Genomic DNA, 54,115 nt, shown 5'->3' on the forward strand with positions numbered 1-54,115 from the left:
AGAACAACGGATGGTCTTACGGCGGCAATGACGGCGTCACGGATGCAACCCGTCCCCTGCAGAACGTGAACGGACAGGCAAGCTACCAGCCCGCAAACCAGCAGCAGGGTCAGAACGCATACCCGCAGGCATACGCCTCTCCCGGATACACCTACCCCCAGGCGGCGGCTGCTCAGGTCGCTTCGGCACAGTCTGCACCTCAGAACACCGATAACAACAAGCGTTACGGTGCCGGTGTTGTGCTCACCGCAGCTCTGCTCGCAGCCCTCGTTGGCGGCGGCGTTGGCGCGGGCGTCGGAGGCGGCATCGCAGCATCGAACAACAGCTCCTCCAGCGCTTCCTCGCGCGGCTCCGTCAGCTCCAATATCAGCAACTCCTCCACCGTGGCAGGCGTAGCAGAAACCGCGAAGAAGGTCCTGCCCTCTACCGTGACCATCGTTGCTTCGAACGGCTCCTCCTCCGGCGGCGGTAGTGGCGTTATCCTCGACAAGGAAGGCCACATCCTCACCAACCACCACGTGGTTACCCTCGAATCTTCCAGAGAAGCATCCACCATTGAGGTGCGCCTGAGCGACGGCACCGTACGCACCGCAACCGTGATGGGCCTGGACTCTGCCGCTGACCTGGCGGTCCTGAAGATTAACCCCTCCGGCCTGGACCTGCAGCCCATCACCTGGGGTGACTCCTCCAAGCTGGTCTCCGGCGAGGTAGTGGTTGCCCTCGGCGCGCCGTATCGTCGTAGCGAATCGGTAACCTCCGGCGTGGTCTCGAACGCAAACCGCGTGCAGCCTGCCGATGCGAAGGGCCAGAACTACATCCCCATGGTTCAGGTTGACGCTCCCATCAACCACGGTAACTCCGGTGGCCCGCTGGTGAACCTCAAGGGCGAACTGGTCGGCATTAACGCGCAGGGCCAGGCAAGCCAGGATGGCGGCACCGCCGACGGTATGGCGTTCTCCATTACCTCCAACTACGCCAAGCGCATCTCCTCCGAGATCATCGCCAAGGGTAAGGCAACCCACGGCTACCTGGGCGCGAGCGTGAAGAACAGCCCCGCGGACACCGGCTCGGGCTCGTCCAAGCTCATCCCCGGTGGCGTTGAAATTGCCTCGGTAGAATCTAACAGCCCCGCCGCGAAAGCAGGCCTGCGATCCGGCGACGTCGTGATTGAAGCCGACGGTCACGCCGTGACCAAGAGCGACGAGCTTAACGGTACCGTGCGTGCCGCGGCAGCAGGCTCTGATCTGAAGCTGAAGATTAAGCGCGGCTCCTCCACCCAGGACATCACCGTGACCCTGGGCGACGCCGACAGCCAGAAGTAAAACACGTCTTGCCTCTGAGCGCTGAAGGGCACGGCTGAGAAACACCCGCTCAGCCGACTCTACCGTTCAGCAGGACTAACCGCTCAGCAAGAGTGCCACCTGGCGTAACGAAGAAGCTCCTACCCCAAACGCTGGGGTGGGAGCTTCTTGCGTTAGTACAGCAAAATGCATTGGTGCCGCAGAGCGGGGGGTGGGTCAGGCGCCCTCGAGAACCTCGCCCACGCGCTTCTGCAAAGCCGGGACAACCTCCTGCTCGAACCACGGGTTCTTCGCCTGCCACCTAAAATTCAGCGGCGAAGGATGCACCAGCGGCAGGAACTTCGGAAGGTAAGACTCCCACGCGCGAACCGTCTCCGTCAGGTTCTTCTGCGCCTTCGGGGCGTGCACACCATCCAGGTAATGCTTCTGAGAGTACGCGCCCACCAGCAGAATCAGCTGAACATCTGGCATGAGCTCCAGTAGCTGCGGATGCCACTTCGGCGCGAAATCCTTACGCGGCGGGTTATCGCCGTGCGCGCCCTTACCGGGGTAGTAGAAATCCATCGGCAGTAGCGAAATCAGCTCGGGGTCGTAGAACTGCTCGTCCGTTACGCCCATCCACTCGCGCAACTTCACACCGCTCGGGTCATTCCACGGGATACGGCTCTCCTGCGCGGCGCGCCCGGGCGCCTGACCAATTACCACGATGCGTGCCTTCGGGGACGCCGAATAGACCGGCTCCCAACCCTGCTCCGTGAACTCCCTATTCTGCGGATCCAGGCGAATCTGTTCAGCCAGGGGAGGGGCTGTCTCCAGAATCTGCTGAACCAGATGCTCCGGCAGATTATGGTGTGCTGCAGCCATGCTAGATGGCGCCTCCCTCAAAACCGTTCTGGCGCCACGCCTCAAAAATCGCAATGGACGCAGAATTAGCCAGGTTCAGCGAACGGCGGCCCGGCTTCATCGGAATCTTCACCCGCTCGCTCACGTGCGGGTCCTGCTGAACCTCAGCGGGCAGACCCACCGACTCCGGACCAAACATGAACACATCACCGGGACGGTACTCAATATCCGCATACGACGTCGAAGCGGTCGTCGTGAACGCAAAAACACGCTCCGGGGCGAGTGCCTCCCACGCATCCTCGAGGGTCTCGTGCACCGTCACCACCGCCAGGTCGTGGTAGTCCAGACCCGCGCGGCGCAGATGCGCATCATCAAAGTTAAAGCCCAGCGGCTTCACCAGGTGCAGCTCAGCGCCAGTAATCGCCGCCAAACGGATAGCATTGCCGGTATTGCCCGGAATTTCAGGGGTATAGAAAAGAATCTTGAACACGTTCCTAAGTGTACCGCGCAGCCCCCGACCAGCCCGGAACAGCCCCCGAACAGCCCCGAGCGTCCCGAGGAGTAGCGCTCGCCGACCCAGCCGCAGATGAACACACCTAGAAGAGTGCGGATAGAGCGCGATAAAATAAGTGAGGCGAAAAACTGCCGACAACCCAGCAGGAGGAACCATGAGCGCAGAAACCAACCGTCAGAACGGCCGCGTCTACCTCGACCATGCCGCCACCACCGACGTACTGCCCGCCGCCATCGACGCTATGGTCGAACAGATGCGCAACGGTGGCAACCCCTCCTCCCTGCACGCCGTAGGCCGCGACGCCCGCGCCACCGTCGAATACGCCCGCGAACGCATCGCCCGCGCCGTCGGAGCCGACCCCGCCGAAGTTATTTTCACCTCCGGCGGCACCGAGGCGGACAACCTCGCGGTCAAGGGCATCTACTGGAAGCGCCGCGAAGAAGACCCGCAGCGCACCCGAATTCTCGTCTCCTCCATCGAGCACCACGCCGTGGAAGAAACCTGCGAATGGCTCGAAAAGGCAGAGGGCGCGCAGCTCGAATGGATCCCCGTAGACGAGCACGGTAGCGTCAACCCGCAAACCGTCCGCGAACTCATCGAAAAGAACCCCGAAGACGTCGCGCTCGTGACCGTCATGTGGGCGAACAATGAGGTCGGTACCGTACAGCCCATCCCCGAGATCGCCGCTATCGCCGCCGAATACGGTATTCCCGTGCACTCGGACGCGGTGCAGGCATTCGGCGCAATCCCCATTGACTTCCACGCCAGCGGGGTAGCGACCCTCGCAATCTCCGGCCACAAAATCGGTGGTCCCATGGGCATCGGCGCGCTGGTTGCAACCCGTGCCGTGCAGATGACCCCCGTCCTCCACGGAGGCGGCCAGGAACGCTCCGTACGCTCCGGCACCATCGACGCACCCGCCATCGCAGGTTTCGCAGAGGCCGCCGTGCACTCGGTACAGCACCTCGACAAAGAATCCGCCCGCATCGCCGCGCTACGCAACGAACTCGTTGCGGCAATTAGCGCGCTCATCCCTCAGGCGCACCTGAGCGGCGAAAACCCGCTCACCGAAGAATACCCCGGCCAGAAGCGACTGCCCGGCAACGCCCACTTCACCTTCGAAAACGCAGAAGGTGACACCCTGCTCTTCCTGCTGGACATGCAGGGCATCAGCAGCTCCACCGGCTCCGCCTGCAACGCCGGGGTGACCCGCCCTTCCCACGTGCTCATGGCAATGGGAATGGACGAAGACACCGCCCGCAGCGCCCAGCGCTTCACCCTCGGTCACTCGACCACCGGAGCCGATATTGCGCGCCTCATCGCGGCACTACCCGCTGCCTACGAACAGGCAGCAAAGGCGGGGCTGTCCTCGCAGCTGCCGGACGCCTCCCGCTGGCACTAAAAGACAGAAAAAAGGTACCGAACCGCCCTCAGCTTGCAATATCAGCGTTCGCTGAGGGCGGGCTGAGGGTGCACTGCCCAATATCCCGCCGAGCCCCTGCGTACAATGGGTAGCTACAGTAACGAAAAATCCGCCCACACAAATAAGGCGTACCTTTCTAAAGGCTCAACACAACAGAAGGATAGGCAGTGAAAATTCTTGCAGCTATGAGTGGCGGCGTTGACTCCGCAGTCGCCGCAGCCCGCGCCGTAGAAGCAGGACACGAAGTAGTCGGCGTTCACCTCGCCCTATCCCGCATGCCCGGCACCCTGCGCACCGGCTCCCGCGGCTGCTGCACCCTCGAAGACTCCATGGACGCCCGCCGCGTCTGCTCCCAGCTGGGCATCCCCTTCTTCGTCTGGGACTTCTCCGAACGCTTCAAGGAAGACGTCGTCGACGACTTCATCTCCGAATACGAAGCCGGACGAACCCCCAACCCCTGCATGCGCTGCAACGAAAAGATCAAGTTCGCCGCGCTCCTCGAACGCGCCCTCGCACTCGGCTTCGACGCCGTGGTGACCGGCCACTACGCCCGCGTCATCACCACCGAAGACGGCAACCGCGAACTGCACCGCGCCGCCGACTGGGCCAAGGACCAGTCCTACGTGCTCGGTGTGCTCACCCACGAACAGCTCAAGCACGCCTGGTTCCCCCTGGCGGACACCCCCTCCAAGGCGCAGGTACGTGCGGAGGCGGCAGAGCGCGGCTTCTCCGTGGCGAAGAAGCCCGACTCCTACGACATCTGCTTCATTCCCGAAGGCGATACCCGCGCCTGGCTGGGCGACCACATCACAATGCGCCCCGGCCTCATCAAAGACACCCACGGCGAGGTGCTCGGCGAGCACCCCGGCGCGCAGGCATACACCGTAGGCCAGCGCAAGGGCCTGGCACTGGGCCGCCCCGCCGCCGACGGCAAGCCCCGCTTCGTGCTGGAGGTGCGCCCCAAGGAAAACGAAGTTATCGTCGGCTCCCGCGAGCTGCTTGCCGTGCACGAAATCCGCGGTATCCGCGCCACCTGGGCGGGCGTACCCGTAGAACAGGCGGCACGCTTCCTGGAACAGCCCGCACAGCTGGGCGCCCGCAGCGAAGAGTTCGAGGTGACCGCACAGGTGCGCGCGCACGCTGACCCGGTCCGCGCCAAGGCGTACATGACCTGGGCACCCGACCCCGAAGCTGAAGAAGAAGGCACGCTGCGCCTGGAAACCGTAGTGCGCCTACTGGACCCGCTCTCCGGCGTGGCACCGGGACAGACCATGGTGCTCTACCAAGGCACTCGCGTACTGGGCCAGTCCACCATCGCCCGCGCCTACTCGCTGGACCGCGAAGACATTCAAGAAACCCTGTCTGCTGGCGCCTCCACCAGCGCCGACTAGCCGCACAGAATAGCCGCGTACCCCGCTATTCGCAGCTGTTGCCGCAACAGCCTGCTCGAGCGCAACGCACAGAAGACCACAACCGGACTGAGGAGAGACCGATGACTGCCGAACACACTTCCTGCGAATTTGACCCCCACGCCACCTCCATGGGCGATGAAGTCGCGCCGGAGGTTTACGAGGAGCTCTTCGCCATGCGCCGCTCCATCGACAACTTCGATGCAGCGTTGGTGCACATCCTCGCGGAGCGTTTTCAGGCAACCAAGCGCGTGGGCGTCCTGAAGGCTGAGCACAACCTGCCCGCCGGCGACCCCGGCCGTGAAGAGGCACAGATTGCTCGCCTGCGTGCCATGGCGAAGGAATCCAGCCTGGACCCGGAATTCGCGGAGAAGTTCCTGAACTTCATCATCTCTGAGGTGATTCGCCACCACGTGCGCATCGCGAACGAGCACGCTGACCAGGACGAAGAGACTGAAAAGTCTGAAAGCTAAGACTTTCTAAGATTTCACCCTCTTCGAGATCTCAGCCTCTCCGAAAAGCCCCGCTCTCATCCCTGCTGAGCATCCATCGTGCTGAGCGTCCAGCGGCAGAGCATCGACCCGCCCGCACTTTTCCCTAACCTGTCTTAACCTCACTCGTTTATGCCCCCTCAATCTTCCTCCCGCCAGAATGCCCGCACCGAGCCGGTGCCGGAGCGCCTGCTACTGCCCGGTGAGTACCGCGCCCCCGAAGGCGACGAACTGACCGAGCAGGACCTTGCTGCGCTCGCTACTGAGCGTCCGCTGGTGCGCGCTAGCGGTCGGGGTGATTTTCCCGGCGATGATTTGGCTGAGGCGATGTCCCGTGTAGAAGGCGAGCTGGGCGCACCGCACTTGCCGTTCCTGCCGCATCTGCCGGCGTTGGGCTGGCGGGCTACCCCGCTGGCACGCACCCTGGCGGTGTGCGAGGGACTTGCCTTTGACGGTGTCTCGTTTGGCTGGCGCATGGTGCATAGCGGCGGCAGGGGAGCGCGCGAGTCTGCCTTGGCGAAGGACCGTCTGCTCTCCGATATCAACCTTCTAGCTGACCGTGTGGGCGCGCAGAAGAAGAGGTTCACTTCCAATGTTGAGGGTTCCGCTGCGGTGTATAAGATTCAGCTGGTCGGTCCGCTGACTCTTGCCGCCAGTATCTACCTGCCCGGTGGCGAGCGTGCCATTAGCGATGCAGGGGCGAGCCGTGACCTGCTGGAGTCGTTCCTGGAAGGCCTGGAACGCTGGATGGGTTCTCTGCGCGAGGCTCTGCAAGCTCCGCGGGCGCTGATTGCCGTGCAGCTGGATGAATCCGAATTTCAGCGTCTGCTGGAGGGGGCCATCCCTACGGTGAGTGGCTTCCGCTCCCTGCCGGCATTGCAACCTCACTACTATCAGCAGGTGTACCGCCGTATCTCGGAGCGTTTCGCCGAGCTGAATCTGCAGCTCATCCTGGACGTGGATGGCACCGCGCTCAAGCCTGTGCAGGAGCTGAAGCTGCTGAGCCAGTCCCGCCCCGCCCTTGACGCGTTGGCTCTTGTGAAGGCGATGCGTGTTGAGGACGGCGCTCCCTGCGCTTTGCTGTTGCATCCTGATCGCGCCCGCCTCAAAGGGCCCGGCACGCTGCAGGTTCCGCCGCTGAGCGACCCTCGTTCCTGGGAGCCCGTCGCGCAGCTTCTGGATGCGCAGACCCAGCTGTGGCTGCCGGTGGTGACTTCTGCACGGGTTCCTGATCAGGTGCGCCGCCTGTACAGCCTGTGGCGTGAGGTTGGTCTTGAGCCGACGCAGTTGAGTGCGGTGGGTTTGATGCCTGATGAGCGTATTCAGAGCGGTTCCGTGCCTGCTGGGATGACTTCAGCCGCGGTAAGTATGCTGGATGCCACGGCTTCGCTGGCGCGGGTGACAGAGTGTGCCCGTGCATTGGCTGAGTGCGCGGTATGATTAGAGAATCAGCTTTTTTATGTAAGTATTTACGACAATTCTTTAGGGAGGTACTGTGAGCGCAAGCGACGCACACACCATTTTGGTGGTTGATGACGATGATGCTCTGGCGGAAATGATTGGCCTCGTGCTCGCGCAAGAGGGCTTTAACGCTGTTTTCTGCGAAAATGGCAGCCGCGCTTTTGAAACTTTTATGCGCTCCACTCCCGATTTGGTGCTTTTGGATTTGATGCTTCCTGGCATGAACGGTATTGAAGTGTGCCAGCAAATTCGCCGTTCTTCTAATGTGCCGATTATTATGTTGACCGCTAAAAGCGACACTGAAGATGTTGTTAAGGGTCTTGAAGCTGGCGCTGATGATTACATTGCTAAGCCTTTTAAGCACGCTGAATTGTTGGCGCGTATTCGTACCCGTTTGCGTCCGCGTGAGAGCCGTCAGCTGGTGGTGTCCATTGGCGATATTGTCATGGATATGGACGGTCGTACCGTCAAGTACCACAGCACTGAGGTTCCAATGACTCCTCTGGAGTTTGACCTGTTGGCCGCGCTGGTTCGTCACCCGGGTCAGGCGTTGAGTCGTCAGGAACTGCTGGACATGGTCTGGGGTTACACTGATGTGAGCGATTCGCTGGTAAACGTGCACGTCCAGCGTTTGCGCGCTAAGTTTGATGAGCTGGGTGCGGATCGTTTTATCCAGACGGTCCGTGGCGTTGGCTATAAGATTCCGACCGAGCTGGTGGGATCTTCCGGTAGCTAATCGGAACCTATTCATAGGCGAAGGGATAACCTGATTGTCTGTTGCGAAGTCGAGCCATGAGCACGGCGCTTTGACGGCGGAGGCGGTAGCCTCCGCCTCTTCGCGTACCCGCACTTCCAAGCCGCGTAAGGCACAGAAGCAGCGTAGGAACCTGATGCAGCGCGCTCAGCGTCTGTGGAAGGAATCTCTGCAGTTCCGTGCTCTGGGAACCGCGGGCATCATGATGTTCCTGAGCTTCTTGATGGTGGGTTGGTCCTTGTCGAGCCAGATTGCATCGAGTCTTTTTGAGAATCAGAAGAGCCAGGCGTTGGCGGAATCAGAGAGTGGTTTCCGCAACGTTCAGAGCGTGCTGGACTCCTCTGAAGCCCGTAGTGACAGCGAAATTCGTCGTAATGTGAGCCGTACCCTGACCGTCTTGGACGCGGGTAGCTCGGGTAAGCGCAATTGGATTCTTGTGCCTTTGGAAGGTCAAGGTAAGCAGGGTTTTATTCCTGAGCAGAGCAGTAATAATTCTTTGAATTCTTCGAGTATTCCGAATGATTTTAAAAAAACTGTTCGTGATAAGGACGGTATTTTCTGGCAGACGTCTACGGTGACTACTGTCGAAAATAATCGTGAGCGCACCTATCCGGTGCTTATCGTTGGTACACATATTTCTATTTCTCAGAACCCTAATTACGGTTTGTTCCTTGTGTACGATATGACGGATTCTTCCGCCACGATTGCGCATATTAACTTTGTTCTTTTTGGTGGTTTCTGTGCACTGCTTACTGTGGTGCTTTCTGTGGTGTGGATTGTGACTCGTTTTGTGGTCCGCCCGATTACGCAGACCGCTATTACGGCGGAGAAGCTGGCTGCTGGCGACCTGGATCAGCGTGTGTCTGTACACGGTGAGCATCAGGCGGCGCGTCTGGGCTATTCCTTCAACCTGATGGCTGACTCGCTGCAGGAGAAAATTGTTCAGCTGGAGCGCCTGTCGACTTTGCAGCAGCGCTTCGTATCTGACGTTTCTCATGAGTTGCGCACTCCGCTGTCGACGGTGCGTTTGGGTACTGAGCTGCTGTACGATTCGCGTGAGAATATGAACCCGATGCAGGTCCGTAGCGTGGAGCTTCTGCATGAGCAGGTGGACCGTTTCCAGTCAATGCTTTCTGATCTGCTCGAGATTTCGCGCTTCGATGCTGGTAGCGCAATGCTGACCATTGACACGGAAGACTTCATCCGTGTTCTCTCGAATATTTTGCAGGAGGCTCTGCCTCATCTGGAACGTACGCATACGAAGCTGAACGTGCATACGAGCCATGAGAGCATCATGGTGGATATGGACCGTATACGTATTGAGCGTGTGCTCCGTAACCTGCTGTACAACGCGATTGAGCACGGCGAATCCCGACCGATTGACGTGTACGTGGGTGCGAACGCCACGAACCTGGGTGTTGCGGTGCGTGACCACGGTATCGGTCTGTCTGAGGACGAAGCCGTTCAGGTGTTCAACCGTTTCTGGCGTGCTGATACTTCTCGTAAGCGCACTCTGGGCGGTACGGGTCTGGGCCTATCGATTGCTGCTGAGGATGTGCGTCTGCACGGTGGCACGATTGAGGCGTGGGGCGAGAAGGGCCGCGGTGCCTGCTTCACGATGAACCTGCCGCTGATTCATGGTGCGCCTTTGGGTGAGTCGCCGGTTCTTGTGACGGGTGAGCCTGAGGCAATCTCGCATCGTTCGGCGACTGCGAAGGATACGCTGCCCAATATTGCTCCTCGTGTGAACATTGAGGACGAGCTCTAAGGGGTTCGGGCGGGGAGAGGCTTACGCTTCTGCCGTATATCGATGTGTTGGTGTTGCTCGGCTGTATTTACGCTTATCCTTGCGTATTTGCACTGTTTACCCAGTACAATCAATGCAGGTATATTTTCACGGTGTTGCTATTTCACTGTGGTTATCTTTTCACCGCGCTGCGATGGCCTGCAGCGTTAGCAGGTGATGGTTTGTCTTTGTTCGTAGAGGAAGGTTAAGACCTCCATGTCTCACAGGGCTATTGTTTCTCGACGCGCCGTGCTGTCTTGGGGTGCGGTGTCTTTGGCGACGCTCGTGAGCTCTTGCGCGGGTCTTCCCTCAAACAATCGAGTGACTCAGCACAGTAGCGGTCTGGAAGTGAAGAGTGTTAATACTTCTCCGGCGCGTGCGCCGGGTCCGCTGGCGGGTGCTACTCCCGAGGCGATTATTGAGGGCTTCGTGCGTGCTGGTGTGGATAGCATTGAGAATTATGCGGTGGCGCGCCAGTATTTGAGTTCTTCTTTTGCAGGCCGTTGGAATCCTATGGGTACGACTCGTGTGTACCGTAATACGGTGCAGCCTCGTAGCGACGATAGCGGAACTGCCGAGGGGATGTACCATGTGCGTTTCCAGCAGACGGCGACTGTGAATAGTCAGGGTATTACGAGCACCTTCCCGGAGGCTCAGACTGAGACTCAGGATTTCACCATGGTTATGGAAGATAACCAGTGGCGTATTAGCTCCTGCCCGGATGGTCTGTGGCTGGATGGTGCCGAGTTTGAGCGCGTGTTTAGCCCGTGCCGCCTGTACTTCTACGATCGTGCGTTCCGTTATGCTGTGCCGGATATTCGTTGGTTCCCGCATACGGACCGTTACTTTGAGCTGCTGGTGCGTACCCTCATGATTGGTCCTGCATCCTACTTGAAGGATGTTGCGTTCTCGGCGTTGAATGAGTCGATGAGCCTTGAGACCGCTAACATGAGCGATAACCAGGATGTGCTGGTTCGCCTCTCGGGTGAGCACCTGGACGATAACCGTTTGGCGCGTGTGCGTGAGCAGATTATGCACGGCTTGGAGAACTTCTCGGGTCTGGGCAAGACTGAGGTTTTCTATAACGGCACTCTGATTCCTGAGAACGCGCCGAGCGGCTTTTCTGCGGTGAAGCTGAACCCGGGTGTTCCTGCCCGCACGGTTGCTATTAATTCGAACGGCCAGATGGTGGCGCGCGATGACTATATGAGCAATGCGGGTGAGCAATTGCTTCTGCGTGGCGTGACCCAGTTGAGTTCCCCGGCGATGGGCTATTCGGCGGATGTTTACGCCTGCTTGGCGAACGATGCCGCGAGCCTGTACACGGTGTATCAGGGCACTGCCCGCCGCGTGTGGCAGAGTACCGCTCTGACTGCTCCCAGTTTTGATGCGTATGGCTGGGTGTGGGCAGCCGATGGTGAGGGTATTGTTCGTGCCTTCAAACCGGATTCTGAGGATGCAACCGAGCGTGAGCGCGGTGTTGATATTGGTCTGTCCTGGCAGCGTAATTTGAGCTTTACGAGCGTGAACGTTTCACACGATGGTGCCCGCATGGCGATTGTGGCCTCTACTGAGGGTGCGTCGGCTGTGATTATTTCCGGTATTGTGCGTGATGATGCCGGTAAGCCTCTGCGTCTGACGGAGATGGTGCGTCTGAGCTCTTCTGTGACTCCGCGTAATGCCCGTTGGGCTGGCGACCAGAGCGTCGTGGTGGTGAACGTGAAGAATGGTGAGTCTGAGGTGATTTCCCTCAGCGGTGAAGAGACGAAGCTGGACCGTTTGGATGGTGTGATGACCATTTCGACGGCGGATAATACGTCGAATATTATTGCTCACCGTTCTGACGGTTCGTGCTACCTGATGGAGGAGCGCGGCTGGATTCGCCTGGACACGACCCTGCACGAGATTAGTTACGCCGGTTAGCCTCGGGTAGGCGCGAGCGAGGAAAGGGTGCTTTCGGTGAGTTCAGTACAGCGTGGTTTGAACGATTCCGTGAATGGGTCCTGGAGCAAGTCTCTGACCGGGCTTGCGGGCGCTCTCAAGAGTGCCGGCGGGTCTTTGGGGGAGGTGCTGATGCCGCGTACTTGCCCGTGCTGTGCGGTGCCGGTCGCCTATGGGGCAGGCTCGCCACTGTGTGAGGCTTGCTTGCCGCAGTTGCGTTCGGCGTTGGCTAAGGTGGAGCGAGTATATGCTCTGCAACCTCTTGATGGCGCGGCTGCTCCCGAGGTGCGTGCGGCATCCCGTTATGAGGGGATCATGCCGCGTGCCCTGTTGGCGTTGAAGAATGCGGGCCGTACCGACCTGCTGCCCCTGTTGGGAGAGGGTTTGGCGCGTAGCGTGTACGAGCTTCTTCGGGCGCATCGGGTTGAGCTTCAGAGCGTACCGGGGTCTTCTATCTCTTCTGTGGGCACCTCCGCCGCACCGGTTGAGGTTCTGCTGATTCCGGCGCCGTCCTCTGCCCAGAGCGTGCGCCGCCGCGGCTATGCGCCGGCGAATCTTTTGGTGCAGGAGGCGGCGCGTCAGCTTAATAAGCGTCTGCCTGCCTCGGTGCGGGTGCGCGCTGTGGACGTTATCGGGTACGTTCCTCGCGGTCGGCGGGGGAGCGGCGCCTCCCTATCTTCTCGTGTGGGTGCTTTTCTCCTTAGCGCCTCTGAGACAAAGAATGAGCAGAAGAGCCTGGGCGCTGTGGGGCGTGCCGAGCGGATGCACGGTGCCTTGCGCGTCATGGAGCCTGCCCTGTGCACGGGTCGGGTGAGCGTTATTTGTGATGATGTGGTGACCACCGGTGCGACCGCCTCTGAGATGGTGCGTGTGCTACAGGAATCCGGTTCGCGGGTGCTGGGCGTGTGTGCTGTGGCGGCGGTACCGAAAAAGGCTCAGACATAGCGTTTCTTGTAGTTAGTTGCAAGAGATACACGATTTTTGGCGAATAAAGTTCGCAGACGGACGAATAGCTATTATTTAGGCTAAATATTTGTCATATCTAGTGATATGAAACATGTTTCGTACTAGAATATAGACAAGGGAACGGCATTGGAGTCGAACCCCCGTACCGGGTCCAGCCGGACGCGGTATAAGCCCCCAACCTGGAGGGAATGATCGTGGAAGTCAACATCTACGGCCGCAATATCAAGGTCACCGAACGCCTGGAAGAGTACGTGAGCGAGAAGGTTCAGAAGTTCGCTCAGCTCGGCGATAACGTGAAGGACATCGACGTCAAGTTCAGCAAGGACGGTCACCTGGGTGGCGAGTCCATCCGCGTTGAGATTACCGTTGTTGGTACTGGTCCTGTCCTCCGTTCCGAAGCCCAGGGTCACGACAAGTTCGCGGTCTTCGATGAAACCTACGGCAAGCTCCTGGAGCGTCTGCGCCGTGCACGTGACCGCCGCAAGCTGCACAAGCGCGGTGGCAAGCACCCCGTCTCCGTGGCGGACGCTACCGGATCGATTCCCGTGGTTACCGAAGCAATTACCGAGATTCTGCTGCCGGATGTTCCGGTTGAAGAAGCAGCATTCGACAACAGCGAGGTCACCCTCGCCGACGAGGCCGCATCTCCCATCGAGATTCGCCACAAGAGCTTCAAGGGCGAGCGTCTGACTCCCGCAGAAGCTGTTGACCGTATGGAACTGGTCGGCCACGACTTCTACCTGTACATTGACAGCGAGACCGGCGCACCGGCTGCGGCATACCGCCGTAAGGGCTGGAGCTACGGCATCATTACTCTGGACAACGAGTAAAACTAACGTACCTGCTGGCTGCTGAGGCGTAAGGCTCTTTAGGGGTCGTACTCAGCGAGCAGGCTCAAGACCCGGGCGGTCTGGGAACACACACCGTGTTTCTCCAGGCCCCCGGGTTTTTCTTTGCCCTCCACACAGCCGTTCCTTTAGGCGGACGGGTCGGCTCTGCCTCAACCGGAGGGTGAAAGATTCGAGTGTCACCAAATGTCACCTCGTGGGCGCACAGCGTAAAAAAGAGCTCGGACGGGCGAATTAGGCGGCTCTGCCATACAATATGTAGGAAGGCCTCACCGCGCGCACTTTCGCGCGCCCTTGGTGAGGGTACCGAAACAAGCAAGGAGTAGAAGCTCAGTGGCATCTTTCTTGGAGAAAATCCTCCGAACCGGCGATAAGAGGGTTCTGCGACAGCTCGAAGCGTACACAAAGGCGGTGAACTCGCTCGAGGACAGCTTCTCATCGATGACCGATGAGGAACTGCGAGCAGAGACCGACAAGTTCCGCGAGCGCGTCAAGGACGGCGAATCCCTCGACATTATGCTGCCGGAGGCCTTTGCGGTGGTCCGTGAAGCATCCAAGCGTACCCTGGGCAAGCGCCACTACGACGTGCAGCTCATGGGTGGTGCAGCGCTGCACCTGGGCAACATTGCCGAAATGAAGACCGGTGAGGGTAAGACCCTCGTTGCGACCCTGCCCGCGTACCTGAACGCGCTGAGCGGCAAGGGCGTGCACATTGTGACCGTGAACGACTACCTGGCTGAGTACCAGGCGAACCTCATGGGTCGCGTGTTCCGCTTCCTCGGCATGGAGTGCGGCGTGATTCTGTCATCCATGGAGCCTGACGAGCGTCGTAAGCAGTACGCCGCAGACATCACTTACGGTACGAACAACGAGTTCGGCTTCGACTACCTGCGTGACAACATGGCGTGGACCGTGGAGGAGCAGGTTCAGCGCGGCCACAACTTCGCCATTATCGATGAGGTGGACTCCATCCTGATCGATGAGGCGCGTACCCCTCTGATTATTTCCGGCCCCGCAGCCGGTGAGGCGAACCGCTGGTACGCAGAGTTCGCGCGCATTGCCGCGACCCTGCTCAAGCGCGGTGAAGACTACGAAGTAGACGAGAAGAAGCGCACCGTCGGTATCCTCGAATCCGGCATTGACAAGGTGGAAGACCACCTGGGTGTGAAGAACCTCTACGAATCCAAGAACACCCCGCTCATTGGCTTCCTGAACAACTCTATTAAGGCGAAGGAGCTGTTCACCAACAACAAGGACTACGTGGTCATTGACGGCGAAGTCCTGATTGTTGACGAGCACACCGGTCGTATTCTGCCGGGCCGCCGCTACAACGACGGCATCCACCAGGCGATTGAGGCGAAGGAAGGCGTCGAAATCAAGCCTGAGAACCAGACCATGGCGACCGTGACTCTGCAGAACTACTTCCGCATGTACGACAAGCTGTCCGGTATGACCGGTACCGCGGAAACCGAAGCGGCAGAGTTCATGAACACCTATGAGCTCGGCGTGGTGCCCATCCCCACCAACAAGGGTGTGCAGCGCATCGACAACCCCGATAAGGTGTACCGCGACGAAATCGCCAAGTTCAAGGCGGTCGTCAAGGACATTAAGGAACGCCACGAAAAGGGCCAGCCGATCCTGGTGGGTACCGCAAGCGTGGAGAACTCCGAATACCTTTCCCGCCAGCTGGCGAAGGCAGGCGTGCGCCACGAGGTGCTGAACGCAAAGAACAACGAGCGTGAGGCTGCTATTGTTGCGCAGGCGGGCCGTAAGGGCGCCGTCACCGTGGCAACCAACATGGCTGGTCGCGGTACCGACATTATGCTCGGCGGTAACCCCGAATTTGAGGCCGTCGAAAAGATGCGTGAGCTCGGCCTGGACCCGAACACCAACTCCGAAGAGTACGAGGCTCGCTGGCCCGAGGTCCTGAAGGCCTGCGAAGACGCCGCTAAAGAAGAGCACGAGGAAGTCACCAAGCTCGGTGGCCTGTACGTGCTCGGCACTGAGCGTCACGAGTCCCGCCGTATCGACAACCAGCTGCGCGGTCGTTCCGGCCGTCAGGGCGACCCGGGTGAGTCCCGCTTCTACCTGTCGCTGACCGACGAACTGATGCGCCTGTTCAACACCGGCATGGCAACCCGCCTCATGGCGGCAGCTCCCGAGGACTCCGCACTGGACTCCAAGATCGTCAGCCGCGCTATCGCTACCGCCCAGTCAAACGTTGAAGGCCGTAACGCTGAACAGCGTAAGAACGTGCTCAAGTATGACGACGTGCTCAACCGCCAGCGCGAAGCGATCTACAAGGACCGCGGCCGCATCCTGCACGGTGACGACCTGAAGGAACAGATTTCTGGCTTCGTGGACGAGGTGCTGACCACCATCATCGACGCGCGCGTCGCTGAAGGCCACGCCGAGGACTGGGACTTCGACGAGCTCTGGAGCGCCCTCAAGCAGGTGTACCCCATCTCCATCACCGTGGACGACCTCGCTGAAGACGCTGGAGACCGCACCAAGATTACTCGCGACCAGATCGTGAAGGAAGTCCTGGCGGACGCACACCTCATCTACGATGAGCGTGAAAAGAGCGTCGGCGAAGAGAGCATGCGCGAAATCGAACGCCGTGTCATGCTGTCCGTCATCGGCGAGCGCTGGCCCGAGCACCTGTACGAGATGGAATACCTCAAGGAAGGTATCGGTCTGCGTGCGATGGCTCAGCGTGACCCGCTGGTCGAGTACCAGCGTGAAGGCTACGACATGTACCAGTCGATGCTCGGCGCGATCCGTGAAGAGACCGTGACCTACCTGTTCAACCTTGACCTGTCCAAGCAGCGCACTCAGGCTTCTGCCGTGCGCCTGGCTGAGCCTTCGCGCCCGAAGTTCCTGCAGTACTCCGCCCCGGATGAGGACGGCCACGAGCAGGTTCACGTGGAACGCTCGAAGGACAAGTAGCCTCAGCGTAAAAGCTGAAATGCTATAGACCTAGCAGAGAGGGTGCGAATCCAACACTGGATTCGCACCCTCTCTGTTTGTCTGTGTGTTTTGTAGGGGAAGCCGGGGAAGCCTTAGTCTTCGTCCAAGCGGCTCTGCGGCTGCTCAATTGCGGTAATCAGCCACATGCCGTGAATCAGGCGCATCTGCATGGTCACCACGCGCACCTTATCCGCACAACGCAGTAGCGCCACCACCTCGTAGAGCTCCTCGTGCACCTTCTGCGCTCGCACCCGCAACAGAACCGGCGGAAGAGTCAACAGCATCTCCTTGCGCACCTGGCGCGGGTTCTTCGGGAAGTGCGGCAGAAGACGGTGGAAACAATCCGCTGACACCCACTGCGCCAGCTGCTGACGCGAACGACGAGCCGACATGATCTCCAGGTAAGCAATTGCCACACCCGCGCAACGACCCTCCAGCTGGCGAGCCAACGCATCCGCAGGACGCAACGGGCGGCCCTTCTTTGCCACCGGCGGGCGCTGCGCCGAATGCTGCTCATAACGCGGCAGTGGCAACAGCGAATAGACCGATGAGCTGTTCCTCCTCTGCACCAGTGCCATCGTGCCCTGCCCCTGCTCCGGTAGCGGAGCGACCTGCTCGACAATCGCAGACTGAGCCACCGGCTGGGAGGTGCGTGCCGCCTGACGCTTTGAATACGGGCGGGCAGGCTGATCGTTACGGGAGGCAGGCTGCGCAGGCTGAGAATACTGCGCAGTCGGGGAATGCGGCGGCGTCCACGGGGCGCGGGGGAGAAGGTGGGCGAAGCTCATGACGGCTCCTTTCAGGGCAGGGAATGTGAGGTGGGTTGAGCGAATGAGATTGACTGACTGAAAAGCTATCGGGTGAGAGAAGGCTAATGAACGGGCTGTTCGGGAATCTGCAGAACCTGCCCCGCGTAGAGCAGCTCGGCATTCTGACCCAGAGCGTCCTTATTCGCCTCGTAAATATCGAGAGTGTAGTTGTAAATGGTGGAGGCGTCGGTGCCTTCACCCAGCTGCTCGGCGGCAATGGACCAGAGCGTATCGCCCGCCTGGACCGTGTAGGAGTAGGTGCCCGCCTCAGTGCGGGGAGGGGAGAAGAACGGGCTGCGATCCTGCAGAGAGCCCGCCGCCTCCGTGGGTTGAGGAGCCAGGGGGATATCGGGAACCTCGGCGGAGAGCGGCAGGAGAGCGGCGGACTGTGCCGGGTCGGTAGCGGAGAAAACCGTATCTGAGCTGGTGTCTGCCCCCACAGTACTCGTTGACTCTGCGGTCATGACCGCAGAGATAGTCGTCTGCGGCATGCCTTCCGTACTGGTCAGCCCGGCGTTGCTGGGCGTAACCACCGTAGCCTGTGCGGGAGCCAGAACCGCACCCACTCCAAGAGCCGTGCCACCGAGCGTCAGAACGATGCGGCGCATAAAGCGCGGACGGAAAATCGCCGGGACCTTCAGCACCGCGCGGTCAGCGTTGTGGCTCGAAACGCGCAAAGACCAAGCGTAGAAGAGAGCGTAGATAAAACTGATGAACCACCAGGCGGTAATGAGGGCTGCTACCGCACCAGCGCAGAGCAGCGAAGCATCTGTCAGCGGGTGTGCCGAGGGGATGCGGTGCAGGTTCACGCTCAACGCGCCCAAGACCGCCGCGGAAAGCAGAGGAGGGGCGATGAAGAGCAACGCGTCCTGGTAGCTTGCCTTAGCGCCGGGCCCGATTGCAGAGCCGGTGCCGGACGCAGAGCCGCCGCCAGCGGCTACCTCTGCACTGACAGTACGAGGCGCGGCTACGGAGTGTGAGACTGCGGAGTGTGAGGCGAAGGTGGCAGGGCGTGAAGCGAAGGCTGCGGGGGCTGATCCCGGGGTGGAAAATTGGTCCACGATGACCTCCAAATGGTATGTTTGATAGCTTTTGGTGTTGTTTCATTTATACAGGAAGACGTGCCAAAAATGAAGCAAAACGTATCAAAATGCATAAAAAACATATAATTTGGTGGAATTTGCTTCAAAAATTAAGCTCAAGAAGCATCATTCGGCCAGAAAAACGCCCCGGTTCGTATCCGCACCCGCTACTCGGGTAGGGTCATAGTATGAGCATGGAAAAGTTCCTACGAGACATTGAGGCGCGCCTCGCCTCCGAACGTGCCTGGGATATGGAACAGGATGCCCGCCAAGTCGCCCGCGTCCAGTACTCCACCATTACCCTCGACGACCGCCTCCTCGCGCAGGTTGGCGGCCCGATCCGCATCTGCGCCACCGACATGCAAACCTACGAAGGTAAGCTCGAAATGGTCGGCGAAGAATGGGTCAGCATCGAAGCGCGCGGCGAAAACATCATCATCCCCCTGCGCGGAATGCTCTGGTGGGAAGGTGGCATCGCTCCCGGGCGAGCCGATATTCGCCCCGAACGCTACCGCATGAAAATTCAGCTCGCCCTCCGCTCCCTCGCCATGGCACGTGAACCCGTTCGCCTCTCCCTCGAAGGTGGCACCGTCAGCTATGACGGCGTGATCGAGCGAGTCGGTGCCGACTTCCTTGAGCTGCGCCTGCTCAATGGCGGCCAGTACCCGCGTATCTACGAACGCGACCAGTACGCGCGTGCAGCCTACGGCGCGCAGGGAACCTACGGGCAGGGTGGTTACAGCCAGGGCGGTTATGGGCAAGCTGGTTATGGTCAGGGCGCCTCCGGCTACTCTCGTGCACCTCGCGGCGCTGGCGTGCGCACCATTCCGCTGGCTCGTATTAGCGCAGTCATCGCCCGTATTTCACGCTAAAAACACGGGGAAATAGCGGGCGCTACCATTCGTGGGTACGCTCGCAAAAGATGCCTCGACAAGTGTAAATACCCGCATTAAAGCAACAATAAACACAAAAAGGTCCGCCCCTCTCATGCGAGAGGAGCGGACCTTTCTGAAACCACTCGAGCGTTACGCCCGCGAGGTGCATGTCGAATACTACTCAGCCTTAGCCTTTGCAGTGAGCTTGCCGGAAGCAATTGCCTCCAGAGTCTGCTCGTGGCGCTCGGTAATGTACTCTTCAAAACGAGAGCGTTCAATACGCCACTGGTTACGCCCACCAATCTGGATGGCGGGAAGTTCGCCGCTACGCACCAGAGCGCGCACCTGCGAAAGCGAAACCTGCAGCTCCTCGGCAACGTCGCTCAGAGTGAGGAAACGAGGTGCAGTCATCGAATTGTTCCTTTCCGTGAGTGAAATCCTGGGCCCCTTAGCCACCGTTAGTGGCCTTTTACATAGAGTCCATACAGAACATCTATTGAGTACTTTCAGTATATGCCATCACCGTGAAATTTGCTCACAAAAAGCCTTATATGAGCTGAAAAGTTATCTAATCACCCCTTCAAAAGGGGCAAGACTCAAAAATATTTCATAAACACGACTCTTGTTGAGAGAGAGTACTAAATGAAATATGCTGTTAGGGTTAGTGTCAGAACCAACCAAAGCACTATCGAAAACACACCACTCGCTCATCGGTCAGTTGAACAACACCGGAATCACCGCCGGCTTCCGCACCGAAAGGCACAACCACATCATGCGCATACGACAGAACGCGACGAAGCGTTCCACCCTCACCGAGCCCCACGCCAAGCGCCTCAAAAGGCCCACCGTCAAGGATTGGCGATTCATCCTCGGTGTACTTCTCGTGCTCGTCTCCATCACCGGCGTGCAGCTCTACGTGCAAGCCAATAACAGCAAAACCGAGTACTACACCGCCAAAAGTGAAATCCGCCTCGGCGAGAAGATTACCGAAGACAAACTCGCCCGAGTCGAAGCGAACATAGACTCCGCCAAAGACAAGTACTTCACCCGCGCCGAAGCCGCACAGATGAACGGCAAAATCGCTACCCAGCGCATCCCCGCCGGTAACCTCATCAGCAAGGAATCCGTAGGCACCGAAACCTCCCCGGGCCGCCGTCTCGCCACCGTCAGCATTGACCGTGCGGCAGCCTCCGCGCTGAAGGCGGGCGAGCGCGTGGACGTGTGGACCTCCGGCCCGCGCAACCCCGACACCAAGAGCGATAACCGCACTGAAAACGGCGCCCGCGCCATCGTCACCAACGCTGAAATCGTTGCTGTAACGGTCGACGAAGGCGTGCTTGGCGCCAACGGCAAGGCAACCGTGCAGCTGTGGGTCAAGGAAGAAGCCCTCGCCGCCCTCGTCAAGGAAAGCAACAGCGACTCCAAGATCAGCCTCATCCCCGGCACCTATGGGGAGGGTCAGTGAACATCCCCGTCATCCTCTACGGCGATGACGGCTCGCTCCTGAACCGCATCGAATCCCAACGCGGCCGCGTCTCCGTGGCGCGCACCGTGCAGGACTTCAGCGAAGCCGTCGGCATGGCGCACACCGGCATCGCCCGCGTGTTGCTCTGCGCGCACGTGCCCGCCGAAATGAGCGCCTCCACCGTGGATGCGCTCGCCGCCTCCGAGGTGCTCCTGGCGGTTATTGCCCCGGACAACCTGCCCCTGCCCACGCAGGCACACCGCATCCGCCCCGAAGCTGCCCTCGACGAGATTCTGGGCTCCCTCGAGCAGGCAGTGGATGCGGCGCTCGCCCGACCCGCCGCAGGTTACGGTATTCCCGCGCAGATTCCGGCTCAGCCGCCCGTTCAGCCTGTTGCCCACCGACCGGAGGGCGTCTACGGTCAGGACGCCGGTTACGGCTACGACGCAGGCTACGGCTACGACAGCGGTTACGGTTACGGTTACGATAACGGAGCTGCTGGCCATGGGGCGGGCGGCTACGGCTACGACCCCGCCGCGGGTACTGCCGTAAACGCCGGCGCGCCCTACGGTGCCGACTACGGAAGTTACGGAATCGACCCCGCAGCCCCCGCCGGAAACGCACCCGGCGCACCCGGCGCGCATGACCCGGCGGAAGCCTCCTCCGTTGTGCCCAGCAACGAGGAATCCGTGCTCAGCCAGGCCGCCGCCATCGTCGACTCTTTCGCACCCGGTAGCGACTACGCCCTGCATGTGCAGAACGAGAACAACGACGGTACCCTGCCGCAACACCCCGACATCAACCAGGACCCCGCCGCGCCCTCCCGCTACCAGCCCGGCCACCGCCTCGGCAAGATTGTGACCGTCTGGGGTACCCACGGCGCGCCCGGTCGAAGCACCATTGCCTTCAACCTCGCAGCCCTCGCGGCACAGCAGGGCCAGCAGGTCTGCCTCATCGATGCAGACACCTACGCGCCCAGCCTGGATGCGCTCATGGCGCTCGAGGACACCGGCTCCGGCCTGGCAATTCTCTGCTCGGACGCCGACCGCGCCCAGCTTGACGAGAAAAAAGCCGGCGCCATCATGGAGCGTGTGCCCCTCAAGAACGGCACCTTCGACTTCTTGAGCGGCATCACCTCCTCCTCGCGTTGGCCCGAGGTGCGCGCCCGCGCCTTCGCCGAAGTACTCGAATGGCTTAAGCACCGCTACGACCTGGTCATCTGCGATGTTGCCGCACCCATCGAGGTGGACGAGGAGCTGACCTTTGACGGCTCGGCACCGCGCCGTAACGCCGCGACCCTCACCGCGCTCGCCTGCGCCGACCGCGTGATTGCGCTCGGTGAAGCGGACGTTATCGGGCTGCCGCGTCTGATTAACCTCGCCCGCGAGGTGCAGTCGCGCCCGGACCTGTTCGCACCCCAAACGGATGTGCAGTACTGGCTCAACCGCAGCCGCCGCGAAGCCGCCGGATTCAACCCGGAGGCGAAGATGCGCGATAACTGGGCACGCTACCTGTCGGTGTCGCTCACCGGCGTGATTCCGTACGAGCGTAAGGTCATGGACCGTCTGCGCCGCAACGGCGAAGCGCTGCTGGAGGTGGCACCCCGCCACGCGGTCGTGCAGTCCTTCGAGGCGATGCTTGAGGGCATGTACGCGGTGCGCCCCGGCGCTTAACTTCAGCCCCGGCGTACAGGTCCGTCAGCTACAACTAATGCCCGCCAGAGGCGGGCGAACGAAACCCCGGCGTATCGGTGTTTTTCTCGGTTTCTTCTAGGAACTGCAGAGCGCCGATATGCCGGGTTTTCTGTGTCTTTACGCCGGGTTTTACGTAGGGTTTTGGGCCGGGGTTTTGAATCGGGGAAGGTGACAATAATGCAGGGCAGTAGCGCGAATATTTCACCTCAAAGTTGAGGGGTTCATCTCATCTCAGGGCGTCATATTTGCGATTAAAAAGCGCGCTCCAAGAAATGCTCTGTAAACTATTCCACGTATTGTCGTTTGAATGGGATTTGCGGCGAACAAACCGTAAAATGGTTGAACACACCCGAACTTAGGGAAGCACACAAACATATGTCTTTTGCAGAAGGAATTATGAGCGCCTGCGACTTCGGTCCCGGCGACACTGAACGCGTTCACCTCATCATGGGCGAATGGCAGGTCATCTCTGACATCGCCCAGAGTGACCTGGTTCTATGGTTCCCCACCGACTACGTTGTTGCCGACGGCAGTTCCCCGGATGCCGTCTCCGGCCCCAGCGAAACCAGTACTTTCCGTGCCTTCGCGCACGTGCGCCCCTCTAACGTCCGAACCCTCTTCCACCACGACATCATCGATCACGACATGGAAGACGGAATCCGCGACGAAGCATACCGCGTCTGGATTGACCAGAACATCAGCACCTACACCGACGAAGGAAGCGGTGAAGGCGTTGGTGCCCGCCCGCGCGTACACGTAACCTTCGTGCCCATCGTGCGCAACAACCGCACCATTGCGTTGCTGACCAGCCACAAGATTGCCACACCCAGTGGCTACCCCTCCATCAGCGACGAGGTCTACGAATATACTGCTGATACCATGCTCTCCATGGTGCACTCCGGCCTGTGGCCCGACCCCCTCGCCCAGGGAAATAACACTCAGGGCAACCCCCGCGTGATCGACGGCATTATTGTGCTTGACCCCTCCGGTCGTGTGGTCGTCGCTTCCCCGAACGCGAACTCCATGTACAACCGCATGGGCATGACCGGCTACCTCGAAAAGCAAAACCTTGCCGACGTCACCCGTGCGATGCTTCCTGCCGGTGAACAGGCGGATGAAACCCTGCAGCTCGTCCTGGCGGGCCGTAGTGACCTGCGCACCGAATTGGTTATTGCTCGTGCCCGCGTGACCATGCGCTCCATCCCGCTGCTGGCACAGAGGCGCGCCCGTATCGAGCGTGAAGGCGCCGTGATTCTTTGCCGTGACGTGACCGAGTTGCGCCGCCGCGAGCTGGAGCTTATGACCAAGGACGCGACCATCCGCGAAATTCACCACCGCGTGAAGAACAACCTGCAGACCGTGTCCGCTCTGCTGCGCCTGCAGTCGCGTCGTATGACCACGGATGAGGCACGTCAGGGCCTGGAGCAGGCGATGCGTCGCGTGGCAACAATCGCTACCGTGCACGAGGCGCTTTCGCAGGGTCTGACTCAGAACGTCGACTTTGACGAGCTGATTGAGCGTCAGTTCCACCTTGCCGCTGAGCTTGCTTCCCCCGGCCAGCACGTGTCTACCAAGCTGATTGGTTCCTTTGGATCTTTGCCGAGCCAGTTCGCTACCCCTCTGGCGCTGGTTATCAACGAGGTTGTCGCGAACGCTGTGGAGCACGGCCTGGACGGTGAGACCGGCACTGTGACCCTCGAGGGTATTCGCGGTACCAACGATGAGGGGGAGAACATCCTCACCGTCGTGATTACTGATGACGGTAAGGGCATGGGCGATAAGAAGATTGAAGAGTCCGGCCCGAACGCCTACCGCCCGGTGACCGGTAAGGAAGGCCTGGGCATGCAGATTGTGCGTACCCTGGTGGCAAGCGAGCTGAACGGCTCAATCCGCTGGGAGGCTAACGAACCGACCGGTACCCGCGTGGTCATCACCGCGGTGCTCGTCTAAGCCCCTTCTCGTATGACATATAGAACTGCCGCCGCCCCGAGTACGGGGTGGTGGCAGTTTGCTGTCTAGATAGGTTCTGTATATGACAAAAGCGTGGTGCAGTGACTTTATATCACTGCACCACGCTTTTGATGCCCTATTGAATACTCCGGAAGTTAGGATGCACGGCGGGCACGAGCTGCGCGACGCTTCATCGCACGACGCTCGTCTTCACTGGTGCCACCCCATACGCCGGAGTCCTGGCCGGTCTCGATGGCCCACTTCAGGCAGACGTCTACAACCTCGCAAGAGCGGCAGACAGTCTTGGCCTCTTCAATTTGCAACAGGGCAGGTCCGGTGTTTCCTACGGGGAAGAACAGCTCCGGATCCTTGTCCAAACAAGCTGCACGACTACGCCAATCCACGGTGGACCTCCTTCATGATTTACGGTCTCACGCGGTGGCAAGACACATCTATTTTCCTGTGTGCGTGTCAAATACATCCGATGATGGGACGCTCACCCAGCGTTAGGGTGAAAATTGACTTATCAACTTTCGCATGTTGGAGCGGATGTGACAAGTACTTTTCTCTAAAAACTTCAGTATTACGCTGAGGCATCTATCACTTAGGCTAACCTTTGTCTAATTGAGAGGATGAGGAATCGCATGCTGACACACAGATTCTGCGTCGCGTCTCATGGGCGAGACTCGGGCGGCTGGGTGAGTGGCACCTCAGGCATAATATAAAGCGGTACCTACCCCTGAAATGCCGCACCGACGACGAGGCGGTGAACCCGAGACGGGGGAGCGCCCACCCGCTAACGCACCAACGCATCGACCAGCACATCGGACCGAGTACACCCCGGTCTGCCGCCGACACTACCCATGAGGAGCCCACCATGACGTCACGCCCGTTCAACGTCATCTATGCATTCGCCCTGACCGAAACCTTCGCAGCATACATTCTGATTCGCGGCATCCTCTACCCCTTTATCGTCAGCGGAATGTCTACCGCTCAGGCGATTGTGGGCGGTGTGCTCCAGGTGCTCATTGCCGCGGGCATGACCTACTTTGGCCTGCGTTTCTACCGCGGCCGCTTCGGTTCGCGCCTGCCCATGATCCTGATTACCCTCTGCGCCCTGTGGGTCACCGCAAGCACCCTCGTCATGAACGTGAGCGCTTACGGCCTGAACATTGGCCAGGTCATCACGATTGCGGGTGTTATTGGTGCGGCGGCTGCCTTCGTCTTTGTGCTCATGCCCAGTAGCCGCCGCTATATTGAGGCGGTCACCGAAGCATCGGGCGAAGAAGCGGAGAAGTACAGCCGCCGACGCCGCTAAACCCCTAGCGCGTAAACCCCTAGCGCCGCTAAACCCTAGCCGGCTTGGCTCTAGAGTGCTCAGCTCTAGACCGCTCAACTTTAGACCCCGGCCGGCACCTTCTGCACGGCTGCTGCAGCCTGTGCTGCCGTGGTCAGCGCCAGGGGAACCTGCGCCGCGCACACGGAGGCGCCATCCACCACTACAAGACGGCCGGCGGGCTGCTCACCCTGCGTGAATCGATCCAGAGGTAGCGCGGTCACCGTGCACATGTCGGCATCCGCCAGGGATGCGGGTGCGAGCAGAAGCGCACGCGAGCATCCCATGAGCGCAGCCAGCAGGGGTGAGGAGGCACGCCTCGGCCAGGGCGTGTAGGCGACCAGCATGGCGCGGAACTCACCGCGACGCTCCAGAAGTAGCTGCTGAACGGCGGGCTGCAGGTACTGCAAATCATCAATGAGCACGAGCGTGCGCGCGGGGTTTGTCACCGAGTCCAGGAGCGCACGGGTACGCTCCACGCTCGGCGGCTCACCTGTAGCACCGCCAGACCCCTCAAAGACGAGGGTATCCAGCTGCGGGTTGAGCTGAGCAATGCTTTCCAACAGGGTGCTTTTACCCGCCGACCGGGAACCCTGCACGGGAATTACAGCGCCAGCCGGGGCGCTCAACCATACCGGCATCTGCCGGCGGTCAAATGCGACGAGAAGCTTAGAGCCCTGCGGATTGCACGCGGCATGGGCGGCGGTCACGTACTCGGCCGAGGGCATGCGATAGTACTCGGGGAACTGCCTCAGAAGAGTGCCGGGGCGAGTGCTCGACCCGTTAGAAGCGCTCGCGGTGTTACCCCGCAGAACCTGAACCAGCTCCTGGAAACCCGCAACGCAGGGCGAAAGAATCGACGCGCTCAGCGGCTGATCACCGATGAGCTCCTCATTGATGGCACCTTCCACGCAGTAGTGGCTCTGCGCCGGGGTCGGGTAGTCCTTGCTCGTTGAACGCATCAGGTCGGCGTCCAGGAAGCGGCGGCTCAACAGCGTGGAATGCGCCGCAGCGGCGAAACGACCGCGCGGGTTCAACGCGGAGGTGAACACCACCGAATAGCCGCGACGGCACCCCTGCGAGAGTAGATCGTAGAGCAGGTTCTCCGTATCGGGTTGGCGGACCAGCGCCTCCAGCCAACTGTCCAGACCGTCCACGACAATGAGCGGGCGGGCGGAAGCCTCGGTGCCCCACAGGTTCGGGACGCGCAGCTCCTCCAGGCAGAAACGCAGATGCGAAAGCTCCTGCGCACCCACGAGCGTCTCAAAGGCACCGGCGTAGGGTTCCAGGTCGCGGTAGAGTGCACCGTCAGAGGTCAGCAGAACAACCGGCGTGCGGGCGGCGAATGCCTGAGCTAAAAGACCGTAAAGCATCGGGGCACGTTCGGCGCTCTGAGCCAGCAGTGCCAGCGCCTGCTGACCCGACCAGCTGATCGGGCGGCGCACGCCGTAGCGGGCAATCTCCAACTCACCCAGTAGGTACCCTGCGGAAGCGGTGCCAGAATTGGCGGGTTCCTGAGAATCTACAACCTGAGAGGTAGCCGCCGGATCAATGCCGTACGCTACCAGTTCGCTCACCGGCGCCTGCACCACTGGCAGCGGGGTGTTCTCGGGAAGCTCCGGCGGAATCGGGCAGTATTCATCCTCAACTGCCGCATTCTTCCGAAGACCCCTCGGCGCGTACTCGCGTTCATAGAGCGCACGAATCTGCTGCGCCGAACGAATCAGCAGCTCATCCTCATTCCCGCCAGCCTTCTGAACAACAGAAGTAGCAGTCAGCTCACGCCAGCCACCCTCCTCAAGACCCAGCACCTGCACCGGACGGGCATCGCTACTCGACGGGACCGCATCCACCAGCGGGGCGCGGAACGGCAGGGAACGACCATCCGGCAGACGCGCATACCCGGCCCCCGGATGCGCCGCCGAAATATACGCCGCAGACTCATGCTCCAGCAGGTTATAGGAATCCTGCGCGCTCGCCACACGCAAGCAAATGCTCGTGGCAATATTGGCGCGAATATCCTGCGAAATAGCACCCTGCGGACGTTGAGTCGCCAACACCAGGTGCAGACCCAGCGAGCGACCAATCGTGGCAATGCGCATCAGCTCAGCCATAGCGTCCGGCATGGAATCGATGAGCATGCGGAACTCGTCCACCACGATCAGCAGCTCGGGATAGCGCGGAGTGGTACCCGCCGCCTGGCAGGACGCCAGGTAGTCGCGGTAGGAGTTCACGCCGAGCGCCTGCAGATCCACCTCGCGGCGGTGAATATCTGCGCGCAAAAATTCGAGGGCACGCTCCACCGCGGACACATCAAAATTGCTCAACACGCTGAGCGCATGCGGTAGCTGAGCCAGAGGACCCAAACCAGCCGAGCCCTTGAAGTCCACCAGAATCAGGCCGAGGCGCTCGGGCGGGTAACGTAGCGCAGCGCTGAGCACCAGCGAACGCAACAGCTGCGATTTGCCGGCACCAGTCGTGCCACCGAGCAGCCAGTGTGGGCCGTGCTCAGACAGACCAATATTCAGCGAGCCACCCGAAGAAACACCCAGGTAGCAGCGAATATCGGAGGCGTAACGCTGAGCGGACCAGCGTTGCAGAACGGACTCCACCGCCATGTCATCGGTGCGATTCTTCTGCCGCGCGCTCTGCGCCTGCAGGGAAGAGAATAGATGCGCCGACTGGTGCACCTGAGCCTCACTAAGCGCGCCCTGCTCCTGCTCGCACCCGGCGCAGTACAGGTTCTCAAGAGCGGCACAGAATGCCTCAACGCTGAGCCCGTCGGCGTGCTGGCACAGACCCTCACATGCCAGCGGGTGCACCTGGTAGACACCCTCGGTGGGCTGCACCGGCGGCGCCGCGTAACCCTGTGTACGGTAACGGATGCTCTGACGGTGGCTACCCTCACTTGCACACTCAACCCAGGCGGCACCAAAAAGCGCACCGGGTGCATGGGCGGAACTATCACCCTCAGCACTGCCCAGCACGCAGAGCGCCGGGGCGTTCATCTTCTGCTCACGCGGGGAGGCGAACGCGCGGGACGGCGAAGACTCCGCGACCGCCCCAGAGTTCAGCGCGGTCAGCAGGGGAGCGTAGATAGCGCTCGCCTGCAGGGGCATGAGAATCAGCGGCGGAACAGATGCGGAAAGCTCCGACTGCAAGCTACTCTGCAGGGCCTGCAGATACTTCTCATGCTGCACGCCCGGCAGGCAATGCACGCTCACGCCCGGCACCACAGCCAGAGTCTGCAAGAGACTATTGGTGCGCTGCTGATCAGCGCTTTCAGCACCCGCCAGCAGAACGTGCACCGCACCCGGATAGCCCGCCACCAGCTGCACCAGGTAGGCGCGCAGATGTGCCTCCTCCAACTTAAGGTAGTGACCGAGAACCGGGGTGGGCAGCGGTAGATAGTGGGGTGCATCCTGCTTCTCCAGAGCGCCCAGCGGGAGGTTGCGGCCGCGCAGGTAGGGATGGCGGGGACCGCACCCGAGCACAATAGCCGGGTAGGCGGCATCATGCAGGGCAGAGGGGCCCGAAATCGCCAGGTCGCCCGCGGTCGGCAGGGCGAGGGCACGTTCCTTTTCTTGCAACGCCGCCTGATGAGTTTGCTGCGATGCGGCACGGTTCTCAGCCCGACCGCCAAAGAAATGCAGAAGCATCAGCAGCGAAGACGCCGCAGACATTAGCAGAAGGAACCACATGCCGGTCACCAGCGCAATAATCAGACCCACCACAATCGGCAGACACACGCTCAACAGAATCTGCTTGAGCTTACGCGGCGCGGGAGGGTTCACCACCACCGGTTCAAAGGGGTTACCGGCGTCGCCCAGAGGAGCGAGCATCTGCGCGGGCTCGCCAGAGGTCATGGCAGGCGTGCTCGCCTTCGTGGCGGTGCATTCGCCGTCGGCGCTGGGGGAGGTGAGCATGCAGAGTGAGGAACCGAGGCAGAAAGGCTCGTCCCAGCGCAGGATGCGCGGCTCGGCGCCCTGCACCTTCTTACCGCCCTGTGCTTTTATACTGCCCTGTGCGTTCTCGCTGCCCTCGCTCGCGGCGGGGCGTTTTTCAATCCAGCGGATGCCGGAGCTATCGGCGTAGAAGTTGCCGTGCACCGGCTTGAGGAAGGGGTCTTGCAGGTGAATGTGGTGCGGCTGTTCTCCTCCACGGGCAGGTAGTGCCCCCCTGCCGAGGCTGGTGCGACCGCGGCTGATGGGGAAGGTTGCGCCCGCGTCGGGGCCGCGCAGAATGTGCAGGAGGCTGACGGCGGGCGCGCCCGGAGTTTGAGATTCGTTCGGAATGCGGCTGTTTGGCGCAATCGAGGCTCCGGCGGGATCCTTATCGTGCGCGGGGCGTAGCTGGAACGTAGTCTCCTGTGCCTGAGCGTGCGCGCCGGCGGCAGGGTGTTGCAGGGCGTGGTTGAGCGCCTGCTCTAGAGCCTGCCGGTGTGCGCTACCGGGGCGCAGCTGTATTCCGGTGGGTGCCGCCTCGCCGTCGAGTCGGAGTACGCGGGGGTAGGGGAGGGCGGTGTTGTGGTGGTCGAGAAAGAAGAGAGTCATACCCTCAGAAAACATTAAAAAGCATTAAGGCTCAATAAATTGTCTGTATATAAACTAAAGTGTTCGTATTTTTTGAATTTTTTGCTCTATTTTTCGAAAAATTGTGGATAAACCACCTCAATCACCTCTCGCATACACCGGTGCGCATCCCCAAAAGTGCTGATGGGGGTACTTCTTTGTAGCGTGTGAGAGCCATGAAACGCCCCCTCGAACCACCCTCTGTGCCTACAGCTCTAGGTGGTGGCTAATTACCGCCGCAACTAGGACAGGGTGAATATTTACCCGTAAATAAAATTCCTTCACCATGAGTAGACCGTAAAAATCCGCAGAAGAAAGAACTGTCTCAGACCCGCTTGACCTCGGGGTTCGCGAAGAATATTCACACAGAGAAAGAGTGTGCGAACAATAGTCCAAAAGCCCCTAAAAGCACGTCATAAGTATGCGTAGTGCTTGATAAACAGGTATCTTAGATTATGACTATATCCATCACGGGAGGGGCTTTTTGTACCCACCCGTGCGGATTGCGGCGCGACTGAGAACCCTCGGATGTGTCCAATCTGGTAGGTGAATACCGCCCTCGCAGAAGCGGCGGTGCGCCGTGATAATACAGGAGAAAACATTGACCGCTGACCTCGTAGTAGTCGGTTCGGGCCTCTTTGGTCTGACCATCGCAGAACAGGCTGCCACTGAGCTGGGCCTGAAGGTTGCCCTGCTGGACCGCCGTTCCCACATCGGTGGTAACGCATACAGCGAGAAGGAGAAGCAGACCGGTATTGAGGTGCACCGCTACGGTGCGCACCTGTTCCACACCTCCAACGAGCGTGTCTGGGAGTACGTGAACCGTTTTACCGAGTTCACCAACTACGTACACCGCGTGTACACCCGCCACAACGGCATCGTCTACCCCATGCCGATTAACCTGGGTACCATCAACCAGTTCTTCAACGCAGCTTACTCTCCCGCAGAGGCAAAGGCGCTCATCGCTGAGCAGGCTGGCGAGCTGGCTGGTACCGACCCGCAGAACCTGAACGATAAGGGTATCTCCCTGATTGGTCGCCCCCTGTACGAGGCGTTCATCAAGCACTACACCGCTAAGCAGTGGCAGACCCCGCCGGAAGAGCTGCCCGCATCTATCATTTCCCGCCTGCCGGTTCGCTACAACTACGACAACCGCTACTTCAACGACAAGTACGAGGGTCTGCCCGTTGACGGCTACGCAGCATGGCTGGAGCGTATGGCGGCGCACCCGAACATTGAGGTGCACCTGAACACTGACTTCTTCGAGCCCGGTCACCAGTACTCTCGCGAAAACGTCCTGGGTCAGATTCCCGTGGTCTACACCGGCCCGGTTGACCGCTACTTCGACTACGCTGAGGGCGACCTGTCCTGGCGTACCATCGACCTGGAAGAAGAAGTCCTGCCGATTGAGGACTTCCAGGGTTGCTCCGTGATGAACTACCCCGATGCTGATGTTCCCTTCACCCGCATCCACGAGTTCCGTCACTTCCACCCCGAGCGTGACTACACCAAGGACGCAACCGTCATCATGCGCGAGTACTCTCGCTTCGCGAACAAGGGCGACGAGCCGTACTACCCGGTCAACACCTCCGTGGACCGTGAGAAGCTGCTGGCGTACCGCGACCTGGCTAAGGGCGAGAACAACGTGCTGTTCGGTGGCCGCCTGGGTACCTACAAGTACCTGGATATGCACATGGCTATCGGTGCTGCACTGTCCATGTTCGATAACAAGATCCGCCCGCACTTCGCTAACGGTGCGAAGATCGAGTCCGGTGGTGTTGACGCATAACCATGGCTGATAAGACTTTGAAGAACCTGCAGCGGGTTATTTTCCCGAGTGCGGTTGAGACTGACGTCGTGCCCCTGTACGTGGATGCGAGTGTCGCAACCGGCGTTCAGTTGCCCACCCGTATTGACGGCGACGCTTCCACCTCCATTGCGGAGGCGATGAACACCTCCGGTCAGTCTGTATCGAACGCTAGCGCGAACCGTGATGCCGCTAACAGCCTGAACAGCCGCCGCTCCATCACCGTGAACGCGGGCCAGAGCCTGTCTTTCGGTACGTACTTCAACGCGTTCCCCGCCTCGTACTGGCGCCGCTGGACTGACCTGCAGAAGGTCGTGCTGAGCGTTCAGACTCGCGGCGAGGGCATGGTCATTGTGTACAAGTCCAATGGCCGTGGCGTGATTCAGCGCGTGGATGCGAAGCTGCTCTCCGGCGAGGAAACCAACACCTTCACGCTGCCCCTGGCACCGTTCGGTGACGGCGGCTGGTACTGGTTCGACCTGGCAGGCACCACCGACCTTGAGCTGGTTGAGGCGAACTGGCTGGGCGACATTGAGCCCCGCGCAGACGTGAAGGCTGGTCAGGCGACCGTGCAGATTACCACCATGAACAAGGTGGAGTACTGCATCAATAACATTCGTGCTCTGGGTGAGAGCCCCGAGATTTTCGATGCTGTGCACGAGTTCCTGATTGTGGACCAGGGTACCCAGAAGGTGCAGGACCACGAGGACTTCGAAGAGGTCGTCAAGCCCCTCTCCGGTAAGTTCCGCATTATCAACCAGGGCAACCTGGGTGGTTCCGGTGGCTTCTCGCGCGGCATGTTCGAGGCTGTCAACAACGGTTCCGATTACGTGCTGCTGCTCGATGACGACGTTATCGTTGAGCCCGAGTCGATTCTGCGTATGGTGACCTTCGCGAACTACTGCAAGGAACCCACCATCGTGGGTGCGCACATGTTCGACATGTTCGACCGTTCGGTTCTGCACGCGTTCGGTGAGGTTGTTGACCCGTGGCGTAACTTCTACGCTAAGCCGCACGATGACATGGCGATGGGCCACAACCTGGGTCACCACAACCTGCGTAACACCCCGTGGCTGCACCGCCGCGTGGACGTGGACTACAACGGCTGGTGGATGTGCCTCATCCCGACCACCGTCATCAAGGAAATCGGTCTGTCCCTGCCTCTGTTCCTGAAGTGGGATGACGCTGAGTACGGTCTGCGCGCTAAGGCCGCGGGCTTCGCTACCGTGTCCTTCCCCGGTGCGGGCGTGTGGCACGTGTCCTGGACCGATAAGGATGACTCCGTCGGCTGGCAGGCGTACTACCACGAGCGCAACCGCCTCATTACGGCGCTGCTGCACTCGCCCTTCGATAAGGGTGGCCGCGTGCTGCTGGAGTCCCTGTTCTTGGACGTCAAGCACACCCTGTCCATGCAGTACTACACCGAGGCTGGCCGCCTGATGGCGCTGGAGGATCTGCTCTCCGGCCCCGAGCACCTGCACCCCTCGCTCTCGCAGCGTCTGCCGGTGATTCGTGCGATGGCTAAGGAGTACCCGGAGTCTCAGGTGAAGCCGAACGTGGATGATTTCCCGGCTATCCAGACGAAGAAGCCTCCGTTCCGTGGCCGCCGCGCCTTTGCGTCCCCCGGTTACAAGAAGCTTGCTTCCTGGACCGCGAAGACTGTTGCTCGTCAGCTGCTCAAGCCGGTGAGTGAAGAGGCGAAGGCTCACCCGCAGATTCAGCTGAACTACGGTGAGACCAACTGGTGGACCCTGTCGAAGTTCGATTCGGCTCTGGCGACTAACGCTGAGGGTACCGGTCTGTTCTGGTACCGCCGCGATCCCGAGCAGCTCAAGTCGAAGCTGGCTCAGGCCGCTAAGCTGCACGTTCAGCTGGTGACCGGTTGGGATAAGCTGCGTGAGCAGTACCGTTCGAAGGCTGCTGAGGTTGCCTCCTACGATGCGTGGGCTAAGACCTTCGCTGAGCATACGGATTCTGAGCTGACCCGATGAACGATCTGAAGTCTGTTCCCCTGAAGGCGCCCGGCCGTGGGCGCGGCATCCTGGATGCGGTGAAGAACCGCTACCTGCTTCGACTGCTGGTCGATAAGGAAATCCAGGTCCGCTACCGCGGCTCGGTGCTGGGCATTTTGTGGTCGTACATTAAGCCGGGTGTGCAGTTCCTGGTGTTCTACATTGCCATGGGTATGTTCCTTGGCTTGGAACGCGGTATGCACAACTATGCGGTGTACCTGTTCTCGGGCATGATTGCCATTAACTTCTTCTCGGAGGGTTTTGGTAATGGTGCTCGCGCCATGGTGGTTAACAGCGCGCTGATTCGTAAGATTTACCTGCCGCGTGAGCTGTTCTCGCTGTCGACGGTGTGGGTGGCTCTGGTGCATTTTGTGCCTCAGATTGCTGTGATGCTGCTGGCCTGCTTCTTGGTGGGTTGGTCCCCGACCTTCCTGGCGTTTGGGTCGATTCTGGCGGGCATGCTGATTGTGATGATGCTGTCCTATGGTCTGGGTTTGATTTTCGGTGTGGCGAACGTGTTCTTCCGCGATTCGGAGAACATTGTGGACATGCTGCTGATGGTGGCTACCTGGTTCTCGCCGGTGCTGTACTCCTGGACCATGGTGCGTGACACTCTCTATCCGTGGGTGTTCAACGTGTTCATGCTTAATCCGCTGACCGTTGCGGTGGAGCTGTTCCACTATGGCTTCTGGCATCCGACGCTCCGTCCTGAGGATTTGGCGCTTCCTGCTTCGCAGGTGGTTCCGCATCTTTTCAGCTTCTGGACTCCGATTGCCCTTGGTATTTCTCTGCTGACCGTTTTGATTGGTGATTTGCTCTTCCGTAAGTTTGAGGGCAACTTCGCCCAGGAGCTCTGATTCTGTGGATATTAAGAAGCTTGAGTTCCCGCCGGTGAGCCCGGACGCTCCCGTGGTGATTCACGTGGAGAATTTGGTGAAGCGCTTCGTTCTGCGCCACACCCGTTCGATGAAGGAAGCTTTTGTGTGGCTGATTAAGGGCCGCAAGGGTGATCTTTCGGAGAAGTTCAATGCGCTCAACGGCGTGAGCCTGGACATTCGTCAGGGTGAGCGTGTGGCTCTTCTGGGTCTGAACGGCTCGGGTAAGTCCACGCTGCTGAAGATGATTTCTGGCGTGATGCGCGCCGATGAGGGTGAGGTTCTCACTCGCGGCAATATTGCGGGTCTGATTGAGGTGGGCGCTGGTTTCCACCCGGATCTGACTGGCCGCGATAACGTGTACCTCAACGGCGCGATCTTGGGTATGTCCAAGGAGGAGATTGAGGCTTCCTTCGATTCGATTGTGGATTTCGCTGAGATTCACGACTTTATCGATACCGAGGTGAAGTTCTACTCTTCGGGTATGTACCTGCGTCTGGCGTTCTCGGTTGCGGTTCATACGAACCCGGATATCTTCCTGGTGGATGAGATTCTTGCGGTGGGCGATGAGCCGTTCCAGAAGAAGTGTATTGCGAAGATTCAGGAGCTGTGCTCTGCCGGTAAGACTCTTGCCGTGGTGAGCCATGACCTGGATTTGGTTTCTAAGATTTGTGACCGCGGCGTGGTGCTGGAGCACGGTAACCTGCGTTTTGACGGTCCGATTAAGGAAGCTGTGAAGGTGATTCGCGGCGGTGACTAATCGCTAGATGATTGCTTGTGATGGGGCGTGTATTCCCGATGGGGGAGTGCGCGCCCCTTTACTGTGCCCGAATTTTGCTGTACCCGAATGTTGTTGCTTTGGGATAGGGGCGTGATGCTGCAAGATGGCCGCTGCGGGGTTTTAAGACGAAATATTACGCGTGCACCGAGTGCAATATAGCGGTGAATAATAGTAAGCGGTTCGAGGGGTGTACCTGCAACTGTTCTGCAAGTCACAGCTGACTAGGCGTTTTGGATTTTGATGCACGTTAGGTAACGATATGCGCAATTCCATGCATCAAAAATGCTCAAATACTATACTCGTAAATATTAAGGGGCGTTTTATTACATTTTGATAAATTTGATGCGCTGAGGGTAGGGTGATGGTGGCATTGATGTATCAATGCTTCACCGTATTCCACACAACCACACCACACAGCATCGGATCACTTCAATGGAGAACACCGTACTGGATACCCGGGCGGAGCATCTAACCCTGCTCGAGGAGAATATCCGTGAGGCAATGCGTCACCGCAGCCTGGACCCGCACGAGGACCAGCGCGCCGTTCGCGGGCTCATTGACGAGCACCTGAACGATTACGAACAGCGCCGCACCCGCATCTCCCTGCCCGATTTGGGCGACCGCGAATCCGTGATTCAGCGCCTGCACGATGAAATCTGCGGCTTCGGCGTGATCCAGCCGTTCCTCGATGATGAGAGCGTTGAAGAAATCTGGATCAACTCGCCCGACGAAATCTTTATCGCCCGCAACGGCGAAAGCGAATTGACCGGCCTGCACCTGAGCGCCGAGGCGATCAATAGCCTGCTGGAGCGCATGCTCAAGCCTTCGGGTCGCCGTGTGGATCTTTCCTCCCCGTTTGTTGATGCATCCCTGCCGGATGGATCCCGCTTGCACGCGGTGATTCCGGATATTACCCGCAGGCACACGAGCATCAACATCCGTAAGTTCGTGGTGCGTGCCCGCCGCCTGCCCGATCTGGTGCGCATGAACTCGCTGAGTGCTGGCGCGGCGTCCCTGCTGCATGCGGCAGTGGAGAGCGGCATGAACATCCTCGTTTCGGGTGCGACTCAGGCGGGTAAGACTACGATGCTGAACTGTCTGTCGGCATCTATTCCGCCGCGTGAGCGCGTGATTACGTGCGAAGAAATCTTTGAGCTCGCGGTTCCGCTCCGCGATGTGGTGGGTCTGCAGTGTCGCCAGCCGAACCTTGAGGGCACCGGCGCGATTGAGTTGCGCCGCCTGGTCAAGGAGGCTCTGCGTATGCGCCCGGACCGCATCCTCATTGGTGAGGTGCGCGAGGCGGAATCCCTGGACATGCTCATTGCGCTCAACGCGGGTCTGCCTGGCATGTGCACGATTCACGCGAACTCGGCACGTGACGCGGTGACCAAGATTTGTACCCTGCCGCTGCTGGCAGGCGAGAATATCTCCTCGGCGTTCGTGGTGCCGACCGTGGCGTCCTGCTTTGACATTGTGGTGCATTGCGGCCGCGATTCGCGCGGTCAGCGCCAGGTCGAAGAGATCAGCATGCTGGGCGGCCGCGTTGAGGACGGCGTGATTGAGATGTCCCCGCTGTTTGTGCGCCGTGACGGTCAGATGGTGTGCGTGGCGTTGGAGCTGCCGAACCCGGACCGTTGGATTCGTGCCGGTCACCGCCCCGAGCAGGTGCTGGCTGCGGCGAAGGCGGGTCAGTAATGCCCCTGTTTCTGAGCCTGATTTTGGGGTTGGGCGTCTGTCTGATTTACCTTTCCTGCTTTCCTGATAACGGCAAGCCGCCGAAGCCGAGTAATGACCCGGCGCTGGTTGTGGCGTTGCGTAAGGCGGGTATGCATTCGCTGACTCCTCGCACGTTCATGTGGGTGAGCGTTGCCAGCGGCGTGACTGCCTCGGTGTTGTTGCTGATGGTCACTCAGCTGCTACCGTTGGGTCTGCTGGGCCTGATTGGTGGTTTTGTGGCGCCTCGTGTGGTCGTGAATCATCGTGCTCGCGCGGCGGATGCCCGTATTTGGCAGTTGTGGCCGGATGCGGTGGACCACCTGCGTTCGGCGATTCGTGCGGGCCTGTCCCTGCCGGAGGCGCTGATTCAGCTTTCATACCGCGGCCCGGAAGAGTTGCGTGATGCCTTTGCCCATTTTTCGCGTGATTACCGTGCGTCGGGTGAGTTTGTGCCGTCGCTGAACCGTTTGAAGGAGTACCTTTCTGACCCTGTGGCGGACACCATCATTGAGGCTTTGAAGATTGCCCGCGAGGTGGGCGGTTCGGACCTGGGCAAGCTGCTGGGCACGCTCAGCGATTTTCTGCGCGATAATGCCCGCACCCGCTCGGAGCTTCTGGCCCGCCAATCCTGGACAGTGAATGCGGCTCGCCTCTCCTGCGTGGCGCCCTGGTTTGTGCTGTGTCTGATGGCGACTCAGCCTGCCGCGCGCATGGTTTATAACTCCTTTGCCGGTGCGATGCTGATGATTGCCGGTGCCGCTATTTCTTTGGCGGCGTACCGTCTGATGCTGCGTATTGGTGAGTTGCCGCGTGAACGGAGGGTTTTCGGATGAATCTGCCTCTGATTTTTAGTCTGCTGCTGGCGGCCGGTGTGGGTCTGATTCTCTCATCGGTGCTGAATACTCGCAGTATTTCGTTCTCTGATCGTGTGGCGTCGCAGCTGCGCGGTGAGACTCTACGTGAGTCGCTTTTGAAGGAGCAGGAGCGCCGCGAGCCGAGCCTGTTGGAGGCGATTTCGGCGTTCTGTGCGCCGCTTCTGCGTTCGTTGTCTTCGTCTCTGAGCGGCTCGTCGCTGAGCGATAGTTCGGTGCAGGAGCGTCTGCGTCGTGCTGGCTCTTCGCAGAGTGTGAGTGCGTTTCGTGCTGAGCAGCTGCTGTGGGCTCTTGCCGGTGTGACCGTCATGAGTGCCTTGACCGTCATTGGAGTGGTGCAGGAGCGTTTCTCTATCCTGGTGGCTCTTGTGCTGGTGCTGGTGAGCGGTTTGAGTGGCTTTCTGGCGCGTGACTGGTGGCTGGGTGAGGCGGTGACTAAGCGTGAGAAGCAGCTGGTTGCTGAGTTCCCGGCGCTGGCGGAGATGATGGCGCTGTCGGTGACGGCGGGCGAGTCGGCTCTGGCGGCTTTGGAGCGTATCTGTTTGACTTCTCGCGGCGAGTTGGCTCGTGAGTTTTCTGAGATTTTGGCGCAGACCCGCACCGGTGTTTCGTTGCTGAGCGCACTGCAGGAGTTTGCGGAGCGTACTCGCGTTCCGGCGTTGAGCCGCTTCGTTGAGGGTATTGCTGTTGCGATTGAGCGCGGTACCCCTCTGGCTGATGTGTTGCGTGCGCAGGCTCAGGATGTGCGCGATAACGCTAAGCGTGAGCTGATGGAAACAGCCGGTAAGAAGGAGATTGCGATGCTCGCCCCGGTGGTGTTTTTCATCCTGCCGCTGACCGTAATTTTTGCGGTCTTCCCGGGCCTGTCGCTCATGCGTTTGAACTTTTAGATTTTGCGGCGGGTACACACCGTACCGGCTGCACCGCGGTGGGCGGGGCTGATTGCCCGGTGTGCCGCACCAACCACACACTACACCCTTTGATAGAAGGAGAAAATCATGTTCCGTCGTTTCCGCACCACCCTCACCGTGCTGATTGCCCTGGCTATCGCATCCGTGCTGGCTCTGCGCCTGAAGAACAAGCAGGATGACCCCGAGCGCGGCGACGTGCCCGGCTGGGTCATGATCACCATGATGAGCGCCGTGCTGGTTGCCGCTATCTTGGCGATTGCTCAGCCCGCTCTGACCAAGATGTTCAACGACGCAATTGCTCTGGTTCACCAGTAATGCGTAAGCCCCGCATCGCTTCTGAGCTGACTGCCGCTGAGCTATCCTCCGCGGAATATTCTGCGGAGGAGAGCGAGCGCGGTGACGCCAGCACGGAATTCGTCATGGTCGGTGCGCTGCTGGTGTTGCTGACCATGGCGATTCTGCAGGTTTCTTTCGCCCTGTATGCACGAACCATGTTGGTGGATGCTGCGGCGGCTGGGGCACGTTACGGTACGATGCGTGACCGCACTCCGCAGGAGGGCATGGAGCGTACCCGTCAGATGATTGAGGGGGTTCTTCCGTCTTCGTATGCTGAGAATATTTCGTACCGTCAGAGTAGTGATTCTACGGGCGTGCGCACTTTGGAGGTGACGGTGAAGTCTCCGTTACCGGTGCTGGGCCCGTGGGGTTTTCCGGATTCTATTGAGGTGAAGGGGCATGCGATTTATGCGGAGCATCGTTCCGGTGATTAGTGGCTTTTCGCTTCGGCAGCGGGTGAAGGAACGCCTGATGAGCCGCTCTGACCGGCCTCTTTCTAACCAGCACAATCCTGAAGAGGGTAGCGCCATTGTGGAGTTCCTGGGTTTGGGTATTACTCTGCTCATCCCGGTGCTCTACGGCATTCTGACGATTTTTAGCCTGCAGTCTTCGGTGATGGCGGCTCATGCGGCGAGCGCCCAGGTGGTGCTGTATGTGCAGGAGCAGCCGCAGGATTCGTCGGTGGGCCCGGATTTGGCTAAGCGTCTGGCGGTGCACGCCGCAGCGGATTACGGGGTTGACCCGTCCGATGTGAGCGTGTCGTTGAGCTGTTCGTCGGGGGAGTGCGTCTCGGGTACGAAGGCGTACGCCACGGTGACGGTTCAGGCGCGTCTGCCGCTGCTGCCTTCGTTTATGGGTGGCGGCGTGATTCCGGTGAGTTCTCATGCGACGAGTTGGGGGTCTGGTCATGCTGATTCCTAATGGTTCGTCGGCTCGCCTGCTTTCCTCTGTGTGGGAGCGATACGCTAACGCACACCGTCGGGCTCGTGCCCACATGCAGGCTCGTGCCCGTGCGCAGAGGCGGGCGCTCGCCTCAGGCCGCCTCGACTCTGACCCGCTCGCATCAGGCCGCCTCGCCTCAAACCCGGAAGAGGGCAGCATTGCCCCGCTGATTGTGGGCATGCTGGCGTTGCTGTTGCTCATCGGTTCGGTGACTGTGGCGATTACGGGCGCGTATCTGCAGACTCAGCATCTGCAGGATGTGGCGGACGCTCAGGCGAACTCGATTACCCGCACGATGCGCACTCCGGATGAGGCGAGTGGTTCGGCGGCGTGGGAGTATGCGAGTGCGTACTTGGCTGAGGTTCAGCCGGGGCAGGATTTTCAGGCGTTGCGTCTGGAGAATGTGTCCGTGGATTCTGATCAGAGCGTGCACGTGTACCTGTCGGCTCGTATTCGTCCGCCGCTGCTGTCGATTCTGGTGCCTGATGGTATTGAGGTGACCGCTCATGGTTCGTCGCGTTTGAAGACGAGCCAGGGCCCGTCCACCGATTAGTGCGTCCATCAACGGCGCACGGGCATAACGGCGCACGGGCGTATCGGCTCACTCTCTTATTGGTGCGTTGTGAGCCCCATAGACTGCGAGGGTGCATCCGCAAGGTAGTGTAACGGCTAGCGGATGCGCCCTCGTTTTGCATTCTTTTACATCTTCGTTCCGCGGCTTCTGCCCTCTAACCACCCTGTCCTTCTGCGCTGTGGGCTGTTGCGGGCTGTAACGGCGGGACTTTCTGGCAGTTTCGCGATAGTGTTAAAAGCTATGGCATCCTTCGACTTTTCTGCTGAGATTAAAGAGCTTCGCGCGATTTTCACCTCTATTGCTGCTGTGAGCGATATTGAGGGGATTGAGCGCGCCATTGAGGACCTGTCTGCGCAGGCTGCCGCACCCGATTTGTGGGATGACGTGGAGAATGCGCAGAAGGTGACGAGCGCACTGTCGTATAAGCAGTCGGAGCTGAATCGTCTGCGCTCGCTGTCTTCTCGCATTGATGATGTTGAGGTGATGGTGGAGCTTGCCGAAGCGGAGGATGAGGAGACTGCCGCCGAGCTGCTCGCTGATGCTGAACGCGAGTGCGCTGAAATCCGCGCCAAGCTGGAAGAGCTTGAGGTGCTGGTGTTGCTCTCGGGTGAGTACGATCAGCGTGAGGCTGTGGTGACGATCCGTTCGGGCGCCGGCGGCGTGGATGCTGCTGATTTCGCGGAGATGCTGCTGCGCATGTACCTGCGTTGGGCGGAGAAGAACGGCTACCCGACGAAGGTTCTGGACACCTCCTACGCTGAGGAGGCGGGCCTGAAGTCGGTGACCTTCGAGGTGAACGCACCGTACGCTTTTGGTCGCCTGTCGGTGGAGGCGGGTACTCACCGCCTGGTGCGTATTTCGCCGTTCGATAATCAGGGCCGCCGCCAGACCTCGTTCGCGGCGGTTGAGGTGATCCCTCTGATTGAGCAGACGGATGCTATTGAGATTCCCGAGTCTGAGATTAAGGTGGATGTGTTCCGCTCCTCGGGCCCGGGTGGTCAGTCGGTGAATACGACGGATTCGGCGGTGCGTATGACTCACTTGCCGACCGGTATTGTGGTGTCGATGCAGAATGAGAAGTCGCAGTTGCAGAACCGTGCGGCGGCTTTGCGTGTGCTGCAGTCTCGCCTGTTGCTGTTGCGTAAGGAGCAGGAGGACGCGAAGAAGAAGGAGCTTGCCGGTGATATTAAGGCGAGCTGGGGTGATCAGATGCGCTCCTATGTTCTGCATCCGTACCAGATGGTGAAGGATCTGCGTACCGGCTATGAGGAGGGTAATACCTCTAATGTTTTGGATGGCGGTTTGAACGCCTTTATTGATGCTGGTATTCGCTGGCGTGCTTCGGGGCGCGCGGCTGAAGAGAGCTAAGACGTATAAGGATTGAGTGATGGCTCAGAAAAAGAAGAAAGACGCGAAGAAGGACCCGAATAACGCGATTATTGCCCAGAATAAGAAGGCTCGCCACAACTACAACATTGTGGATACCTATGAGGCGGGTATTGTTCTGCTGGGTACTGAGGTGAAGTCTCTGCGTGATGGTGGGGCGTCCATTGTGGATGGTTTCTGCCAGGTGACCGATAACGAGTTGTGGCTCGAGGGTATTCATATTGCGGAGTATGGTTACGGTACGTGGACGAACCATGCGGCTCGTCGTCGCCGTAAGCTGCTGCTGCATCGTTCTGAGATTAATAAGCTGGCGCAGAAGCTGAAGGAGACCGGTTACACGGTGGTTCCTCTGAAGCTGTACTTCTCGAATGGTCGCGCGAAGGTTGAGATTGCTTTGGCGACCGGTAAGCGTGAGTACGATAAGCGTCAGGCTTTGCGTGAGCGTCAGGATGACCTGGAGGCGCGCCGCGCGATGCGTTACCGTAACCTCGGTTAGGGCTGAGGCAACGGCTGGATGCGCGGCTGGTTCGGTGACTGCCGGTAGGGGCGGGGCGCGGTTCCTCGCGTATAATGGTTGAAAATTCGCGGTGTACCGCGAGCACCATACGTTTTTGAGGAGACACATGTCTGAGAACCCGAACTACCAGCAGAACCCGGGCGAGTTCATCCCCGCACCGCAGCAGGCACCCGCATACAACATGCAGGGCGGCTACCCCGGCTACCAGCCGACCCCGAGCTCGGCTCTGGCGATTGCTTCGCTGATTCTGGGTATTATTGGTCTGCTCACTGGCTTGATGGTTTTTGGTGCTGTTCTGGGCCTGGTCGGCGTGATTCTGGGTATTGTTGCCCTGGTGAAGGTGAAGAACGGTACCGCTTCCGGTAAGGGCATGGCGATTGGTGGTATTGTCACCGGCGCGCTGGGCATGATTGCTGCTGCTGCTATGATGGTGCTCGGCATTGTTCTCGCGAGCCAGTGCGTTGAGAACGCGGTGCAGGATTCGAACGGTAACTACGTGTGCACCATGGCCGGTCAGACCATGACCCTGACTCCCGAGGACTACGACGCTGCCCGCCGCTAAGCCGCGTTGAGCATATAGAGACGTGAAGGGACCGAATAGTGTTGAACTATTCGGTCCCTTGCTCTGTTTCTGCGCTGATTCTGCCCGATTGGTGGATTCTGGGGGATGATTCTGGAATCTTGGACTTCATAGATGACCCAAATGGCGGCTTATTTATATAATGGAACCGAACTCAGCGCGCAATGGTGCGTTGGGCGAGTATAAATTGTTCGCTGCAACTGTGAAGGAAAGAACGACGGATGTCTGAGAATAACTACGGAAACAACCAGGGGAACGCACAGAACCCCTACGCTGCTCAGCAGCCTAATTCTTCCGCCCAGAGCTCGTACGGTCAGGATTACGGCCAGGCTCCTTCGGCACAGAACACCTACGGCCAGGATTACGGTCAGAGCGCATCCGCTCAGAACACCTACGGCCAGGCTCAGCAGCAGAACGCTACTCCGCAGAACTCGGCCCAGCAGAACCAGTACGGTCAGTTCGGTGCGCAGTCTTCTTCGCAGAATGCTTACGGCCAGAACGCTGCTCAGGGTACCTCCGCCCAGGGCGCTGCGACTCAGAACACCTACGGTCAGGCTCAGCAGCAGTACGGCTATGGTCAGGACGCTTCCTACCAGGCGCAGCCCGCTCAGCAGAACCAGTACGGTTACGGCCAGGAGGCTTCCTACCAGGCGCAGCCCGCTGACTACAACTACCAGCAGAACTCTTACCAGCAGCAGCCCCAGCAGGATGCTTACGGTTACGGTCAGCCCGCAGGTTACCCGTATGCGGCTCCCGTGACGAAGAAGGCTCCCGGCATGGCGCTGGCTGCGATGATTCTCGGTATTGCGGCTGTGCTGACCGGTTTCTTCGTGTTTGGCGCTCTGCTGGGTATTGCCGCAATCATTCTGGGTGTGCTGTCCCTGAAGAAGGTCAAGGAAGCTGGTGCAGGTAAGGCATTCGCGCTGACCGGTATTATCACCGGTGCGGTGTCTGTCCTGATTTCGATTTGCATGCTTTTCGTATTCATTTCTTTCTATCAGACCACTCAGAAGTGCCTTGAGGTTGGTACCGAGGACGGTCACGGTAACGTGGTCTGCCAGATTGGTGACAACCCGAACAACCGCATGACTGTTTCTGCGCGCCACTAAGGTTTGACCGCCTAGCACGGTACACGAACGGGGTGAGGCTCCCAGAATATCTGGGGTGCCTCACACCCCGTTTGCTGTGCCCGTCGTTGAGCCGGGTGTGTGCGGTGGAGGAGCGCTCGCCGGGTTCTCTGCAGGTGTTCTCTGTAAGTATCCGCCGGCTGTGTTCTCTGTCAGTGAGAGCGTCGTGTGTGCGGGGTGGGGGACTTGCACACCGTTAAACACCTCCGATATACTGAATCTCTACCGTGTTTGAATGGCACCGCGGCATCAAGGTATGTCGAGGAAAACTTTCAGAAGACGGTGGGCTTTTTGATAAAAGCATAGGGGGATGATCGGTTTCGACGATGTGAGTTGAGATGGGTGAAGCGTGCCGAGGATGCAGGGTTATCTCGTTAACGCCCTCTGCAAAAAATTAAGTGCAGAATCTAAGCGCACTGACTTCGCACTCGCTGCCTAAGCGCGAGTTGCCGTCTGTCGGCCTGAGCATGCCTTTGGCTCAGTTACCGGCATCGACTTAAAAGGCCACTGCTGCTAGCCCTTGTTGCGGGGGTTAGTGGGACTTTTACGTAACTAGGTTCGTCGGTATATGTGTTTATGCAAGTACCGGAGCCGAAAAGTAGCGTTCGCATAAACTGCGCACGGAGAAGCCCCGTTGACGCCACATCGGACCGGGGTTCGATTCCCCGCATCTCCACGATCTCCCAACTGCTCGCTATCCCGTATGGGGTGCGGCGGTGATTATCGGTTCCAATCCAGAGGAAGAACCGCGGTAGGTTTCTACCACCCGGCAGGACGCCCCACGGCGTCACCTGCCGGGTATTTTTATGCCCAATTGTCGGTCTGTATTGCCGGTCTGCTCTGGGGTGTACCGGCGTGCTCGTGGGTTGGGCATCAAAAGGTTTGGGCCAACGTCAAAAAGTATGGGCTGGCGTCGAAAGGTTTATATGGACAGCATCTTCATCCGCACTGACCCTGCCGGGAACATCAAACCCGACAAAGAAAAATCCACCGAGAAAATCGACGGCGTGGTAGCCACTATCATGTGCCTCGACCGCGCGATTAGATGCGGCAGTGGACCCGCCACTGAGAGCGTGTATGACAGAAGAGACATGTTTTTCATGTAGTGTCAATTTACGTGGTGCATCTGACGAGGCTCTCTGATAGACTGCTGAGTAGTGATGTAAGATACGTCACTATGTGATGCGGGAATGCAATTACAACCGCAATTTCTGCTTGGAATTGGGGGTTAGCTGCTTCCACGATTGCAAGAGCTTTAGGGCCAGCATTTGTTGGTGGTTTTGGAAAAGCCCTTGGAGGTCCGGCAGTAATTGCCGCTGCGCTAGCTGTTGCAGCAGTGTCCTGCACTCTTTAATTTGGGAGAGGTCAAATGCGTGCGAAGAATATATTTACACTAGGATTTCTTCTCACTATTGTTCCGATGTTCTGGGTGGTTATCTCAATTGCCAGAGATTGGGAGTTCTTCGATCCAGTATCAATTCTAGGTGCAATTTTAGGAGGTCTTTTGGTCACTTTTGTAGCCAGAAGGACGCTTGAGAGTGATTCAAAGTTCCCTAAGGGACCTCCTAAGGGACCTAGCGTGTAAAACATCGCTTAGAAGTTTCTAAGTGGTCAACGAGATGTGGTAGCAGTTTTAAAACTGCTACCACATCTTGCTGTATATGTATCTTGGTTTGGTCTTAAATCACCTGCTCCATCAGCACCACAGAACACCTGGTCTTTGACGAACACCGAGTTCTTCGCTTCTCCCACGTCGTCGGGTAAGACGGTGACGGAACGCTCTGCGGTGCAGATGACCGCCGTCTACGCCTGCGTCCGCATCCTGGCCGAAGCCGTCGCCTCGCTGCCGCTCCACCTCTACCAAGAGAGGGCGGGTACTGCGGGTGGCAAGGAGCGTGCCTGCGTGCTTGGAGGGTGCTCAGGTGACCGCATTGTAACGAGAACGTCATCAGAGAAGACGAAAACGCACCCTATGCCGTAGTATCGAAGGGTAGATATCGTTGTTCGGTGTCGGCTGTTCATTCAACCTCACCGGCAATGTACGAGAGCAACCCAAAAGTCGCTCATAGTGGCGCCACCGCTACGATGCGGTAGCCGCTATGACGACTGTTCAAGGACACACCATGGAAAACCAGATTCCTGCCCCCTCCTTCCCGGAGCAGAACAACGCAAACTCCCCGCAGCCGGTACCTGCAGGCGTAGCACCCGGCGCTCCCCTCGGCGCAGCACCCGCACCCGCCCTGGGCGTGGCACCCGCTAACGTGCGCGACCGCGACGACAGCTACCAGCGCATCCCGGACATCTACCGGGTGCCGGCTGAGCACCGCCGCCCCTACGGCGAGACCACCGGCGACTTCCGCGGCCCCGGCTACTTCTACTCCATCGGCGCGTTCGGTGCCTCCCTGGGTGCCCTGGCGCTGACCCTCTACGCGTGGGTTCAGGTCGCGGCACTCCACTCTGAAGCAACGCTCAACTCCCGCGGTTACAGCTCCTCTGCGTATAGCTCCGGTCTGAGCCCCAACATCATGGTGATTGCTCTGCTGCTCGTGGGCCTAATCCCGGTAGGCGTGTCTATCTGGCTTGCCATCTACTCGGCAAAGGTGAACGCCGGTCACACCACCAAGTACACCTCGAAGATGACGACCTTCAACATTCTGGCGTACATCATCTCGGGTCTGAGCCTGCTGGGTCTGCTCGGCACCCTCACGATGCTGTCCTAAAACAGGCAACGCTTGCTCTCATAGCGATACATAGCGAGGCGGTGGCTTTCCACTCCCCGGAAAGCCGCCGCCTCGCTATATTGTCACCGTCACCGGGGGAGCAGGCTAGGGTTGGGGTGCGAGCGCCTCCAGCACCTGCTGCTGGACCGCCGCAGTATTACTTGCCACCAGGGACACCGGGCGCACACCGGCGGCCGAAACGCCCGCGTGCTCGGGCAAATCACCCTCCAGGGTGGAGGCGACGCCGCCAGCCTCGCGAATCAGCGGCAGTAGCGCCGCCACCTCATAGAAAGACAGGGATGCGTCCATGACGGTGTCCACGGCACCCTCAGCGAGCATACACGCCGCCCAGAACGAACCGTACGCGCGGGAACGACCCACACAACCCAGAAGCTGTACAAGCTCGCCAGAGCGGTCCACAGCGCCTTCAGAGGCCGCCTTCCAGGAGGAGAGATCGGTGTACGCGGCAGACAGCTGATCCAGCTGAGTCAGCGAAGACACCTCAAGACGAGTCGCCTGCGCCAAGGACTTACCCGTGTACGCGCCCGAACCGCGAGCAGCCCACCAGCGGCGACCCAGCGCGGGTGCAGACACCACACCCACCACCGGCTCACCCTGATCCAGCAAAGCAATCAGAGTCGCCCACACCGGCACGCCGCGGCGAAAATTATCCAGCTCAGCAATCGGTGCAATCACCCACTGGCGCGCCGCCTGACCGTTATAGCCGGCATGCGCACCGGCAATACCGTCACGAGTACGCACACGCGACAGCTGCGCGCGTAGAAGCTCCTCAATCTCCTGAGCCACACCCGAGGCGTAATCGGCAGGCTCCTGCACCGGTACCTGCGGTTCTACGGGCTGCTGAGTAGCCTGCTGCCATGGCGCCAACGGCGCCGCGGCGGGTGCCGCCTCCGCGGGCTCTACCACCTCGGATGCGGGGGAGAAGACCGGGCGGTCACGAAAACGCATAGCGCTCACACGATCGACGCTATCGGCAAGAATATGCGCAAGACGCAAATCGTCGGTGTACTGCTGGGGACGGCTCATAGTAATGCTCTTCTTCAGTATCGGTGATGTAGTCAGCAAAAATGTGTGTGCGGGAGAGGACAGAGAACCCTAGACAAGCGCGCCCAGTTCCTTCTCCGAATCGCCCTCTTCAGGAGTCAACAGCAGCAGCTTACGCAAGGACTCCAGGCGGGCGGGACCGCTCTCACCGGCACGACCGGCAGCAACGTACGCCTCCAGACCGCACTCGGGAGCCTGCGCCGCGTGCGTACACGCCTTCGGACAATCCGCCGCACCCGGCGCCAGGTCCACGAACGCCTCCACAACGGTCTCCGGCGGCACATGCGCCAGACCGAAAGAACGAATACCCGGAGTATCAATAATCCAGGTGCCCGGCTCCATCGGGTCGCCATTCGCATTCACCGGACGCAACGCCAACGCCGACGAGGAAGTGTGACGGCCACGGCCCGTCACCGCGTTCACATGACCGGTCGCACGCTCGGAGCCGGTCAGCGCATTCACCAGGGTCGACTTACCCACACCCGAATGACCCAGAAGCACCGACACCTGACCCAGCAGCTCCTGCAGAAGCTCCTGAACCGGTGCCGACTCCAAACCGGCAGCGCCCTCCTGGCTCGGCGCCAAACCATCCGAAGACGAGGACAGCACAATCTTCAAACCGCTCGCCGCATAGTAATCCAGCAGGTTCTGCGGGTACCGCACATCGGTCTTCGTAATGCACAGGATCGGCTCAATCCCGGCGTCAAATGCCGCCACCACGGCACGGTCAATGAAACCGGTGCGCGGCTCCGGGTTTGCCGCAGCAACCACAATCACCAGCTGCTGAGCATTCGCCACGACCACGCGCTCCGACGGGTCGGTGTCATCGGCGCTACGGCGCAGAATCGAGGTGCGCTCGCCCAGACGCACAATGCGCGCCAGGGTATCCTTCGCGCCGGAGGTGTCACCCACCAGGTCCACAAAGTCGCCGGTTACAATCGCGGTGCGGCGTAGCTCCTTAGCGCGCGCCGCAATGAGGGTACGCTCCTTCTCGGTACCCTCATCCACGACGACCGACCAGCGGCCGCGGTCCACCGTAATGACCCTGCCACGAATCGCTTCTTTGAAGGTCGGGCGGTCCTTCGTGCGGGGGCGGGAGCCCTTCTTGTTGGGGCGCACGCGCACATCCGACTCATCCCATTCGGAGAAATCGCGCACGTTCATGCGGGAAGAACCCATTTAGAAGACCTCCTGGTCAGCGGTAGCATCAGCGGTGGAGGCGCCGGTCTGCCATTGCGCCAGCATGTCCTCCCACATTGCGGTAAATTCGGGCATGGTCTTAGCTACGGTGGCTACGTTCTGCACCACCACATTGGGGCGGCGCAGACCAATAATCGCCGCGAAGGTCGCCATACGGTGATCGTCGTAGGTGCGCGCCAGAACCTGCGCAACCTCCGCGGCAGCGGGGATGGGCGCCTCAATCACCAGCGAATCGGCGGTGTCGTGGGCGGTACCTCCCAGGCGGTTAATCTCAGCGGCGAGCGCTGCGAGGCGGTCCGTCTCATGACCGCGCAGATGCGCAATGCCGGTCAGCTCAACGCGGCCATTCACGAAAGCGCAGGCAGCCGCCATGGTCGGCGCCAGCTCGCCACCGGCAGACAGGTCAAAGGAGAAATCACCCTCGGGAAGCTCACGGGGGCCGGTCACGGTCAGACGGCCCTCAGCGTAGCTCACCCGGGCGCCCAGCGCGGGCAGAAGCTCACGCCACATATCGCCCACCTGGGTCGTACCCGCCGAAGAATCAGCCGCGGGGGCGGGCCAGTGAGGAATAGTCACCGACTCGCCGGTGACCACGGCGGCGGCAAGGAACGGGCCGGCATTCGACAGGTCCGGCTCAATGGTCATCTCAAAGCCGGGGAAGGAACCGGGGTGAACCGTCCAGCGGTACTCGCCGCCCTCTGCTTTGTCGCCTTGGTTCGGGTAGTGCTCCTGCACCCGGATACCCATCTGGCGCAGCGCCTCCACGGTCATCTGAATGTGCGGGATGGACGGCACCGAAGAGCCCTCGTGCACCAGCACCATGCCCTGCGGCAGGCGAGGCGCCATCAGCAACAGCGCCGAAACGAACTGGGACGATGTCGAAGCATCAATACGAACCACGGGCGCCTCAGAGACACCCTCTACGCTCGCCAGACCGGGGGAGCGCAGCACGAAGGGCAGAGCGTTCTCGCCCTGCTCACAATCCACCTGCACACCCAGCTGACGCAGACCCTCCAGAACCGGACCCATCGGACGCTGACGAGCGTGCGGGTCACCGTCAAAAGCGAACTCACCCGGCAGCAGTGCCGCCAGGGCGGGCACAAAACGCATCACGGTACCGGCAAGACCGCACTCAATCGACACGGTGCGCGACTGAGCGGAATCGGACTGCGCCTGAGCGGAATGCGCTTCCACAAAGCTCAGGGGAGTGACCTTAACATCCGGACCGAACGGCGAATCGGTCGGCACCAGCTCAATACCCGCACCCAGCTGACGCAACGCCTCAATCATGAGCGCCGAATCGCGCGAATGCAGCGGCGCACGCAAATACGAGGGGGAATCAGCCAGAGCAGCAAGCAACAGATAACGGTTCGTGAGCGACTTAGAACCCGGAATATGCACCAGCGCGTTCTTGCCAGCGGCTTCGCTGGAGGCGGGTGCCAGGGGAGCGGGCCAATCACCGGGGGAAATCTGCACTGCTGCGTCGCTCATACATCCTCTTCTGGTTCAAATCATGGGGAGGGCGCAGACTCAGAGACGCTGCGCCGGTTGATGTCTACCCCTATTCTACCGGTTGAGGGTTTGCGAGCCGCTGAGGGCTCCAGCGATGAGATAGGCAGCGCGAACCAGACAACACGAACCAGACAGCGCGAACCAATCAATACGCGTAAAGGCGGTGCACCGTTATTGGTGCACCGCCTTCACTCATCATCAGATGTCTATACCCCCAGCGGGGCAACAGCTTGAGGCAGCTTAGAGGTTAGCCTCGGCGCAGAACTTCTGCACATCCTGCAGTAGACGCGCCTTCAGCTGCTCGGGCGCCTGCTGAGCGCACGAAGAACGCATCTTCTCACGAATCATCAGCTCAAAGTCCTTCACATCCGCGCAGTCGGGGCAGGCATCCAGATGCGCCTGAACTGTGCGCAGCTGCTCGGGGCTCAGCTCCCTATCGAGGAATTCATAGAGGCGCTTGAGAGACGACGAGCAGGGCTGGCCGCCGCAATCCTCCAGCGGCTCAGAAGCCGCGGAGGCTTCGGGGACAGAAGAATTCTTGTCTGTGGTTGACATCGGGGTTCCTTTCACACGGAAGGTATAAAGCGTTAGGGGAGTCTCGCCCCAACCTCATGGGGGCTAGCTCACGTGTAGAAGAGCGAAGCTAAGAATCTGCAGGCGCCTCGGAGCCAGAGCCCGCCGGCGGGGACTTTACGCCCTTGGCCGCCTTAGTGCCCTTGGTAGCCTTTGCCGGCTGCCCCTTAGTGCTCGCCTTCGCGGCTGCTTTTGCCTCAGCCTTCGCTTCTGCCTTTGCGATGGTCGACGGACGCAGACCGTTCTCACGTGCATAATCAAGCAGCTTCTCACGCAGAATACGGCGGCCACGATGCAGACGAGACATCACCGTGCCCAGAGGGATATCCAGAATCTCCGCAATATCCTTGTACGCGAACCCCTCCACATCGGAGTAGTACACCACCATGCGGAAATCCTCAGAGAGCTCGTTCAGAGCCTCACGAACCTCCGTATTCGGCAGGGCACTCAGCGCCTCCGCTTCAGCAGAACGCAGACCCACCGCATCATGCTCACCGGCCTGAGCCAGCTGCCAATCCTCCACCGTCTCACCCTGAGACTGCTGCGGCTCACGCTGACGCTTACGGTACAAATTGATGTACGTATTCGTCAGGATGCGGTACAGCCACGCCTTCAGGTTCGTACCCTCGGTGAACTGGTGGTACGAAGCAAAAGCCTTCATGTAGGTTTCCTGCACCAAGTCTTCAGCATCGGCAGAGTTGCGGCTCATCCGCAGGGCAGCAGCGTAGAGCTGATCCACATACTGCATAGCGTCCGCGGTAAAGCGTTCGCGTAGCTCGCGGGTATCCGCCGCGGTGTTGGTTTCAGCCATGTTTCTCCTCTACAGGAACGCGCCAGGCGTTCACTTCCATAACGTAGAATTCTTCTCTTTATTCCGCAGAATGCGCACAAACATCTGCGGGTAAAGCAAAACCCCGGGTCCGAATAATATCCGAAACGCCGGGGTTTTAAAGTGTATGCAAGATACCTTATGCGTTGGGGCGCTTACCGTGGTTTGCGCCGCCCTTACGACGGTCCTTGCGCTTACGACCGCGCTTGCTCATCAGAGCCTCCTTATAGTGTTCATGGATGCACGCCCCACCTTCGCGGTGCGTGCCCCCTATTACCTGCCCTAGCAGAGGCGGTCACCGAAAACCGGTGGCCCACGCTATAAGGGCAACGCCGTCTATTTTTTCATAGAAACGGCATGATTGCATCTTGGAACCGGGATATGAGCTAAAAAACACGAACTTTCTTCGCCTCAGCTCACAACCCCAGCCGGGGGAGCAGGCTCTTAGCCGTGCTCAGGAATGTTCAGCCAGTTGTACCAGCCGCGGTGCAGAACCAGCCACGCCATCAGACCGTAACCGGACTGACCCGGGCGGCCGTCATTAGCGGCAAGGTCGTTGCGCCACTGCTCGTGGTGAAGCAGCGGGTTGAACGTATCCACGTACACGTGGTTACGGCGGGTCACCACATCCGCGTACGCCGCCGAAAGGTCAGCGATACGGCGGTTACGCTCAGCGTCCAGGGTCGGCGGCGGACCAACAACCAGAACCTTAATGTTGTTCTGCGACGCCATGTCCACAATGTTCGCCAGGTTCAAACGCGAACGAGCGCTGGTCAGACCCAAATCAATGTCAAAGGTCGACGGAGCAATAATGAGGCGGTTATCAGCACCGGGAACGAAGCGGCGGCGCGCCTCCTCGAACCAGCGTGCATTCAGCTGCTCGCTACCTTCATTGGGGGCGGCAAGGTTATATGCCGCAATGGATGCGGTGGTCTGCGGGGTGCGCGCCATAACGCGGCCAAACCAGCCGAGGGTACGGGGGTCGCCAACACCGGCGAGCAGGTCATCGCCGACTGCCACAATTCGAATATTGCGTTGCTCCACGGAATTCTTTCTTCAGCAGGATGCGCCCGCCGTGAGAGGCGGCAAGGCACGTGAGTAATAGTCTTCATATCTAGGATAAGCGCTTACCGGCCTCTTTTCGAACTTAATACCCTATCCGGTAAGCATCCGAGACTAAAAAACCCGTCTGCCCGCCAGAAACATCTGACGGGAAGACGGGTTTTGAAGAGCTAAATCATGAGCCGATTAGCTGTAGAAGACCTTAGCCTTCGAAGACCTTAGCCTTCGA

Annotated in this window: 46 protein-coding genes and 1 other RNA gene (1 of these 47 cut by a window edge); 33 read left to right on the forward strand and 14 right to left on the reverse strand. The window is 59.7% G+C overall.

Annotation, left to right across the window (positions count from 1 at the left end):
• Window positions 1-1,322, forward strand: the 3' portion of a protein-coding gene (locus tag HMPREF2919_RS03315) for a S1C family serine protease (RefSeq protein ID WP_070666220.1). The gene continues 7 nt to the left of window position 1, outside the view; only the last 1,322 of its 1,329 coding nucleotides appear in the window; the start codon falls outside the window, past its left edge; it ends in the stop codon at window positions 1,320-1,322.
• A gap of 195 nt (window positions 1,323-1,517) precedes the next feature.
• Here the strand turns inward: HMPREF2919_RS03315 and HMPREF2919_RS03320 are convergent, their stop codons facing one another.
• Window positions 1,518-2,165 (reverse strand): uracil-DNA glycosylase family protein, encoded by a 648-nt coding sequence (locus tag HMPREF2919_RS03320; RefSeq protein ID WP_070666223.1) that lies wholly within the window; start codon window positions 2,163-2,165, stop codon window positions 1,518-1,520.
• A gap of 1 nt (window position 2,166) precedes the next feature.
• Entirely contained in the window at window positions 2,167-2,634 is a 468-nt protein-coding gene (locus tag HMPREF2919_RS03325; protein ID WP_070507585.1) for a tRNA (cytidine(34)-2'-O)-methyltransferase, read from the reverse strand.
• A gap of 178 nt (window positions 2,635-2,812) precedes the next feature.
• Here HMPREF2919_RS03325 and HMPREF2919_RS03330 point away from each other — a divergent pair, with 178 nt between their 5' ends.
• The 10 genes from HMPREF2919_RS03330 to secA all read left to right on the forward strand — a co-directional run bounded on the left by HMPREF2919_RS03330 (window position 2,813) and on the right by secA (window position 16,686).
• Entirely contained in the window at window positions 2,813-4,060 is a 1,248-nt protein-coding gene (locus tag HMPREF2919_RS03330) for a cysteine desulfurase family protein (protein WP_049349464.1), read from the forward strand.
• 188 nt (window positions 4,061-4,248) lie between these two features.
• Window positions 4,249-5,472 (forward strand): tRNA 2-thiouridine(34) synthase MnmA, encoded by a 1,224-nt coding sequence (mnmA, locus tag HMPREF2919_RS03335; RefSeq protein WP_070666226.1) that lies wholly within the window; start codon window positions 4,249-4,251, stop codon window positions 5,470-5,472.
• 101 nt (window positions 5,473-5,573) lie between these two features.
• Window positions 5,574-5,963 carry a chorismate mutase gene (locus HMPREF2919_RS03340; RefSeq protein WP_044150288.1) on the forward strand — a complete coding sequence of 130 codons (390 nt, stop codon included), beginning with the start codon at window positions 5,574-5,576 and terminating at the stop codon, window positions 5,961-5,963.
• A 150-nt stretch (window positions 5,964-6,113) separates the two neighbouring features.
• Window positions 6,114-7,421, forward strand: a complete 1,308-nt coding sequence (locus HMPREF2919_RS03345) for a uroporphyrinogen decarboxylase/cobalamine-independent methonine synthase family protein (protein WP_070666228.1) — start codon at window positions 6,114-6,116, stop codon at window positions 7,419-7,421.
• Between the two features lie 55 nt (window positions 7,422-7,476).
• On the forward strand, window positions 7,477-8,178 hold the full coding sequence (mtrA, locus tag HMPREF2919_RS03350) for an MtrAB system response regulator MtrA (protein ID WP_005505360.1): 702 nt from the start codon (window positions 7,477-7,479) through the stop codon (window positions 8,176-8,178).
• Window positions 8,179-8,212: 34 nt separating this feature from the next.
• Complete coding sequence (mtrB, locus tag HMPREF2919_RS03355; RefSeq protein WP_049342201.1) at window positions 8,213-9,964, forward strand: MtrAB system histidine kinase MtrB; 1,752 nt, start codon at window positions 8,213-8,215, stop codon at window positions 9,962-9,964.
• 234 nt (window positions 9,965-10,198) lie between these two features.
• Window positions 10,199-11,905, forward strand: coding sequence for an LpqB family beta-propeller domain-containing protein (locus tag HMPREF2919_RS03360; protein ID WP_049356525.1), 1,707 nt, complete (start codon window positions 10,199-10,201; stop codon window positions 11,903-11,905).
• A gap of 36 nt (window positions 11,906-11,941) precedes the next feature.
• A complete protein-coding gene (locus HMPREF2919_RS03365; RefSeq protein ID WP_231840296.1) occupies window positions 11,942-12,868 on the forward strand; it encodes a ComF family protein in 927 nt (308 codons plus the stop codon).
• Between the two features lie 209 nt (window positions 12,869-13,077).
• Entirely contained in the window at window positions 13,078-13,719 is a 642-nt protein-coding gene (gene hpf / locus HMPREF2919_RS03370; RefSeq protein WP_239665130.1) for a ribosome hibernation-promoting factor, HPF/YfiA family, read from the forward strand.
• A gap of 351 nt (window positions 13,720-14,070) precedes the next feature.
• A complete protein-coding gene (gene secA, locus HMPREF2919_RS03375; protein ID WP_049358415.1) occupies window positions 14,071-16,686 on the forward strand; it encodes a preprotein translocase subunit SecA in 2,616 nt (871 codons plus the stop codon).
• A gap of 113 nt (window positions 16,687-16,799) precedes the next feature.
• Here secA and HMPREF2919_RS03380 read toward each other — a convergent pair whose 3' ends face one another.
• Entirely contained in the window at window positions 16,800-17,495 is a 696-nt protein-coding gene (locus HMPREF2919_RS03380; protein ID WP_070666231.1) for an Rv3235 family protein, read from the reverse strand.
• 83 nt (window positions 17,496-17,578) lie between these two features.
• Window positions 17,579-18,577 carry a LysM peptidoglycan-binding domain-containing protein gene (locus HMPREF2919_RS03385; RefSeq protein WP_080973346.1) on the reverse strand — a complete coding sequence of 333 codons (999 nt, stop codon included), beginning with the start codon at window positions 18,575-18,577 and terminating at the stop codon, window positions 17,579-17,581.
• A 209-nt stretch (window positions 18,578-18,786) separates the two neighbouring features.
• On the opposite strand from HMPREF2919_RS03385, the gene HMPREF2919_RS03390 reads away from it, so the two are divergent.
• Entirely contained in the window at window positions 18,787-19,470 is a 684-nt protein-coding gene (locus tag HMPREF2919_RS03390; RefSeq protein WP_070604468.1) for a histidine kinase, read from the forward strand.
• Between the two features lie 180 nt (window positions 19,471-19,650).
• On the opposite strand, the gene HMPREF2919_RS03395 is transcribed toward HMPREF2919_RS03390, so the two are convergent.
• A complete protein-coding gene (locus HMPREF2919_RS03395) occupies window positions 19,651-19,884 on the reverse strand; it encodes a helix-turn-helix domain-containing protein (protein WP_044150292.1) in 234 nt (77 codons plus the stop codon).
• Between the two features lie 361 nt (window positions 19,885-20,245).
• On the opposite strand from HMPREF2919_RS03395, the gene HMPREF2919_RS03400 reads away from it, so the two are divergent.
• The 3 genes from HMPREF2919_RS03400 (at window position 20,246) to HMPREF2919_RS03410 (ending at window position 24,582) form a co-directional block, all read left to right on the forward strand.
• Window positions 20,246-20,938, forward strand: a complete 693-nt coding sequence (locus HMPREF2919_RS03400) for an SAF domain-containing protein (protein WP_070666774.1) — start codon at window positions 20,246-20,248, stop codon at window positions 20,936-20,938.
• Entirely contained in the window at window positions 20,935-22,611 is a 1,677-nt protein-coding gene (locus HMPREF2919_RS03405; protein WP_070666233.1) for a CpaE/TadZ family protein, read from the forward strand. Before HMPREF2919_RS03400 ends, HMPREF2919_RS03405 begins: the two co-directional genes overlap by 4 nt.
• 396 nt (window positions 22,612-23,007) lie before the next feature.
• Window positions 23,008-24,582: a sensor histidine kinase gene (locus HMPREF2919_RS03410; RefSeq protein WP_070634486.1), complete on the forward strand. Its 1,575-nt coding sequence runs from the start codon at window positions 23,008-23,010 to the stop codon at window positions 24,580-24,582.
• Between the two features lie 155 nt (window positions 24,583-24,737).
• Here the strand turns inward: HMPREF2919_RS03410 and HMPREF2919_RS03415 are convergent, their stop codons facing one another.
• Window positions 24,738-24,986, reverse strand: a complete 249-nt coding sequence (locus HMPREF2919_RS03415) for a WhiB family transcriptional regulator (RefSeq protein ID WP_005505386.1) — start codon at window positions 24,984-24,986, stop codon at window positions 24,738-24,740.
• Window positions 24,987-25,459: 473 nt separating this feature from the next.
• Here HMPREF2919_RS03415 and HMPREF2919_RS03420 point away from each other — a divergent pair, with 473 nt between their 5' ends.
• Complete coding sequence (locus HMPREF2919_RS03420; RefSeq protein ID WP_070666235.1) at window positions 25,460-25,900, forward strand: alpha-N-acetylglucosamine transferase; 441 nt, start codon at window positions 25,460-25,462, stop codon at window positions 25,898-25,900.
• Between the two features lie 80 nt (window positions 25,901-25,980).
• On the opposite strand, the gene HMPREF2919_RS03425 is transcribed toward HMPREF2919_RS03420, so the two are convergent.
• Entirely contained in the window at window positions 25,981-30,471 is a 4,491-nt protein-coding gene (locus tag HMPREF2919_RS03425; RefSeq protein ID WP_246824043.1) for an FtsK/SpoIIIE domain-containing protein, read from the reverse strand.
• Between the two features lie 619 nt (window positions 30,472-31,090).
• On the opposite strand from HMPREF2919_RS03425, the gene glf reads away from it, so the two are divergent.
• From glf to HMPREF2919_RS03515, 17 genes are all read left to right on the forward strand, one after another.
• The gene (gene glf, locus HMPREF2919_RS03430; RefSeq protein WP_005508581.1) at window positions 31,091-32,278 is read left to right on the forward strand and encodes a UDP-galactopyranose mutase; all 1,188 of its coding nucleotides are present in this window, start codon (window positions 31,091-31,093) and stop codon (window positions 32,276-32,278) included.
• 2 nt (window positions 32,279-32,280) lie between these two features.
• On the forward strand, window positions 32,281-34,287 hold the full coding sequence (locus HMPREF2919_RS03435; protein WP_049356541.1) for a glycosyltransferase: 2,007 nt from the start codon (window positions 32,281-32,283) through the stop codon (window positions 34,285-34,287).
• Window positions 34,284-35,165, forward strand: coding sequence for an ABC transporter permease (locus HMPREF2919_RS03440; protein ID WP_012903227.1), 882 nt, complete (start codon window positions 34,284-34,286; stop codon window positions 35,163-35,165). The genes HMPREF2919_RS03435 and HMPREF2919_RS03440 overlap by 4 nt, the downstream gene beginning before the upstream one ends.
• 4 nt (window positions 35,166-35,169) lie before the next feature.
• Complete coding sequence (locus tag HMPREF2919_RS03445; protein WP_044150294.1) at window positions 35,170-35,943, forward strand: ABC transporter ATP-binding protein; 774 nt, start codon at window positions 35,170-35,172, stop codon at window positions 35,941-35,943.
• A 453-nt stretch (window positions 35,944-36,396) separates the two neighbouring features.
• On the forward strand, window positions 36,397-37,659 hold the full coding sequence (locus HMPREF2919_RS03450; RefSeq protein ID WP_070642731.1) for a TadA family conjugal transfer-associated ATPase: 1,263 nt from the start codon (window positions 36,397-36,399) through the stop codon (window positions 37,657-37,659).
• A complete protein-coding gene (locus HMPREF2919_RS03455) occupies window positions 37,659-38,513 on the forward strand; it encodes a type II secretion system F family protein (RefSeq protein WP_044150297.1) in 855 nt (284 codons plus the stop codon). The genes HMPREF2919_RS03450 and HMPREF2919_RS03455 overlap by 1 nt, the downstream gene beginning before the upstream one ends.
• Window positions 38,510-39,442, forward strand: coding sequence for a type II secretion system F family protein (locus HMPREF2919_RS03460; RefSeq protein WP_070599444.1), 933 nt, complete (start codon window positions 38,510-38,512; stop codon window positions 39,440-39,442). The genes HMPREF2919_RS03455 and HMPREF2919_RS03460 overlap by 4 nt, the downstream gene beginning before the upstream one ends.
• Window positions 39,443-39,550: 108 nt before the next feature.
• A complete protein-coding gene (locus HMPREF2919_RS03465) occupies window positions 39,551-39,778 on the forward strand; it encodes a hypothetical protein (RefSeq protein WP_005505403.1) in 228 nt (75 codons plus the stop codon).
• Entirely contained in the window at window positions 39,778-40,233 is a 456-nt protein-coding gene (locus HMPREF2919_RS03470; protein WP_049349496.1) for a TadE family protein, read from the forward strand. The genes HMPREF2919_RS03465 and HMPREF2919_RS03470 overlap by 1 nt, the downstream gene beginning before the upstream one ends.
• Before the next feature lie 37 nt (window positions 40,234-40,270).
• A complete protein-coding gene (locus tag HMPREF2919_RS03475; protein WP_239663307.1) occupies window positions 40,271-40,720 on the forward strand; it encodes a pilus assembly protein TadE in 450 nt (149 codons plus the stop codon).
• A complete protein-coding gene (locus tag HMPREF2919_RS09015) occupies window positions 40,683-41,294 on the forward strand; it encodes a pilus assembly protein TadG-related protein (RefSeq protein WP_049358257.1) in 612 nt (203 codons plus the stop codon). Before HMPREF2919_RS03475 ends, HMPREF2919_RS09015 begins: the two co-directional genes overlap by 38 nt.
• A gap of 261 nt (window positions 41,295-41,555) precedes the next feature.
• Window positions 41,556-42,683 (forward strand): peptide chain release factor 2, encoded by a 1,128-nt coding sequence (gene prfB, locus HMPREF2919_RS03485; protein WP_005508590.1) that lies wholly within the window; start codon window positions 41,556-41,558, stop codon window positions 42,681-42,683.
• 19 nt (window positions 42,684-42,702) lie between these two features.
• Window positions 42,703-43,197, forward strand: coding sequence for an SsrA-binding protein SmpB (gene smpB / locus HMPREF2919_RS03490; protein ID WP_005508591.1), 495 nt, complete (start codon window positions 42,703-42,705; stop codon window positions 43,195-43,197).
• Window positions 43,198-43,324: 127 nt separating this feature from the next.
• Window positions 43,325-43,780, forward strand: a complete 456-nt coding sequence (locus HMPREF2919_RS03495; RefSeq protein WP_049349499.1) for a DUF4190 domain-containing protein — start codon at window positions 43,325-43,327, stop codon at window positions 43,778-43,780.
• A 239-nt stretch (window positions 43,781-44,019) separates the two neighbouring features.
• A complete protein-coding gene (locus HMPREF2919_RS03500) occupies window positions 44,020-44,907 on the forward strand; it encodes a DUF4190 domain-containing protein (protein WP_070666240.1) in 888 nt (295 codons plus the stop codon).
• Window positions 44,908-45,231: 324 nt separating this feature from the next.
• Window positions 45,232-45,604: a transfer-messenger RNA gene (ssrA, locus tag HMPREF2919_RS03505) on the forward strand.
• 1,444 nt (window positions 45,605-47,048) lie between these two features.
• The gene (locus tag HMPREF2919_RS03515) at window positions 47,049-47,645 is read left to right on the forward strand and encodes a hypothetical protein (protein ID WP_070614994.1); all 597 of its coding nucleotides are present in this window, start codon (window positions 47,049-47,051) and stop codon (window positions 47,643-47,645) included.
• A gap of 105 nt (window positions 47,646-47,750) precedes the next feature.
• On the opposite strand, the gene HMPREF2919_RS03520 is transcribed toward HMPREF2919_RS03515, so the two are convergent.
• The 7 genes from HMPREF2919_RS03520 to HMPREF2919_RS03545 form a co-directional block, all read right to left on the reverse strand.
• Entirely contained in the window at window positions 47,751-48,692 is a 942-nt protein-coding gene (locus HMPREF2919_RS03520) for an inositol monophosphatase family protein (RefSeq protein WP_070642717.1), read from the reverse strand.
• A 69-nt stretch (window positions 48,693-48,761) separates the two neighbouring features.
• Window positions 48,762-49,889, reverse strand: coding sequence for a ribosome small subunit-dependent GTPase A (gene rsgA, locus HMPREF2919_RS03525; protein ID WP_049342178.1), 1,128 nt, complete (start codon window positions 49,887-49,889; stop codon window positions 48,762-48,764).
• Window positions 49,890-51,401 (reverse strand): 3-phosphoshikimate 1-carboxyvinyltransferase, encoded by a 1,512-nt coding sequence (gene aroA / locus HMPREF2919_RS03530; protein ID WP_070666243.1) that lies wholly within the window; start codon window positions 51,399-51,401, stop codon window positions 49,890-49,892.
• 261 nt (window positions 51,402-51,662) lie between these two features.
• Window positions 51,663-51,977, reverse strand: a complete 315-nt coding sequence (gene rsrA, locus HMPREF2919_RS03535) for a mycothiol system anti-sigma-R factor (protein ID WP_005508601.1) — start codon at window positions 51,975-51,977, stop codon at window positions 51,663-51,665.
• An 88-nt stretch (window positions 51,978-52,065) separates the two neighbouring features.
• Complete coding sequence (locus HMPREF2919_RS03540; RefSeq protein WP_049337830.1) at window positions 52,066-52,806, reverse strand: sigma-70 family RNA polymerase sigma factor; 741 nt, start codon at window positions 52,804-52,806, stop codon at window positions 52,066-52,068.
• Window positions 52,807-52,963: 157 nt separating this feature from the next.
• A complete protein-coding gene (locus HMPREF2919_RS09350; protein WP_095343185.1) occupies window positions 52,964-53,038 on the reverse strand; it encodes a 50S ribosomal protein bL37 in 75 nt (24 codons plus the stop codon).
• A 230-nt stretch (window positions 53,039-53,268) separates the two neighbouring features.
• Window positions 53,269-53,868, reverse strand: a complete 600-nt coding sequence (locus HMPREF2919_RS03545; RefSeq protein ID WP_005505446.1) for a GDSL-type esterase/lipase family protein — start codon at window positions 53,866-53,868, stop codon at window positions 53,269-53,271.
• Window positions 53,869-54,115 lie beyond the last annotated feature (247 nt).

Source organism: Rothia sp. HMSC068E02, from assembly GCF_001813565.1.
Classification (GTDB): Bacteria; Actinomycetota; Actinomycetes; order Actinomycetales; family Micrococcaceae; genus Rothia.

Excerpts from the sequence above, each read along its gene's own strand:
- HMPREF2919_RS03435 (WP_049356541.1), top strand. The coding sequence starts at position 32,281 with ATGGCTGATAAGACTTTGAAGAACCTGCAGCGGGTTATTTTCCCGAGT.
- HMPREF2919_RS03460 (WP_070599444.1), top strand. The coding sequence starts at position 38,510 with ATGAATCTGCCTCTGATTTTTAGTCTGCTGCTGGCGGCCGGTGTGGGT.
- HMPREF2919_RS03455 (WP_044150297.1), top strand. The coding sequence starts at position 37,659 with ATGCCCCTGTTTCTGAGCCTGATTTTGGGGTTGGGCGTCTGTCTGATT.
- HMPREF2919_RS03330 (WP_049349464.1), top strand. The coding sequence starts at position 2,813 with ATGAGCGCAGAAACCAACCGTCAGAACGGCCGCGTCTACCTCGACCAT.
- rsrA (WP_005508601.1), bottom strand. The coding sequence starts at position 51,977 with ATGTCAACCACAGACAAGAATTCTTCTGTCCCCGAAGCCTCCGCGGCT.
- HMPREF2919_RS03380 (WP_070666231.1), bottom strand. The coding sequence starts at position 17,495 with ATGAGCTTCGCCCACCTTCTCCCCCGCGCCCCGTGGACGCCGCCGCAT.
- HMPREF2919_RS03450 (WP_070642731.1), top strand. The coding sequence starts at position 36,397 with ATGGAGAACACCGTACTGGATACCCGGGCGGAGCATCTAACCCTGCTC.
- HMPREF2919_RS03345 (WP_070666228.1), top strand. The coding sequence starts at position 6,114 with ATGCCCCCTCAATCTTCCTCCCGCCAGAATGCCCGCACCGAGCCGGTG.
- HMPREF2919_RS03390 (WP_070604468.1), top strand. The coding sequence starts at position 18,787 with ATGAGCATGGAAAAGTTCCTACGAGACATTGAGGCGCGCCTCGCCTCC.
- rsgA (WP_049342178.1), bottom strand. The coding sequence starts at position 49,889 with ATGGGTTCTTCCCGCATGAACGTGCGCGATTTCTCCGAATGGGATGAG.
- HMPREF2919_RS03500 (WP_070666240.1), top strand. The coding sequence starts at position 44,020 with ATGTCTGAGAATAACTACGGAAACAACCAGGGGAACGCACAGAACCCC.
- HMPREF2919_RS03340 (WP_044150288.1), top strand. The coding sequence starts at position 5,574 with ATGACTGCCGAACACACTTCCTGCGAATTTGACCCCCACGCCACCTCC.
- HMPREF2919_RS03520 (WP_070642717.1), bottom strand. The coding sequence starts at position 48,692 with ATGAGCCGTCCCCAGCAGTACACCGACGATTTGCGTCTTGCGCATATT.
- prfB (WP_005508590.1), top strand. The coding sequence starts at position 41,556 with ATGGCATCCTTCGACTTTTCTGCTGAGATTAAAGAGCTTCGCGCGATT.
- aroA (WP_070666243.1), bottom strand. The coding sequence starts at position 51,401 with ATGAGCGACGCAGCAGTGCAGATTTCCCCCGGTGATTGGCCCGCTCCC.
- HMPREF2919_RS03440 (WP_012903227.1), top strand. The coding sequence starts at position 34,284 with ATGAACGATCTGAAGTCTGTTCCCCTGAAGGCGCCCGGCCGTGGGCGC.
- HMPREF2919_RS03470 (WP_049349496.1), top strand. The coding sequence starts at position 39,778 with ATGCGTAAGCCCCGCATCGCTTCTGAGCTGACTGCCGCTGAGCTATCC.
- HMPREF2919_RS03420 (WP_070666235.1), top strand. The coding sequence starts at position 25,460 with ATGACGTCACGCCCGTTCAACGTCATCTATGCATTCGCCCTGACCGAA.
- HMPREF2919_RS03360 (WP_049356525.1), top strand. The coding sequence starts at position 10,199 with ATGTCTCACAGGGCTATTGTTTCTCGACGCGCCGTGCTGTCTTGGGGT.
- HMPREF2919_RS03320 (WP_070666223.1), bottom strand. The coding sequence starts at position 2,165 with ATGGCTGCAGCACACCATAATCTGCCGGAGCATCTGGTTCAGCAGATT.
- hpf (WP_239665130.1), top strand. The coding sequence starts at position 13,078 with ATGATCGTGGAAGTCAACATCTACGGCCGCAATATCAAGGTCACCGAA.
- HMPREF2919_RS09015 (WP_049358257.1), top strand. The coding sequence starts at position 40,683 with ATGCGACGAGTTGGGGGTCTGGTCATGCTGATTCCTAATGGTTCGTCG.
- HMPREF2919_RS03410 (WP_070634486.1), top strand. The coding sequence starts at position 23,008 with ATGTCTTTTGCAGAAGGAATTATGAGCGCCTGCGACTTCGGTCCCGGC.
- HMPREF2919_RS03540 (WP_049337830.1), bottom strand. The coding sequence starts at position 52,806 with ATGGCTGAAACCAACACCGCGGCGGATACCCGCGAGCTACGCGAACGC.
- HMPREF2919_RS03515 (WP_070614994.1), top strand. The coding sequence starts at position 47,049 with ATGGAAAACCAGATTCCTGCCCCCTCCTTCCCGGAGCAGAACAACGCA.
- HMPREF2919_RS03425 (WP_246824043.1), bottom strand. The coding sequence starts at position 30,471 with ATGACTCTCTTCTTTCTCGACCACCACAACACCGCCCTCCCCTACCCC.
- HMPREF2919_RS03395 (WP_044150292.1), bottom strand. The coding sequence starts at position 19,884 with ATGACTGCACCTCGTTTCCTCACTCTGAGCGACGTTGCCGAGGAGCTG.
- HMPREF2919_RS03495 (WP_049349499.1), top strand. The coding sequence starts at position 43,325 with ATGTCTGAGAACCCGAACTACCAGCAGAACCCGGGCGAGTTCATCCCC.
- smpB (WP_005508591.1), top strand. The coding sequence starts at position 42,703 with ATGGCTCAGAAAAAGAAGAAAGACGCGAAGAAGGACCCGAATAACGCG.
- HMPREF2919_RS03475 (WP_239663307.1), top strand. The coding sequence starts at position 40,271 with ATGAGCCGCTCTGACCGGCCTCTTTCTAACCAGCACAATCCTGAAGAG.
- HMPREF2919_RS03465 (WP_005505403.1), top strand. The coding sequence starts at position 39,551 with ATGTTCCGTCGTTTCCGCACCACCCTCACCGTGCTGATTGCCCTGGCT.
- HMPREF2919_RS03400 (WP_070666774.1), top strand. The coding sequence starts at position 20,246 with ATGCGCATACGACAGAACGCGACGAAGCGTTCCACCCTCACCGAGCCC.